Below are 57,671 nucleotides of genomic sequence, written 5' to 3' on the forward strand. Positions count from 1 at the left end.
CCTTGCTGTAGTAAAGCATGACTTCATGAAAGAAATCTGATAAAGGTGTCTCTTGAATCTGCACACTTGGAATACCCTTTATTTCATTTTCAGGAACAAGGTTCCTACCCTTTAATTGAGCGACTACAACATTTGCATCTCCTCTCGCATACTCGTGAAAAGGTGTTAATGTTTCTTCAAGTGTAGGATCAGATAATACTGTTGTTCCATCAGCATTTTTTACAGGTATAGCGGTAGCAGTTTTATCTTTTAAAACCAGCTTTCCATCTTGCTTTGTAAAAGTAAGGTCAATACGTGAGATATGTGTTCCATATTTATCTGGTTCTGTAATAATTACGCCATTTACAACTTCTTTTTTTACAAGTTTATGCATATGAGCTGCAAAAATAGCGCTAAGTTCCGGGCAAGCATTCGCAATATCTTGAACCCCAGTACCAGGGATGCCATTCTCATTTTCGAGGCCCATATGCATAACTCCTACCATTACATCTACTTTACCTTCTAATTCTTTAATTGCCTTTTTTGTCTCTTCTACTGGATTTTTCACCACTAAACCATCCAAATGATCTGTCCCTTTTTCAAAATCACTAATCATTGGTGTATTCATGCCAATAATCCCGACTTTAATTCCATCTTTTTCAACAATCGTATATGCAGGAAGAAAACGCTCTCCATTTTCCTTGTAAATATTTCCTGCTAACGTCTTTCCTTTATATTGCTCACTAACTTTTTTCAATGTATCTAATCCAAAGTTGAATTCATGATTTCCAAATGCCCAAGCATCATATCCCATTGCATTCATCGCTACCATCATTGGCGATTGTGGCTTATCATTGAATAATTCTACTGAGTTTCCTTGAATCGTGTCCCCGGCATCCACTAATATGGTATTTGGATTTTCTTGACGTACCTTCTTTATAACCGTATAAAGCTGCGTTAAACTTCCACTCATATTTGCACCATCAAGAGCATAATCCCAAGGCATAAATCTACCATGAATATCTGCAGTACCCAACAATGTAATATTAACATCAGATTCCTCAGCTTTAGAGATAGCTGGTTTGACTGTTATCGCTGTTCCAAGTAGCATAAGAATAACAAAATAACATACATAGTTCTTCCATTTCATTTTTTGCATAATAACAATATTTCTCCCCTTTTTGTACTGTCATAAAGTTGTTTGAACTTTAAAAATGTAACTTATTATTCAGAAAACTTCAACTGCAAAAGATAATTTTGGAGGTGTTTCTGTTGCAAAAATAAAATAAAAGAGAATAAAGTGCATATATCCCTAACAGAATTGTAATTTATTATCCATCTCGATAAGAAGTTACACAAGTCAATCTGAGAGTTCGTTCTTCTAGGGCAAAGCCACTACTTGTTAATTCTGTACAAAAAAATAGAGCAAGGATTTCTCCCTGCTCCTGTTAGTTCTTTATTAAAGAGATCAACCTCCAGTCTTTCCATCTGCCATAGTTTTCACTAGAGTAGTAGTTTGTTGCTTATCTACTGAAGTATGTACTCCAAGTGTTAGTGTCAAAATTGTTACAATTCCCACTAAACTAAGTATTGCTTTCTTCATTTTAAGGAGCGGTCTTATTTATCTCCGCATTAATAAAGAAGAAAAAGACAATATTCTAGATATCTTTTGTATTTAATTTAACTATCATGATTAATCTTGATAAATATTTAATTGTATTGACTTTAAAAGGAAATAAGTGTATTTTTGTGTTAGGTAAATTATTTTTACCTATGGCAACTTTAGAGTTATAAATCCCTCATAAAAGTATTTAAAAGTAATTCAAGGTTTATGTCATGGTATTCCTCTGTAGCTCCCGATACTATCTCGGGGGCTACTCCCGTTTTTCAAGTTAACATAGCGCTATTTAATAATACTACAAACAAAAAAATGAATTTTTAAATAACACAGTTTCCCTTAAGGAGATGTTTTATATGAAAAATAAAAATCTAAAACAAACAATTAACCATTTTAAAACAAATGCACGAGTTTCTGCAGAAGAATTATCAAAAATACTGGCAGATGATCACTCACTAACAACAGAAAACTTACTAATTTTAGGTGTTGATATACATGTATTATCATCGAAATGTGTATTAACTATCTACAAAATTTTTAATGAAACAAAAGGAATAAAAACTATACGTAGTTCTATTTGGGGAAAAAGAGATAATAATTGGAGGTTATTTTTTTATCAAGAAACAAAAATGTATTAAGGATAACTATTTATGATTAGAAACTATACTCATTGTTTTATTTCACTAAGCACATTATATATTTCATGCAGGTCTACCACCCATATTTCAGCGAAAATATACACAAATAAATTCCAACACTAATTTCTCACCTCTATTAAGTTTACATAACACCACATTATCAGTAGTAAAATTCAGGTCTTTTTGGTACCAAGATATACAGTTATAATGGTACCTAACCTTTAATTTGAACAAATCTAAATTTCCCTTTACATATAATTATTCAAGTAATTCAGAGCAACTCTGAATTACTTGAATAAATCAAAATCACGCTACTCATTTAAAATCGAAAATCCAATTCCCTTATGGAATTGGATTTTCGATTTTAAATAAAGTTTTTATCTCTTTTTCTTACCAAAAAATATGCAGTGATCCACGAAGTAATAGGAATAACCAAAGCTATACCGATTCCGGCACAAAATATAGTTATCATTTCGGCACTAAATAATTTTGAATTTACAACTTCCCCAATTGAATAGGATAACTCTTTAAACCACAAAAACAATGCTAGATAGCCTCCAACTAAGGCGAAAAATAATGTATTCGTATTTGTCCCTAATATATCCTTCCCAATACTTATTCCAAATGCAAATAGATCTTTCCTACTGATTAATGGATTATGAATTAATCTTTCTCTCATTGGAGATGCAATAGAAATAGCGACATCAGTAATCGCACCTATTGTACTCATAATAATTACAGCAGCTCCAATTTTAATAAAATCTACTCCAATATGAAGGGAAAATATGCTAAGCTCATCTATTTCTTCTTTACCAAATCCTTGAATCATAGTCTTTTTTGTCACTATAACAATAAAAAAGAATAAAATCGAAATAGTGATAATAGTAGAAATAAATGCCGCTATTGTTTTTAGGTTCATTTCATTAATATAAAATAGAGTAATACCACTAATTATCGTACATGCAATCATGGATATAACAATTGGGTTGACACTCGGATCTAACATAAAAAGTATAGTCAGAAAGATTACACCAAAGTTTAGAAATAAAACAATAAAAGATCGTACTCCTTTTTTTCCACCAATGAGGGTCATCAATATAAATAAAATGGCTGCCAGTAATACTAACACATTCATAATCTTGCCTTCTTTCGATTAATAAAAAAGATGGTTATATATAGACCTATCGGAATCGTTAACACAATTCCGATGCCACCTGCTAAAGCTCGAGTTAATTCCAAAGAAAGGTTCATAGAAAGTGTAAAGGGTAATGGGTACTCATTCTTCAAATACAAAATAATCATCGGAATAGAACCGCTTATGTACGCAAAAAATAAAATGTTCGTCATCGATCCCATAATATCTTTTCCAATATCCATACCCGACATTTTTAGCACCTTTATTGAGATGTTATTATCTTCTTCATATAAACCAAAGATAGAAGAAGACATTGTAATAGCTACATCCATTACAGCTCCTAAAGATCCAATTAATAGGCCTGCCATAAACACCTCTTTATAAGGCCTAGTTAAAAATTGCATTTCTTCATATCGAAGTCCTTTTTCAGCAGTTAACCATAGTGTAAGATAGGTAATTAAAAATGAAATAAAAGTTCCTAATAAAGTGGAAAAAATAGCTGCAAATGTTTTCTCATTAAAACCATTAACGAGTAATAAAGATATAAATGTAAATAAAATGACACTTACACTGCATATTAATAACAAATTGCTATTTAACGTATGCAAGTAAACATCTAATGCGTATGATAATAAAACAGCATTAATTGCCAAACTTATAATAGAAAAAAAACCTTGCCTTTTTCCAATGAAAAGTAAAACGAAGACAAAAATCCATCCAATAAGTAAAACGTATTTATCACGTTTTACATCTGTTATGTCTCCAGTTAGGTTTACGCTTTTTTCTGTGTTCTTATGAATTGAAACAAACAATTCATCTCCAACATAATATTCTTGATCATAACCTCCAGATGATGAATATTTATTAACTAAATGGATAAGTTGTCCTTTTTCTTTTCCGTTTTTCAATTGAGCCATTATACTCTGAGTGTATATCTTCTCAAGATTCTGTCCCCCATCTGAACTTTCAGATGAATATTCTAATTTAGTTTTAATAACCTTCACTATAGGACGTTCATAATATGAATAATTGTGATTAACAAAAATAATTGAAACAGAAAAGCAAAGTAGTAATATGGTATAAAGAAAAATTTGTTTCCGAGTTATTCTTTTTAATTTATTTAGTATAGTATCCAAAAAAACCTCCAATTATTTAATAGGGAAAAATACATAAAAATTTAAAATATATTGATTACAGGTGTCTTCAGAGCAAAAAAATTGTCTAAAAACATTACGAAAAGACAAGTTTAGGATAATTAATCACATTTCAAAAGATTATTTCCAAAACTCATACCATTTCTTATCTTAACTTGCAGCAATCACCTTTTTTATTTCCTATATTTCCCTTATTGTTTGCATGAGCATTTCATCACGTACTTGGTTCTTCGCCATGTCTTCGCTAGTATTCGTCGATATCAGTGTCTGGGATTCCTGTATTGTTTGTATAGTGCTCAATAACTTTGATTCTCTTTGTATAAATTGCTGATTTTATTCAATTATTCGTTTTGTTAATTCCTAAAGCAACTCATTTTGTTTTTCAATAACTTCTTTTTGATCTTGAATCATCGTTTGTAGCGTTAAAATCAGGTTCTTCATAGTGCTCAATTTCATGTTGATCCAATGGCAACACCTCAATACCTTGATGCCATGATACAATTTGCTATGTAGCATTTTCTAGTTTCATATCTGTATCGCTCTTTAAGTTTATAACCTTACGGATTACATCAATTTCTCTTTACTTCCTATGCCCACGTTCGTTTTTTATGAAAGTGTAACCTTCTTTTTCCAACACGTCTGCATACTTACGTAATGTAGATGATTGGATACCTAATTGCTCCGCCACGTCACTAGGACTATAAAGCGTCTTCATAGCGTTTCAACTCAAAAATATATTCGCTATAGCAATAATATACCCTTTTTCCTATTAATTCACGTATCAATTGTTTTCATTTTTAACTTTCATACTCTTCAAGTCGGTAATGTATTTAGTTCTTATTACAGTCCTAATCTTAGGGACACATATCGATTTTAAAATCAATTACTCATTACTTTTTGATAACAACATCAAAATCTTTTTTATTTATACAAAATTTTATGCAAAAAAATAACGAGGATTCCTAGAATCCCCGCTATATCAACCATGTATAAAATCCTGTATATTGATTTTGCATACGCGGAAACAAAAACCTAGTAAAAATAAGGATTCTATCAAAATCTTTGCTACCGATAATAGGACGTTATGTTAAACTCACATGAATATCTATTTATAACTATTTTTTATGATTTTACCTTTTGCTCTAAAGATATCGCCTTTTTTTCTCACCTACATACCAATAAACATATTTTTACTATTAGGACCCCAATTTTCTCCCATAAAACCTGACATTCCCTCTAAGTTAACGAAGCATGGGAGCACAGTATACATTACCCCCTGCATTGCATTCATTCTAAAAGTTATAGCAAATCTCATTTTTGAATTATCAACGGGTGCTATCATTCCCATATCTGGACGTATAGCATTTTCTGCTGTAAGTGCCTCTCTCATTCCTACACTAGCAATACCAACTGGACCCATATTACTTCTAATCCAATAATTCGAAACATTTGTTGCAGATGTCAAATCAGTTGGTTTATCATAAGTCATTAAAATTTGATTAGAAGAAATTTGTCTAGCCTCAAGAAGTATTGGGTGAGCAATCATTTGTCGAGGATAATAAGTTAACATGATATTCCTCCATTGTTTTTAAAAATAGGTAAATTACCTAGATGATATATGCAGAATTCTAATTTGGATCCGTAATAAAAAATTCAGTCAATACCCTCAAAATTCTTTCAATAAAGAGGTAGTACACCATACCTAGGGATAGCACGCACATTTTAACGTTTTTATACGCTAAGGTATTCTCAAAACTCAATAACATAATTTGAATTGAGATTTTGATTTAAAGACAGATTTCGAGACATTATTTAAGCTTTTTTTGGCATCTTTTATATTGAAGTTTATTTATCTCAAACACCTACGTTTTTAAGATTGGTGATGTCGCTTAGAGTAGTAAAATCAAAGTTTTTTCATGTCGAAATTTGCTTAGCCTATAGTTTCGTTAAAATGTGAGTGGGACCCAATCAAGACAAAAAACTCAATAAATACAAGGATTCTCGTAAAACCTTGCTACCGATAATAATTTAATAGTGCACAAGTATAAATCACATAAAATCCAACTACGGAAATAGGTGGTTTTTTTATACAAAAGAAAAGACACCCTCATGAGTGCCTCTTTTTCTAGTATCCGAATCCGCCACCGCCGCCCCAACAACTACATCCAATGATTATTAACAGGATGAATAGAACGATCAGTAAAGCGAATCCGCCACCAAAACCACCGCAAGAACCGCCGTAACTCATATTTTCCCCTCCTTTAATTAGGAGACAGAACAATGGGTAAGTTGCCATTTTAATGGATTCACTTTACTTTATGTTTTTATGAACAAAATGAGCAGGTCCGTTTAGAAATAAAGAAAAGATACTCCAAGGTGCCTTCCTCTGAGTTGAACCGCTTTAATTTTAATAATATGTATATGGACTCCTCCCCCCTAAGTAACAAAAAAGCTCATTTTCACCTGAAGATGTCAATTTTCTCGTTTTGGGGTATTTGCTTTTCTTAGCTTGATGGTGATGTGGGGTTATCCCTCAAACGAATAATAAAGAAGCATATATACATTTTGTAGGTGTAAATCCTAATTATCGTAAGCTTGGTTTAGCTAAAAAATGTGCTCAACTTTCTTTGAGAATGTAAAAAATTTTGGGTGCGATAAGGTTAAATGTATTACGACCCCTATTAATGAAGGTTCCATTAAATTTCATCGAGCAATGGGGGTTGATGTGAATTTAGTGGAAAATTATGCTGGTGAGAATCTTGATAGAATTGTTTTCAATAAAGAAATTTAAGGGGCAATTATATTTTACTGCCTTTCGAATTAAACAACTTTATTATTTTTCAAAGGACTTTAAAGTTACTAAACACTTAAGAAATCAACAATCATTTTCTTTTCACGCTCTGACATCATATGCATGTGTCCGCACCCTTTTAGCATATGCGCCGTGTTATTTGGTATGATTCTTTTTGCTCTTGGTAATACTTTTTTCGCTGGAAATAAACAGTCTTTTTCTCCTGCCATAATAAGTGTCGGTGCTTTACACTGTTGCATTAATTTCCCGCTCACATTGGATGGCATCCCTACTTTTGTTTTTACATGATCAAAACTATCTTTCACCATATCCAAAGTATCTTTATCAAGAATTTCTTCTTTAATATCCATAAATAAAGCTGTTTCTTTTATATATTTTTCTTTCTTTGTTAGTTTATATTTAAGTAGTGGTATCATTATTTTCACAGTACTGATTGGAAAGGCATTGTTAATACCTGATGGCACAATTAATACAGATTTTTTTACTTTTTCCGGTCCGGCACACATCAGTTTTGCCAAAACTCCCCCTCCAAACGAAACCCCAAAACAAGCTATTTTATCAAATCCAAGCCCTGTAATAACGTCACTTGCCCACTTACCATAATCATAATTGCTAGGAGAGAGATTAACTTCATCACTTTTACCAGGATGGCCAATAATATCAACCGCATAGATGTGAAAATCTTTAAGCAGGAATCTGTACATTAGTAAATTATAGGCAGTCGTACTATTCCCACCATGAAATACTAACAATGGTTCACCCGATAGATTGCCAGTTTCAATGATATGTGTTCTTCCAAAACGAGTATGAACGTAAACATCCTTACATGAATTATCCAATTTTTCCAACTGAGCATCATAAAGCTTTAGTGACATTTCTCTTCCAGATTGTGTTTTGTATATACCCATATAGTCCTCTCTTATATCTATTTTAGCATCATTTAATTAGAAAAATATTCTTCTTGCTCTAATAAATGTTCCCATTCTTCAAGCGCTAGTTTTTTTGATATGCCCTTTAACCTTTCAGGTACATCAATAAAACACATTAATTCCAAGCTGTTGCCATCAAGATCATTAAAATAAACAGAAGCAATTCCTTGATTAGGTCTAACAAATGGTTCTACTGAATCTCTTCCACCGAATGGGATTGCTTCAATATTATAATTAATATCGTATTTTAACTTTTATTGATCGTACTGAGGCTGATTTGTAACTTGCATAATCCCAATTCCGCCGTCTTGCGCTATGATTAGCTGGCCGTTTCCATCAAATTGTTTCCATCCACTATCTTGTGTAGCTACAGATTTTACAACTTCAGGAGGAATATTTGCTTTTAATGCTGTGTTCGTTAGTAAGCAATTCATGTGCTAACGAGAGGGATTTTGATTCGGATTAATTTCACCATATGGTCCACACGAAGTTGCTGCAGAAACTTCTTCATGAGACCAACAGAAAATCATGAAGCAAGCCAATGCCCCTGTTCTTAGTAAGTGTAATTTTATTCCGTCATTCTCCAATCTATTTAATTTAATAGTTACATAGCACATTTTATCATGATATATTGCCAATATTCTACAATTTAGAAATCTATCATTTTTTAGTGTTTGCTCGCAAACAAAAAAGAACGCCACACCCTAAAATGGGAAAGCATTCTTTTTGATATTTTCCTTTTCTATAATCCCGTACTATCCTTTTTAATTCTACTAGCAATTTTACTTCTTATTAAATTGCAAATCACTTTTCAGTACATCCCAAAACAAATTCCCTTGACGTATTAGCTTACCTTTTTCGGGTTCTGGTGCAAAAACTCTAAAGCTCTTGCAAGTAATCTCCTAAACTTGGGCATACTGATACTAGTACTCTAAAAAAGGTGTGTGATCGGTATGGAAAAGGAAAATTTGTTCAAATGGAAGCATTATCAGCCGGAACTAATCCTATTAACAGTAAGGTGCTACCTACGGTACAATTTGAGCTTCCGTAACCTGGTAGAAATGATGGAGGAAAGAGGATTATCCATTGTTTATACCACCATTATGCGTTGGATGCATCAATATGGACCTGAATTAGATGAAAGAGTACGACGTCATCTTAAGACAACAAATGATTCCTGGAGAGTCGATGAAACCTATATTAAAGTAAAAGGGCAATGGATGTATTTATATCGTGCCGTTGATTCAGAAGGGACTACCATTGATTTTTATCTAAGTAAATCAAGAGATAAACAAGCCGCCAAGTGCTTTTTCAAGAAAGCCCTGGCTTTTTCGTACGTTTCTAAACCTCGCGTGATAACAGTAGATAAGAACCCTGCCTATCCTGTAGCAATTCAAGTGTTGAAAGAAGAAAAACATATGCCTGAAGGCATAAAGCTAAGACAAGTTAGATATCTCAATAATATAGTGGAACAAGATCATCGTTTTATTAAGAAACGTGTGCGTCCTATGTTGGGGTTTAAATCATTTAAAACTGCAACTTCTATATTGAGTGGTGTTGAAGCCATGCATATGATTAAAAAAGAACAGATTGATTTACGGAATCAGTCTGTCCAAAATCAGAAAGAATTCATCCATCAATTGTTTGGACTAACAGCATAAAATACAATTCCGCTCAAAATATATGCGCTATATTCTCTTTTATTTTACATTTGCACCAGAACCAGATTTTTGGACAAAGTGAGAGTGTAATATAAACCGTGTAAGTAACCTACCATCCTAGGTAGTGGGTTGCTTCACGGTTTTTCTTTTTCTAAAATTATTACGAAGGAGTGGTTACACTTATGGTTAGAAAGAAAAGAGATCCAAAATCCGTGAAGTTAGCTCAATCAATTTTTGAAGCTTACCAACCGGAAACTGTTGAAGATATGCAAGAGGCTTTGAAAGAAATCTTCGGACTAATGTTTGAGGCAATGCTTCAAGGCGAAATGAATCACCATCTTGGTTACGATTCAAACTCAAAAGAACCGAAAGAACACGAAAATCGTCGTAATGGATACGGTAAAAAGAAAGTAAAGACAAGCTTCGGTGAAGTTGATGTTCACGTACCTCGCGACCGTGATGCGTCATTTGAACCTGAAATTATTCCGAAACGCAAACGTGATGTATCAGACATTGAAGACAAGGTCCTGGCTATGTACGCACGTGGAATGAGCCAACGCGATATCTCAAGCACGATTGAGGACATTTACGGTTTCAGCGTGTCACACGATATGGTTTCCGATATTACCAACCAAATCTTGCCTGAACTCGAAGACTGGCAGGCAAGACCATTAGCGAAGTGTTATGCGTTCATGTTCGTGGACTGTATGTACGTGACGTTGCGCGAAAACTATGAAGCCAAAGAATACGCGGTTTACACCATTCTGGGCTATGACTTAAAAGGGAATAAAGAAATCCTCGGCTTATGGCTCAATCAAACCGAATCGAAGAATCGCTGGATGCAGATTTTTGATGAACTCAAAACTCGCGGTGTCGAAGATGTATTCTTCATCTCTATGGACGGAGTTTCGGGTCTTGAAGATGGCGCTCAGGCTATCTTTCCGCAAGTTGTCGTACAGCGTTGTATCGTTCATTTGGTGCGTAATTCACTTCGCTACGTGCCAAGTAAAGACTACAAGGAATTCTGTAAAGATTTGAAGAAATTCTATGGTGCTTCATCACTCAAAGTGAGCCACGCGGCGTTTGACGCATTCGAGAAGCGTTGGTCGCAATATCCAGGTGCGATTGACGTGTGGAAACGCAACTTCTCGCATGTCGAACAGCTCTTTGACTACGGCTCCGACATTCGCAAAGTTATGTACACGACAAACGCTGTCGAAAGCGTCAATTCAAGTTTCCGTAAGGTAACGAAAAAAGGCGCTTTCCCGAACGAAAACGCCTTACTAAAGGTTCTGTATTTACGTGTAAAAGAACTCCAAAACAAATGGAATGGAATGGCGGTCATATCCGCAATTGGTCAATGGTGTTGAATCAACTTATGGTTAACGATAAATTTGCCAAACGTATTGAAAAATACAGTATTTACCTACCGTAATTTAAATGCTTCGTTTGTTCGATAAGATAATTTGATATATCTGTGTTGGTGCCATTCCGCAAGAGGAATTCAACTAAATCTTGCTTTTGAAGAACAGGATTAATAACGGCTCCATCTAGCTGACTTAGAATCTGAACGATGCCATGATGTGAAAAACTCTTGATTGCTTTAAAAAGTTCTGCATCACGTTTCTTTCGTTCGGCGGATTCTTCAGGATACCCAGTATTGAACGGTTCTTCAAATAGTTTCTCAAGCGTGAAGCGAAGATTTAATTCGCCCGCCCAACCGAAGTTCAATCCAAGTGGAAGTGATGCACAGTTTCCGTTATTTATCCTACCGAATAGGAACGCATCTGTTGGAGTTGGCAGATAACCGCTAATGACATTCGGAAGTGTATTACAGGCAATCGACATACCAACACCGCTACTACATCCAGTGACGACAAAATCAACTGCACCTGAATTTAGAAGTAGACCAACAGCTAAGGACACTTGGATATAGCTTAACTCGGATTCTTCAGCTGTAACACCAAAATTGAACACTTCATATCCATGCTTCGCCACAGCCCTTTTTGTCTCTTCAAAAATCAGTTCATTTTTGCTAGTTTGGGTACTTGCTTGTATCACCGCTATCTTCATTCTTCCACGACCTTTCGATTTAATTATCACACAAACCGAAAGTCAAAAGAAGATAAAAAAGGCAGAAGCGATCTTGCCTTAATATTTGCTATTCTATGTGTTCGTTTCAAAAACTTACACAGATTTCTTGACAATCCCGACAAAGTTTAATCAAAACTATGATAATATCTCAAAACTCTCTTTCCATACCTCAAAAGCTCTATTCCAATATAGGTTTTCGGTTTTCGGCTTTCTCATTACTTATCACTTCTGAAACAATAGCATTTCCTTTTTCATCTTTAATGATTTTGATGAATTCTACTTCTTGAATATCCCCTTCACTATTAGGGTTATCCAATAATATAAACCCAGATGTACCCTCTCGTATAAGGTCACCAATTGCTGCTTCCTTAGTTTCTAAATAACCTGTTGTCCATTCTATCCCTTTACCTTTGTAGTTAAAAAGGCTAGTTGTCCATTGGTATTTAACTTCTCCTCCCACCGAAATCATCCTTTCTGATTGTACTAAAACTTGGTAACTATATTTGAAACTGATGATTCTATTTTGAACTACCCCCACTTTCACTTCGTTTAGAAGAGGGGGATTCCTAAGTAAAGAGTTCTATCGAACTCTAATTTATTAGGCTATCTCCATAGTCCTTGCGGTTAGAAGCCTTATCGCTTCATTCTTTAGATTGATACTTGCGTTAATATCCCTATCATGGTGTGTAAGACAAGAAGGGCAGTCCCATTTACGGAGGTTGAGATTTTTAACGTCTTTATTTTGATATCCACAATAAGAACATAATTGACTTGAAGCAAATGTTTTCGATACGACAATGACTTGTTTGCCGTACCATTTTGCTTTATATTCCAACATGGTTCGAAACTGTGACCATGATACCTCACTAATTGCTTTTGCTAACTTATGATTCTTTAACATATTCGATACTTGCAAATCCTCTATACCGATAACATCGTGGTTTTTGATGATTTCAGTTGAGATTTTGTCCAAGTAATCTTTTCTAGCATTTGTCATGTATTCATGAATTCTAGCTACCTTTACTCGCTGTTTATTCCAGCGAGTAGATCCTTTCGTTCTTCTAGAAAGAACACGCTGTGCTTTTGCCAACTTCTCTTCTAACGATCGAAAAAACTTCGGATTTTTATAGGTTGTTCCATCTGACAAAATGGCGAAATCTTTTAGCCCTACATCCATTCCAATGTGAGATTGTGTTTTCGGAAGTTCTTGCACTTCTGTTTCAACTAACAATGACACAAAGTATCTGCCAGAAGGGTTCCGTCTAACTGTAGCATTTAAAATACGTCCCTTTACTTCACGACTTTTGGCAAATCGAACAAGACCTAGTTTTGGCAATTTCATTTTATTTCCTACAACGGAAATGTTTTCATTTGTTTGTTTTGTGGTATAAGATTGTACGTTGTTCTTCTTAGATTTGAAACGCGGGGCACTGTTTTGTTTTTTGAAAAAGCGTGTATAAGCATCCGCAAGGTTGCGAACAGACGACTGAATAGCGATACTATCCACTTCTTTTAGCCAAACAAACTCTTTCTTCATGGCAGGAAGTTTGGCAGAGCATGTACCATATGTCAAACCTTTTCCTGTTTCTTTGTATGCATTATCCCATAGAGATAGGAAATGATTGAATACAAAACGAGAACAACCAATTGTTTTATTGATTAGGGTCGCTTGTGCTTTATTTGGATAGATACGAAATTTATATGCTTTATTGATCATCATTCATTTCACCTCCATTTCGATATGTGTCTATTATACAACAAACGTACATTCGATAGGTAGTGAAGTAACACTTTATGCATGTCGTACAATTAAGATGGCTTCCTGCCATCCCTTGCCCGAAGCCAATTCATCTCCCACCTACTCACTTCGCGTTCCTTGAGGAAGGAGTCTTCTTGGCTAAAATGATAAATTTATCTGTCACTCTTTATTTTATATATACTTTTCTTTAGCTTAGGCTTCTTGTGTAACCGTACTTTAGTCCCATTAATATCTAAATCAATCTTCTCTTCCTCTAAAGCCTCCATTTTCTCTTTATGTTCTTTTTCTATTCTATCTCTTTCTTCTTTTCTCTTAGTCGCTTTGGGACCAATTACGAACAGAATTAAGAATATACTCACCATTACAACAAAAGTAGTCACTAGTACCTTTCCTCCTTTGCCAAAACTTCGTACAACAAAATTCTTTTTAATGTTTAAGATTAAATCAGAAACCTAGAGGAGAATAAGCACTAGCATAATTACACAGAAACATTATAGATACTACCTGCACTATTCCTCCTTCTCCTTATATAAACCAAGATTATAAATGACGCAGTAAGGCCGGTACTAACAAAGTCATTACAAATATAAAAATTGAACTATATCTCAAACTTGAACTCCACTTTCCATATTTGGGATGTTCAAATTTCTTATAAAGCATACCTAATGCTAGAGATATTAAAAACATTAATACAGCTGTTCCTAAAATTATAGAAGTAATTAAGCCCACCATATTACTCATAAAGGTTTGAAAATCAAAAGAACGTGTTGTCAACATTAACACTGGTAGAATCCTTATTAATAGTATGAGAATAAATGAACCTACTCCAAAATATATAGATCTTTTTTTCCACTTTATATGTTTAAACCATAAAGAAGCTCCAAAAACTAATAATGATATTAAAATTACTACAGAAAGAATAAGGAAAATACCATCAAAAAATGCAGGCACACTCGCATGAACTGCACCATCTATTTTATCTCCCCCATCTTTTATTACATCACTGCCGCCATTAAACAAAGAACCAAACCAGTCTGTAATCCAATCAGTCATCCAGGAAATATCGAATGGTAAATCTTCATTTTTTGTTTGCGCAGGAGCAGCTGAGTTAAAAACCTTCAAATTATCCTCCCCCTTAATTAAAAATTAACCCCTTTACTTTAAGTATATAAACTTTCCTAACCAAAACTAAGAAAGTATTAAATCATATTTGATTAAATAGAAGAACCACACTTATAAATAGAAATTTCATTTGTTATATCTGTACACTCGCGTTTTGATAATTATCCGTTGCATTTAGCTTTGTCCCTATTTTGGAATAAGTAAAAAAGTACCCATCCAATTGTGATACACATAATAATTGGATGGGTACTTCATTACACATTCTTTATTCTGTTCTTATTGACATAGACGAGGGTTATACATTTCGTGGTGATACATACTGTAGTACAGAATCAAATAATTTAAAAATATTACTACGTAATTCATCCGATTTAAGAAAACAAAATTTCACAAACCTTCCATGATAGCTTCTTGGTTTATCGGATAGAACATATGAAGGCTCATACCCTCTTTTTAGTGTATCCCCTTCTTCAATCCACTTTTCAAGTTGATACATACTCACATTATAATTTCGCTTTCTTAACACAAAGTGAATCCTTCCATTTCACATTCTTCTTTCAATTTTTCTATATAATTGTGAGCAGAATGAAAAATATCAAAAAAATGATATAGAAAAAGCACTGCCGAAATCTTCAGCAATGCTTTTCGATTAAACGTACTACGATAATGAACGTCTAATTTTTTCTACTCATGAGTTCTGTAGACTCATATATATTTATTTTAATTTCAAGATACGTTCTATTTCCTTCACACTTAACTTACTTGCTTTTGCAATAGTTTCAAGCGATACACCAATTTCATGCATTCCTCGGATCATTTGCATCTTACCTTGCTCAAATCCTTTTTCCATACCTTCTTGTTCTGCATGTGCTAGCTTAGCTTGTTCATCTAAAAGAAATTTCTCTCGAGTTTCATATGCTGTTCGGAAAGAAGAATCATGGCTCATATTTTCCCATTTCCTTTCGTTCCAAATAACAGTTTAAAAGCAAAATCAATGCGTAAATTTACTAAATTAGTGGACATGGATTTTCTCTCCCTGTCTGTATTATTTATTATTGTACATAAAAAAAGGTAGAACATGCAAACAGACTCTTATGCTATCTCACATAAGAATCTGTCTAAATTCATAAAAACCAATATATCTAAAACGAGAGTGGGGGATCTTATCTACCAACCGAAGGAAAATGCTTGACTACCCGAAACTTCAACTATCAGGTGCTAATGTTCAACAACGTGTATCGAAAATGATCAAACATTTTTATAGGCCAACATAACGGACAGGAAATCAGCTTTTCTCTTGTCTAAATTTACTTAGCATACAGTGGTCATATATTTTTAAGCATAACGGAAGAATATATAAAAAATGCTACCTAAATGTGAAGTTTGATCAACTTAGGGGGGACAACCTTGTTCAATCAGATGGTAAAAGCTGTACCGAATTTATTTACGATTGGAAATTTATTGTGCGGTGTTTTTTCAATTACCATGAATATGAGTGACTATTTGGGAATAGCCTCCATTTTAATTTTCTTTTCAGCTGTTTTTGATCTTCTTGATGGAAGGATTGCGAGAAAATTAAAAGTGAACAGTGAGTTTGGTGTACAATTGGATTCCTTAGCTGATATTGTTAGTTTCGGAGTTGCTCCTGCACTTTTATTTCATTCGATAGCAACACCATCTATTTTAACTTCTTTGGCATTTATCCTTTTCCCAACGATGGGTGCTTTAAGATTAGCTAAATTTAGTGTTAAACCAACCATTGGATATTTTAAGGGATTACCTATTCCAGCTGCTGGATTACCATTGGCTGGTATGTGATTATTTTTATATAGCAATGCATGGATTACATTAATCCTAGCTCTCTTAACGGTAAGTCCAATTAGGTTTTAAAAAATTTAATTTGGGTTTTGCCCATCGCCATCAAGACTTTATGGAACATCGTTTATTTGAGTAAGGCTATCGAAATATTAAAGGGTATGTTCTGTTGAAAAGTTTGAAATAAACATAAACTGGTTGGTAAATTAGGATCAAGGTTTAAGCATTAGCTAGTAATTGTTGAAGTCTATTGTACGTTGAAAAGGCGGAGTCTCTTTGAAGACTTCACCTTTGTTTATATAGGGCATGAATGGTCTCGATACCTTTTATCGTACGTGAAGCATGACGAAGATTTTGAAATCCTGCGAATTTGGCAAAACGTCTCTATACATGCCTATGATCCTGTTCAATAAGATTGTTTAAATGTTTGATTGTGCAATGGATTGTAGTTTGATAAACCGAGAGACCCTTTAGAATAGAAATCACTTTTGACACAAAACAATGATTTTATATGGTGTAGTTTGAGCTGGTATACTCATTGTTGTAAGACCATAAATAGCTATTAAATTTCGATTTACAAGATTACCTGTAAAGAATTGACCATTTGTTAATAAAATTTGAGTAGAAGGAGAAATATTTAATTTTAATTTCCCATCACTACTCTCCGACTGTTCATTAAAATAGTCTACTTTTACATTTTGATGCGGTGTATATTTTGCCATAACAATTGCTTGAAATTGTGGTGGGAAAATGAGAGGAACAGGAGCGTTAGCATCGTAAAACCCAGTTACTTTATCTCCTACTACTACCGTTGCATAGTCGATAAAATACGTATTTGGTTTCACTACAAAATTTATTAGATTCCCATAACCATTATCTACGGACATTAATTTATTACATCCTATTTCTTCGTTTGATCCTGTTACAAAATCGTTAATCATAGTTATCGTACCATCAAATGATTGAAATTTTTTCATTCAAATACCTCTTTTGTTTATATAATTAAACCACTATCGTTACTCTATAATTTTTAAAAACATGTAAATGAAATAATCCTTCTCGTATCAATTCCAAAAATAACCCAAAACCTACCGTTCCATCTAAAACCAGCAACAGACCTTGGTCCTACAAAAATTGGGAAATACCAAAACTGTTCACCATTACTAAGCCATATATAAGTATTTCGAAATAAACATAATGAAATTGCTCCTGGATCAACAGCAAATGGTGAAGCAGTTGATTGTTGAGGAATAAATGATGGGGGAGGAGATGTTGGAGCTTGTGAACTTTGCTGTCCTGGAAAACTTGGTACACCCGGAAAACCTGGTATTCCAGGTATACCTGGAATCTGAGGACCAGGGAATTGACGATCGAAGTATTGATCATAATTTATATAAGGAAAATATATTGACTCATTATACATTTAAAAACCACCTCTTTATTTTTAAAACTCTCTAAATTATTAATATGTAATGTTGTTCGTATAGGAAGCTTATTCGCTTCCTATACGAACAATATTTTAAACAAAGCAAATATCAAACAGGAAAGTATTTAATTATTCATATTCTATATATCAAGAAAAAAATTATAATGATCCTCAAAGTATGTCTGCTTTCTGGATTGTTCTTTGGATACATGAATTACACAATACAATAGCATTCTTGATAATAGAATTTGGTCAAAGGTTATAAAACGACATAATTAATACAAACTTAAAAGCACTTTTAAAACATTAAAAAGTGCTTTTTATTTATTACAAATACAAATGTAAACTTTTCAATAAGAATTTACATCCGAGAAAATTAAAAAATGTTAAAAAAACGACCTTTAATCAATCGTTTTTTTTACATTTCCTTTTTCTAAAACCACAGAAAAGATAAGTACTATAGTTAACACCATAATAAACCTTACTTCACTTCCATCGCTGACAAAAAATGAATACAAAGTATAAATTAAAATTAATATTCCATAAATAATTTTGTGCAATGAACTCCCCCCTTTTGCCGTAAATATTTTAGTATAAAAGTTTAATTCAAGTCCTATCTCAAAATGAAAAGCACCTGTGATATACACAAAGCGTTTTTCTCTTGTCAATTTATATATTTTCACTATACTTATCTATTTTCTTTTTATAGCTTAAACTTCTTCAAATCATACTTTTCTAGAGTTTGCTGCAATCCATTTTGTTCATATGGGATATGTTTATCTGTCTGTACATCTTCCACATTTGCTCCACCTGCTAATAATCTCCTATACTTAAAAGAGTGCCCTGTTAATACTGTTTTAATCATTTTGTATTGCCCTCCTTTTGTTTGATTACTTGTATCATAAAACAAGTATCTGAAGTTGATATGTAGTCTATCTAGAGTGTATGTAAATTTAAAAAATCTCTAATAAAATGTTTGTATTGTAACGTTACCACCAAAACTATTGCTCCAAACACCATGATTTGAAGAGACAGTACCCCATGTTCTAGCCTCAATTCCTCCTACAGTTCTATATTGAGTAAAACTAGTTGATCCCTATAATATAAAAAGAGCACCACTTTTTGGATGCTCTTCATTATAACTATATATTATTTAATTTCCTTCTTTTGTTGGTACCATTTTTCCTTCTTGAGAGTCTGTACCTTCTGTTCTTTCAACAGTTTTTGCATGTTCTGGTTTTTCAGGGGCTCCCATTTCAAATCCAGGTTGAGAATCTGTACCTTCTTTTGTTGGTACCATTTTTCCTTTTTGAGAACCTGTACCTTCTGTTCTTTCAACAGTTTTTGCATCTCCTTTAGGAGTTGCTGGCACTGCATCTTTAGGTGCATCAAAGTTTTGTGAGAAAGACGTTGTTCCATCTGCACTCTGTGTAATTACTTGATTTGAACTATCTTCATTTGATTTTAAATTGTCCATTTTCGCATCATCTGCACCTACTGCACCTCCCGCTACCAATCCTGTACTTAAAAGTGCTCCTGCTAATAATGTTTTAATCATTTTTCATTACCTCCTTGTTTTGTTTGAAACTACATTTAGCATAAGATAAGAATCTATAGTTGATATGGACTGTATCTGGAGATTATGTAAAGAAAAATAGATGATCAGTTGTATATCCTAATAGGTGTTTAGACAAGATTGAAACTTTATATGAGTTTGATAATTGAGTTACCCTTTGTTTTTGGCTGGGGTGAAGTAAGGAGCTAACCTTTTCTAATTTGAAAGTAAACTTTTAAATATTAGTTTACTTTCATTTTATTATGAGGAAAACAAAAGACGACTTTACATTAGTCGTCTTTTAATCTAAAAAATCTATACAAAATCAATAAAATAATTAAGCATTTATTTTATTTAAAATTGAAATCTTATTAGTAGTAAATAGTACATAATCTTGTTTTCTAGTTTTAATTAAGATACGATCAGTTGTACCATAAGGTGTCCCAATTCGAATTGCATCAGCTTTTTCAACACCAGCATAAGTATCATCTTCAGTAACTTCAATAATTTCATTTAATGGAATACTAACTTTTGCTAATTGCCATTTAATAATTAGTTCCTCAGTTGTTTTTATAACATCAATACCCAACATATTACCAAGACCTTTCCATTCTATTTTCTAAATATAATTATAAATCAAATAAATATATTTGTAATTAAATATCTTTATTGGATATTTATGTTTACTAATGATATGAATAACAAATTATTTTTATCTATTTTTGAAAGTAAACTTTTAAATAAAAGATTACTTTCATTTTTATTACAAAATAAAGATTGATTAAAAACCCATCTGCAATCCTTATATAAACAATAAAAACTTTTTATAATAAAGTCTGATCATTTCTTATTCCACAAAAGCCCCCGTTAGCGACATAAGGATACTCCCGCCTTTTTAAATTCGTTTGAGGTCTCCTTTAATGATTGCGTACATATATAAATCATCAAATTTTCCACAAGTATATTCATAATGCCTCAATAAACCTTCTCTTTTAAACCCCTGATTTTCTACTAATTTTTGTGATGATAAATTCGCAGGATCAATTAGAGCCTCAATCCGTTCCATTTCAAAGTGTTTATAGCCATATTTAATAACAGCTTCTAAAGCTTCACCAGCTATTCCTTGTCCCCAATATTCTTTATTTAATTCAAACCCTACTTCAGCTCGATAATGTTTAGGGCGCATATTAAGAAAACCACAACTACCTATAACAACACCAATGTTTTTCTGTGTAATCCCCCACCTTATACCTGTACCTTCTTCCAATATAGATTTATACCATCTTATTTCGCTCAAGACGTCATTTGGTGATTCGTATGGTTCTAGCCCCATATGTTTAACAACGTCTTTATCTGACAGGTATTTATACATATCGTTAGCATCCTCTGGTGTCACTTCTTTTAAAATTAACCTTTCTGTTTCTATGATTGGAAATTTATTCATTAGAAAGTCTCCCTCTATAAGTATTGGTTTTAGTAATCTTATAATATTTTCTATTCTAGAATATCTCACTTACATTACATAGTAATCTATTACACAGCTAGACCAAACTACGCCCTTATGCAGTTAAACTGCCGCGATAGTTAAAGAAAAAAATCCTGCAAACAAAGGATTTTAATCAAACTTTATTATAAATAATCGAACTTTGTTTTAAATGATCAAGCTTTTTTATAAAACTACAATTAGGCCTTCCTTCGCACCTTTCAGTCCTCACTCCTTTTTTATATTTTTTAACTCCCAAAAACATATGATAACTAATAATAAAGTTATTAACAGTACACTTGTAAGTACACTTATAAGTGTACTTAATTAAATCAAGCCGCATAATAAAAACACTGTAACTAGCAAAATCAAAGTTACTATTTTTGAAGTATCAATCTGAATGTAAACTTTTGAATATTTGTTTACATTCATTTTATTGATTTTATTAACTCTATTTCACTTTACCCATTTCCTTTAAAACAAACAACAAAAGTATATATTCAAAACGTGACAAATAAAGAGATTAAAGCATCCATGAACAAAAAAGAAAAAGTTAGATCCATGCTAGCTTTTTTATATAATTTTCAAAATCGGAAGTTGTTTATAGATGATCAGTTCTTATATTTTATAATAGTGCCGTTTATATCTTTAAATTCTAAAACAGTCGTAATAAGATCAAACGATTTTGGATCATCCTCTAATTTATTAGGAAGGATCACGTACCATAAACTCCATCCTTTATACTTTGTTTCGCTTGGTAAGAATTTATCTAAATTTACAATATGTCCTGGGGTGGATTCATATGATACTTTGCTAATAGATGGGTTCTTAAGATAACCAGAAATAACTTTTCCATTTGATATTCCCATAGTAGGTGATATACCAGAATCTTGTACTTCTAACTCACTTACATTTGTTCCTCCTGTCATCCCACTAATAGTCCATTTCCCATTTTTTATTTCTAAATCTGCTATTGAAATGTAATTATTAGGTGTAACAAAAAAAGCTGTTTTTCCATCTATTTTTATAATACGCTCTAAAACAGAATATTTATTTGTTTCTGCATCACTTGTTGGTTTTAATCCATGCTTTAATGCTTCTTGTGGTGTATCGTATCCTTTTGAAATCGAACAGCCACTAATGATAAGGGTTAAGGAACCTAATATAAGATATTTTCTAAGTTTTTTATGCAAAAATTATTCCTCCTATCACCTGTAAAAATATGGTTTCATTACATTCTATCATGGCAGAGTTAGAATAAGTCCTACATTTTTTAACGAATATCATATACATCTGAAGTTAACATAGCACCACTTAGCAGAAGTCAATCTATCTAGAAACATAGAAGAGTTCACATAATCACCGTTATCAGTAGTTAGTCTACCTAATTATACAGGGGAATAAGCTCCTTTATTTTCTTTAAGTAAAAGAATATGAAATATTTATAAAAAGTAGGTGAAAACATGACATTAGATTCTAATCGTATTATAGGTTTCCCTAGATTGGATATACCAGCTAGCTATAACCTTCATTGCCAATACTTTATATTCGAATGTAAATGGAAATAGATAAGATTAACCCTCGCATCAATCCGTTACGGTCATCTTACCTATTGCTATCTAGTAGGTAGGAGATGAATTTCCCTTTCTGCGCATAAATAGAAAAACGAGCACCCTATCGCTATAAATAGGAGTGCTCGTTTTTACTTTCATGGATAATTATTGAAGCAATATATTCTCTCCTAGTAATTAAAATTAAATCTATTTCTTAGAAATATAATATCTTTATTATAAAGGAATCAGTTTCTACTTATTTATTATTTATTCTTGCACTAGAATCTTTATTTTCATCTATTCTTTTTCTGGCCAAATTTTCGCGTTTGGTTCTAATAACCACTTATGGTCTTCCTCCATGATACGATCATTCCATGGGTTATTCTCGAGATGTCGAATCATCCAACAAAAATACATTGCATATCCAGGCGCCGTTGCTTGTGGGTGGTCTAGCTCACCAGGAATTGTAATAAAGCTATTATGTACAACGCGATAAGCATCCTCACCAACCATTGCACATCCAAATCCCTGTGGCTTGTTAAAGCGATAATAATATACCTCTGGCTGATCATGGTGATGCGGTGGATAACTGGACCATCGCCCTGGATAAGAAATAACTTCTCCTACTACCATATTAGAATATGCTGCATTGTTATAGTCAAAAATCGTGCGAATAACTCGCTGCGCTGTTCCCTCCCATACTCCATCTCCAGCTACAACACTTTGACACTCATTTGGAGTATACAACTTGGACGCAAATTCTTGATCATTATCTGTTTTTTGAACAAGCACTTCACTATCTGAAAGAGCAGTAATTGTAACCTTCACATTTTTAGCCACATGTAAACACCAAGGGTTTTCTTCAAACACAGACTGTCTTTGAATAACTTGTTCCATTCCATCCCACTCTAAACGTATTGCCCCTTCTAGTAAAAGTACTGCCGTTTCATTCTTATTATCAAGTAGCAACTCTTCTTTTCCATTAGACATCTTATATATGCCTATATCCATTAACATATCACTGCATTGACCGTTCATTTCTGTTAATACATTATACCCTTCATTTAATTCACCTAATTTTCCTAACATGGCTTTCTCCCCCTTTTATTTAATGACCACTCTATAATTTTCTACCTTTTTCATTTAACTAAATTCCAAGTTTCTTCTAATATTAATGAAGAAAGCTTTTCTGATTATGCTCTGTTTTCACTTCCGAATATTCGCATATGATTTTTTACGTTTTCGTATGCAACCTCAATTACATCTTGATGATACGTAAAGTAATCTGAATAAGGAGTATTCCGAGCGGCAGTGTTAATCGCAGCAATTACATTCTGAAACGTGGCTGTTGCTACATTAATTTTTCGAACACCATGTTGAATACATTGCTTGAAATCCTCTGGGCTAATTCCAGAGCCACCATGTAATACTAGTGGAATATGGACTATCTCATTAATTTCCTGTAGGCGGTCTAATCGTAAATCAGGATCTCCATTGTACATACCGTGCGCATTTCCAATCGCAACAGCTAACGCATCTACGTCTGTTTCTTCTGCAAATTGTTTTGCTTCTTTAGTACTTGTCAGCAACATCTCAATATCTTCTGATCCGTCCTCACTACCACCAACTCTGCCAATCTCAGCCTCTACTGTCGCTCCGTACTGTTTCGCAAGCTCTACAATTTCTTTTGTCTTTTGGATATTCTCTTCTAACGGATAGTGAGAGCCATCAAACATAACCGAACTAAAACCAATTTCTAACGTCTCTTTAATCTTTTCAAACGTCATACCGTGATCAAAGTGAACTGCTACTGGGACAGTCGCTTTTTTCGCCGCAGCAACCATCAAAGGACCAATCATATGAATTGGCGAATGATTCAAACGAACTTCCGCAATTTGAAGAATAAGCGGCGAACGTAACTCTTCTGCTGCTTTAATAGCCCCCATTATCATTTCCATATTAGCGACACTGAAAGCTCCGACCCCATAATTCTCTTGATTTGCTTTTATTAAAATATCTTTCATTTGAACTAATGGCATTACACATTCACCTTTTTCAATATTATTTATTAAAAGGAAAACCAAACGTCTCGTCTTTTTACTCGTTATGTAATCTCACAATAGGGAAATTAAAGACCTGCTTTCTCTTGTATAAATTTCCGGGCTTTTAATGCGTATTCAAAAGGATTTGCTAAAGCCGGGTCTTGCTCTGCTTCTACTACAAACCAACCTTTATAATCAGAGGTTGCAAGGATAGTAAACACTTCATCAAATACAATTACGCCATCTCCTGGAACTGTAAATGCACCATTCTTCACTGCCTGTAAGAAGCTTAATTCGTTATCCTTTACAGCATCTACTACTTCCTGGCGAATATCTTTTAAATGCACGTGTTTAATACGAGGTAAATATTTTTTCAAAATATAAAGCGGCTCTTCTCCTGAAAAAACAAGATGACCTGTATCAAAAAGTAAGGATACAAGCTCTGGATCCGTCATATCCATTAACTTTTCAATTTCTGCCGTTGTTTGAACACCCGTACCCATATGATGATGGTATACAATATGTAGCCCCTTTTCCTGAGCTAATTTACCGAGGTGATGTAACCCATCCACAAGCTTATCCCACTCTTCCTCTGTAAAAACAGGCTTGTTTTGAAATAGCGGTACATCCATTAAACCTTGAATACTATGCCCTTGCTCTGATACAACAATGACTTTTGCCCCCATCTCATGCAGGAAATCTCTATGCTTAATAAATGCTTGTACCGTCTCTTCAAGCGGCTTCGTTGTCAAGAACGCACTAAACCATGCGCTAGCAATCTCCAGGTTTCGTAATTCCAAAGATTTTTTCAATACAACTGTATCTCTCGGATATTTATTACCTACTTCACTTCCATTAAATCCAGCTAGTGCCATCTCACTAATGCATTGTTCAAACGTATTTTCTGCTCCTAGCTCCGGCATATCATCATTTGTCCATGCAATTGGTGCAATTCCAAGCTTAATCGTATTTTCTTTAAACATCCCCTTGTCTCTCCTCTTCGCAAAATATTATAGAATTTCGCCAACTTTTCTTATCTGTTCGTTAAAAAGAGAGCTTTCTATAAATATGCATGTAGATAAAATGCTCCCTTTGTGCCCTAATCTAATAAGATCTTGCCTTTTGTAAGTTACTTACTTTACTCTCATACGAGGCTTGTACACTTTGACTATTAGATACTTCTGCAACACCTACATGCCACCATGAATCGTATCCATTTGTCATTGTTTTTGGTAATACTTTAATATCAATCAATGTAGAAACTGTTTGTTTTTTCGCATCTTTAAGCGCTTCCTGTAATTGTTCTATCGATGTAACACGATACGTTTTCACGCCATATCCAGCCGCGCTAGCTGCAAAATCAATTTTCATAATAGCCCCGTTTAATTTACGAGTTTCCTGGTTTCGGTAGCGAAACTCTGTTCCAAAGCTCCCCATTCCGTTGCCCATTTGTAAGTTATTAATGCAGCCAAATCCGGAGTTATCAAACAATAAGACGTTAATTTTTTTGTTTTCTTGAAGACTTGTGACAAGCTCAGAATGAAGCATTTGGTAACTGCCATCCCCTACCATTGCATATACTTCCTTCGATGGTTCAGCTAGCTTTGCACCAAGTGCGCCTGCAACCTCATAGCCCATGCAAGAGTATCCATACTCCATGTGGTATGTATTTGGTTTTCTGGGTGCCCACATTCTTTGTAAATCACCCGGAAGACTTCCTGCCGCACCAACAATAATTGCATCTTCATCAAGTAATGTATTCAATTGTCCAATCACTGCAGTCTGTGTTAATTGTGTACCAAGTGCGTCTACATACTCATTTAAATTCTCATCGAAATGACCTTCAACTTCTGGCGTGAAACCTTGACCTGTAAAGCGAATATTATGTAGGCGTGCTAATTCTGTTTCCCAAGCCTCTTTTGCATCAGCGATTTCTGCTGTGTAACTAGATTGATACTCAATTGTTTGTAGTTCATCTATTAGAGCAAGAAGCGCTTCTTTTGCATCTGCTATCATCTTCAATGCATCGAGCTTGTTCGCATGAAATTCTGAAATGTTGATGTTTAAAAACTCAACCTCTTTATTCTGGAACAATTGCTTAGATGCCGTTGTAAAATCAGTAAATCTTGTCCCGATTCCAATAACAAGATCCGCTTCCTTTGCAATTGTATTGGCTGCTAAATTCCCAGTTACCCCAATACCGCCAAGATTATATGGATGGCTGCTTTCAATCGCACTTTTCCCAGCTTGTGTTTCTCCAAATGGAATGCGGAATGCTTCAGCAAACTGTTTGAGTTCCTCTGCCGCTTCTGCGTACCTTACACCACCACCGCAAATCATAATTGACTTTTTCTTTTTCTTAATCATTTCCACCGCATCCGCTAAACTGGCTTTTGTAGGTAGACGACGTTCAATACGATGAACACGCTTTTGGAAGAAGTAACTTGGAAAATCCCACGCTTCCCCTTGGACATCTTGTGGTAAACAAATTGTTACAGCTCCTGTATCTGCCGGATTCGTTAAAACACGCATGGCTTGAATCATAGCTGTCATCAATTGTTCAGGACGGTTCACCCGGTCCCAATACTTACTTACCGCACGAAAAGCATCATTCGTAGAAATAGATAAGTCATGCGTTTGTTCAATTTGTTGAAGAACAGGATCAGGTTGTCTCGTTGCAAATACATCACCTGGAAGTAGCAAAACGGGAATATTATTTGCAGAAGCTGTTGCAGCAGAGGTAATCATATTTGCTGATCCAGGACCAACAGAAGAAGTACATGCCATAATTTGTTTTCTGTGTTTTTGTTTTGCAAAAGCAACCGCAGCATTTGCCATCCCTTGTTCATTTCTCCCTTGATATACTTCTAATTCCCCTGCATCTTCTTCTAATGCTTGACCTAGGCCTACTACATTTCCATGACCAAAAATCGTAAAGATTCCCTTAATAAACCTCTGTTGCTCTCCATCAAACTCTACGTACTGCTCGTTCAAAAATTTCACCAAGGCTTGCGCCGTAGTCATTCTAACAGTTTGCATATTGTTTGCTCCTTTCTATCTCTATCAGTCATTCTGCATATGAAAAAGGAGTATCAGGAATTTGATAGACTCCTAATACTTCCTTCTTATGTTTTAATACTTTCGTTACTTTCGCTTACGAACAACTAGAGAGATTTTATTTCTCTCTTAATCATTACTTTTCCCAACGAGATGTAAGCATTTTCTTTCTTGTATAAAACTCAACGCCGTCAGTACCGTTCGCATGAAGATCTCCATAGAAAGAGTCTTTCCAGCCAGAGAACGGGAAGAATGCCATTGGCGCTGGTACCCCAACATTCACACCTAACATACCTGATTCAATTGTTTCACGGAATTGACGTACACTTGCTCCGCTATCTGTATAAATGCAAGCCCCATTTGCAAATCGAGACTCATTCGCAATTTCAATTGCTTCATCCAATGATTTCACACGAACAATTGATAGAACAGGAGCAAAAATCTCATCTTGCCAGATTTTCATTTCTTTTGTAACATGGTCAAAAATTGTTGGCCCAACGAAGTAACCGGCTCCTTTTACAGCTGCATCCTCGCGTCCATCACGAACTAACGTAGCGCCCTGTTCTATACCTGAATCGATATAACCAATTGTGCGCTCTTTATGGTTACCACGAATAACTGGTCCTAAAAATACATCTTCATCAAGACCATTGCCGATCACAATTTTGTTTGCTTCTTCTACTAGTCTTCCAACTAGTTGATCTGCAATTTCTTCTTCTACTGTTACAACAGAAGCAGCCATACATCGCTCACCAGCTGAACCGAATGCAGCACTAATAATTTGCTTTGTTGCTAGTTCAAGATTCGCATCATTTAATACAATGGAATGATTTTTCGCACCCGCTAGTGCTTGCACTCGTTTTAAGTTTTCTGTTCCTTTTTTGTATACATATTCTGCGACAGGCTGAGAACCTACAAATGAAATTGCCTTCACTAATTTATGTTCCAGAAGACCGTTTACTACATCGTGTGCGCCATTTACGATATTTAATACACCTTTTGGTAAGCCTGCTTCTTCAGCTAATTCAGCTAATTTTGCCGCTAGAAGTGGTGTACGCTCTGAAGGTTTTAGCACAAATGTATTACCACAAGCAATCGCAAGTGGAAACATCCAGCATGGAACCATCATTGGGAAGTTAAAAGGTGTAATTCCGCCTATAACCCCAATTGGATAACGATACATACCAGACTCAATGCCTGTCGCAATATCAGGTAGCTGTTTTCCCATCATTAATGTAGGAGCACCCGCTGCAAATTCCACACACTCAATACCACGAAGAACTTCACCGTAAGCTTCGTTATAGCTTTTTCCATTTTCAATCGTAATAAGTTTCGCTAACTCTTCCCAGTTCTCTACTAGTAATTGTTGATATTTAAATAGAATACGAGCACGTTTTGGCACAGCTGTTTTGGACCAAAGTTGGAACGCTTGATTTGCTGCTAGTACAGCTTGTTCAACATCTTCTTTTGTTGAAAGTGGTACCTGAGCGATTACTTCTCCTGTTGCAGGATTATATACAGCCTCCATCTTAGTTGAAGAGGATTCTACCCATTCGCCGCCAATGTAGTTTTTTACAATTTGTGCTGTTTGTACTGTCATATTATTTCTCTCCCTTTTATTTAATGTAGAAGCGTTCATAGGATACGCCCTTACTTGATTATTGGTTTATGAAGTTTCTATACAATTTCCTCACCCGTTTCCATGAATGCAGAAATCTCTACACTTGTTGGCATTGCATCCGAACAGCTATGTTTGGAAATAACAATGGAAGCAGAAGCGCCTCCTAATCGCATCGCTTGAGGAATCTCAAGCCCTTGCATTAAGCCGTAAATAAACGCAGAAGCATACGAGTCGCCAGCGCCGAACGTCTTTAATACCTTTGTTTTAAAGATACCGCCGCGGTGAGATTGACCGTCTCTTGTATAAGCGATTGAACCATCCCCGCCATGCTTAATTACGACGATTTTCGCATGATGAGAAAACCATCTTTCAGCCGTAACTTGATCATTAGATTGTTCGTAGTTTAATAGTTTTTCCATCATATCGAATTCTTCACGCGTTCCAATAATGACATCAGACTTTTCAGCCGCTAGATTGTAATACACAGCCGTTTCAGCTTCTGACTGCCATGTATAAGGGCGGTAATCAACATCAAAAAATACGACTACATCATGCTTACGCGCATATTCTAGCGCTAAAAATACCGCCTCGCGAGAAGGGCTTTTCGCTAAAGCTGTTCCTGAAATTAAGAGTGCTTTTGATTGTTTAATATAGTCCTCAGATACTTCTGTTGGATCAAGATTTAAATCTGCGACATTGTCACGATACATTAAAATACTGCAATCTTCAGGGCTTTTAATTTCTGTAAAAGCTAGACCTGTCATTGCACCTGTACGATCAATACATATCTGATCTGTATTAATATTGTTGTCCTTTAGGTACCCTGTAATAAAGCGGCCCATTTGATCATCGGACACTTTACCGATAAATCCTGTTTGTAAGCCAAGACGTGCCGCACCAATCGCAATATTGGCAGGAGATCCCCCCACATACTTAGTAAACGTTCTTGTTTCTTCCATAGGGCGTTGTGTTTCATTGGCATTTAAATCAACGCATAAACGTCCAACTGCAATTAGGTCTAATGGACGATCTTCTTTAAAAATAAGTGGATTCATTGTTACTACCTCCCGTGCGTTATGTAAAGGTAAATGATATGGTTAAGAAATTTTTTGACCATACTATTCACCACTCTTTAACTATCTAGAAGTAAGCGCTCTCTTTATTGATTTAATGCAGGCTGTTTATGTTCAATTTGAACAGGTTTTCCTGTTAGTAAAGATTCCTTCGCAGCTTTCGCAATTCGCTCCGCTTGTAACCCATCATTACCACTGCAAATAACAGCTTGTCCTTCTATAATTGACTTTGTAAATTGTGTTACTTCTTCAATGTAAGCCTGCGTATAGCGCTCTAAGAAGAAATAAAGCGGCTTATCTTTTACAACACCTTCTGTTTTTGACACTTGTACAGTTGTCGGACAGCAATTATCGGCAGCGACCGACCCTTTTTCACCAAACACTTCAAGACGCTGGTCATATCCATAAACAGCTTGGCGGCTATTATCAATTACTCCTAAAGCTCCATTAGCAAATTTTAATGTAACAATTGCCGTATCAACATCGTTTACTTCTTGAATGGACGGATCAATTAATGTTGTTCCATATGCAAATACTTCAACAACTTCACTATTCATCACATACCTAGCCATATCAAAATCATGAATCATCATATCCATAAACAATCCACCTGAAGAACGAACATATTCTATACTTGGCGGTTGTGGATCTCTAGACGTAATTTTTAAAATATGTGGGTGTCCCACTTCTCCTTGTTGAATAAGATCATAGACTTTTCTGAAGTTAGGATCGAAACGGCGATTAAAACCTACTTGAAGAGATACTCCTTGTTCTTTTACTACTTCTAATGCATCTAATGTTTCCTCTACTGAGAAACTAACAGGCTTTTCACAGAAAATATGTTTTTTCGCAAGAGCCGCTTCTTTAATAATTTGCGCATGTGTATTTGTTGGTGAACAAATGAATACAGCATCAATTTCTGGATCTGCTAATAAATCCCGATAGTTTGTAGTCAGAGTGGAAATCCCTTTATCCTCAGCCCACTTTTCTAGATGACTAATCACTACATCTGAAACCGCTTTAATTTTCACTTGTGGCATCAGCTGCAAATTATCAACATGCAGTTTCCCTATTCGTCCAGCACCAATAATCCCAATCGTTAAAACGTTCATATGATTTCTCCCTCTTTATTTAAATTTAAGAAACAAAATGGAAGTCTATAAGGTTTAGCACATCAAATTCAGTTAAGCGCTTTCCCTATTTTTCTTCATTATACACACTTGATTCTAAATTGAAAACATTTTTATTTTTTTGAATACTTTTCTTTTCATCCGAATTTCAAATTTCGTAAGTAAACGTAATCCATGCATCTACAAAGTAATAATAAGAAACAAATAATCTAAACAGCTACAAAAATACTCTTTTAAAATACTGATATAACAAGGAAAGCTAAGCCTTTTAAATAGTAAACCCCATCTATAAGTTATTTCTTTCTTTTCATACTCACAATTATTTTATTGTCCGATAAGTAAATAGAATGCCCCTATAAAAGAAAGTTGTAAATTGTCAAAAAATTTCATTGACGACCCTATTATGTAAGCGTATACTTTTTTTATCAAAAAGAATTAAGCGCTTAACCAAAAAAATAACTTATCGGTGGTGGGAGAATGAACGCAATGAGTTCAAACAAAACATTTATGGACAAGATTGGTATCCCTTCTAATTTAACTTGGGGATACATAGGGATTATTGTTTTTATGATTGGGGATGGTTTAGAACAAGGATGGTTATCCCCTTATCTCGTTGAGAATGGCTTAACGCTAGAACACACTGCTTTTCTGTTTACTATTTACGGAATTACTGTATCTGCTTCTTCCTGGTTTTCGGGGGTATTTGTACAAATGTGGGGACCAAGAAAAGTAATGACATTTGGTTTAGTATCATTCATTTTAGGCTCCATTGGGTTCATCGGTATAGGAATTCAACATATGAATTATCCCGTTATATTACTTTGCTACGCTCTACGAGGATTTGGTTATCCCTTATTTGCTTATTCTTTCTTAGTTTGGGTATCTTACAGTACTCCTCAACAAATGCTTTCAAGAGCAGTTGGCTGGTTCTGGTTCGTATTCCAGCTTGGGCTTAGTGTTATAGGGGCTTTCTATTCTAGCTATATGGTTCCTAAAATCGGAGAAATAGCTACTTTATGGAGTGCTTTAATTTTTGTTGTCGTCGGGGGATTATTCTCAATTGTTGTAAATAAAGACAAATTTAAAACACAACCCGTAAGCGCTAACAAATCAAGTGAATTACTAAAAGGCATTACCATCGCATTTGAAAATCCTAAAGTTGGTATAGGTGGTATTGTTAAAATTATAAACTCGGCCGCTCAGTTTGGATTTGTTATTTTCCTGCCTACTTATATGATGAAATATAATTTTACGATGACTGAATGGCTACAAATTTGGGGTACTCTATTCTTTGTAAATATGGTGTTTAATATTATTTTTGGTATTGTTGGAGACAAGTTTGGTTGGGTAAATACGATTAAATGGTTCGGAGGAGTCGGTTGCGGAATTGTAACTCTTGCACTCTATTATGTACCACAAATGGTAGGACATAATTATTGGGCAATATTATTTGTTGCATGTTGCTATGGAGCAACACTTGCCGGTTATGTACCTCTTACAGCTTTAGTCCCATCTTTATCTCCTGAAAATAAAGGAGCTGCAATGTCTGTCTTAAATTTAGGTTCAGGATTATCAGCATTTGTTGGGCCATTAGTAGTAACTGCTTTCATCGGTCCATTAGGTGTTGGCGGCGTGATGTGGATCTTTGCTGGTTTGTACTTCTTTGGTGCATTTTTAACTCATTTCCTTACTATTCCAAAGGAGAATGAGATTAAGCAGGATTTAAATACGAAAAGCGGCGAGCAATTCTCAGTATAAATTTTTAATAAAAACGAAGGGCGTCATAACTGTACATAGTTACGATGCCCTTCGTTTTGTTACATATAAGTGAGCTATTAAAAATAGCTATCATGTAATATCCTTTACTGAGGATCGTTCTACTAATTGAGGAATAATAGTAATTTTTTGCTTAGCATGCTCCTTCATTTCCATCGTTTTTAAGAGTTGTTCAAACGTACAGGCTGCCATTTGTTTAATTGGCTGTTCAATCGTCGTTAACCCTGGATCTGCAATCTCAGCATAGATTGTATTATCAAATCCGATAATTGATAAATCTTCTGGAATCGAAAGTCCTTGTTTTCTTGCTTCATTCATAAGGCATATAGCAATTAAATCTGTACAAGCAAAAACCGCTGTAGGTCTGTTAGGCAAATTAAGTAATTCTTTACTTACACGTTTGCCATCTTCCACTGTCGAATAGCAGCTAATTATAGCATCATCATCTAACCAAATCCCTGAATCTGTAAGAGCTTGTTTGAAACCATTCAGTCTCCCTAAGCTACTTTTTCTATCCTTCTCCATCATAATTGTTAATGATGTATGGCCTTTCTGCGTTAGATAATTCCCTGCTAGATAGCCTCCCCTCATATCATCAGTTGTCACAACATGAGTCGTGATGGAAGGATGATCTACAGTGAATAAAACAAGGGGTAAATCTCGATTCACGATTTTTTTTACAAGCTTATAATCATTTAGCTCCGTTGCAATAATAATGCCATCTACTTGCTTTTTAAATAATAAATCAATGTATTCGTGCTCACGTTTTGTTTGATGGTCTGTACTACATAATATGAGTGTATATCCTGATTCTCGTGCACTATTTTCAAAAGCTCTTGCTACTTCTGCAAAAAAGGAGTTTGAGATATCCGGAACAAGTACACCAATCGTATATGTTTTTTTACCTGTTAACGCTGCTGCTACACTACTTGGTTGGTAATCTAATTCATCCATTACCTTATTCACTTTGTTTATTGTTTTTTCACTAATACGCCCTGTTTGATTAATTACCTTAGATACAGTCGCTATTGATACACCTGCTTTTTCCGCAACATCATAAATTGTTGGTTTCACTTTAATTGTCCCTTCTTAATCATCTTTTTCTATATTTTATCATAAATATATTTTGCTACTTGGTACACAAAAGGAATTCTTTTAAAATTTGTAAGTACTTGTATACTCAGGCGTAGTTCTTCTCATTTACATAACAACCTGTTCCAAATGAATAGTTCAACTGATAAACATGCCCATGTATGAAAAACTTTTTCGAGCAGCATGCCTTGATAAAACAGAAAAAAGGACCGTATTCCATTCACTTTTCTATTTATATATTATCAATTTAAAATCTTTTAGCTTATTCTTTCTTGCTTTAGGCTGAAGCTATCTTGTTAGTTTATTAGGCATGGAGCCTTTTTCTCTTATCCTATATTTCTTATCTCTGAATCTGTCCATTTCTACGAATCACATATGCTGGATACATTTATGAATTGTCTTTACAAATAAAAAAGAATAAGAAGATCCATGCGAGTAAACGCTTTAGAATCTTCTTATTCTTCAATGCACACTCATGACTATAATTGGTTTATTACTTTTTATTAGATTATCCCCTTTTTCATTAAACTTACATAGCTGTTATCTCCAATGATGACATGATCTAGAAGAGGAATACCGATAATAATTCCACATTCTTTTAACCTCTTAGTAACTTCAATATCTTCATTAGATTCCACACTATGGCCTGAAGGGTGATTATGAAAACATATAATTGAAGATGCATTGTTTAATATTGCCGTACGGAAGGTTTCGCGCGGGTGGACGAGCGATGAATCAACAGTTCCTTCGAACACAATGCTACATCCAATAATTTCATTCTTTGTATTTAAGTTAAATACACCAAAAATTTCATTTGGTCTTGATTCTATATCAAATATAATCTGTGCAAAACGTACAGCATCCGCTGGACAAGTAATTTTCTTTTTCTCAATATCATAAATACGATTACTGTCCTTTACCAATTTTACAGATTGAACCATAATTTTCTTACCCATGTCCTTCTCCTTTCGAAATAAAAAAGACGAGACTACTCCTCTCATCTTTTTTCAACTTCTTTTGTATTTTGAAATTCAAAATTCTTACTTCCTTACTACATTTCTTAAAAAGTTAAGACTTCCCATCACATCCTTGTTAGTTCAATACTTGTCCTATTCCTACAACACAAAAAAACCTTCCAGGAATACATTCGTATTACAAATTAGCGTATATGTTTTATACACTTACTTGTAATGAATCGTAAACCCGAAAGGTTTGTGGTTATTTAGGAATGATTAAAAAAGGAAAAATTTTCTTGAACTTATTATAGAATACATTGAACATTCTTTCAATGTTTACTTTCATAAAAATTCACTTGATGAATTCATCTTCCATATTAAAATAATATCTTAAATATTACCCCACTTCTTTTCGGCACTTGGTGTGAGGTGATACAGTAAAACTGGTACACAGTATAGAGATAAATTATTCTATTTTAGAAGTATTTCAGATGAAGAAACAGTATGATGAAATAAAAAACAATGTGTTAAATTGATGGCTAAAAAAGGGCGTACAACTTCCAGTATTCAAAGAGAATTTAACTTGGGGAACAGAACCCTAAATACATAGAGAAAAAATCATTTCTCTTCCTCAAATCAATTAATTAGTGGTCGAATATATTTATATGTCCTATCATTTCTTTCATTCGTCCTCACTCATTATTAAACGGGAATGACAGCAATTCCCCAATTTCCGTTCCGAAAGCCCAGTAGACATGTAAAAACTCATAAGTAATAAAATATATACTGGGACGATTGTGATAATCTGCATTTTAGCACTTCCATAATATTTAATATAACTATTTATTTACGAAATAAGAATTCATTTTATTATTACCATTTGTCTTTTGGATTATTCGACTCCTAAAGCTTTAAATACCGCATCTTCCGCACTTTGATAAAAACCTATTTGAAACTTGGCAAACAATTCAGGTGGTACAGTTGGTATATCCACAGCCGATGTCATAGGTAAAAGTATTTTTTTTGCTCCTGAATCAAAACAAACTTGTAATACATTGGCTAATTCTTCTACTTTATTAATCGTTCCACTTATACTAATAGATCCTAATACAACCATTTGACTTTGTACTGGTTTATTTAATGCACCTGAACATAATGCGCTAAATGCTGCAAGCGATAACTCCCCAGTTAATCCAACTCCGTGAATATCTTGAATATGCATTAAGTAATCTTTTGTTGTTGTACTAATAGTTCCACTTATATTTTTATTATTTGCTTTAAAGAATCTAAAGGCGGTATCTATACTTTCTTTAGCATCTCGATCTGAATTTAATCCTGTTTTTTCAAACTTACCATTACCACTCACAACTTCTGTTTCTAATTTATAAGTACCAATCATTCCACTCTTTCCACGAGCAACAGTATAAATATGCCCAGGTTTGTTCATCCCCTCTGGAATTAAAGTTCCGCCACTTTGTTCTGGAACCGATACAAACTCTTCATTCATTGACTCACTTTCAATATAAGAGAAATTGACGTCATAAAACTCCATACCGCCAATTTTCTTTAATTGTTCCTTCACACGTCTACGGCCTATTAGAGCGTAACGTAATACTTCTTCCACATCTTCTTTTACGTATTCACCGTTTGGATATAACAACTTAATCAAACCCGAAACAGTTTTCCGTACTGCGATTACATCACGTTGATTTAAATTATTTCCTAGCCTAAAATATTTATCAATCGCATCTGAGAAAGAACGTTTTCTCATTTCTCGTAAAAACTCTGCCAAATAATCTGTTATGAAACCATATTCATTTGTGAAGAATTCAGGCCTCATTTTAGGAATTTCCCATCCTGGTAAATAGTAATGCATTCGATCGAAGAATGCAGAATCATATGCCATTGCTTCTGGGAACGGATCAAACAAGTGTGAGGTTTTCAATAATACATCTATACTTTGATTAATATTTCCTACAAAAACCATAGAAGCGCTAGCATTTTTTTCTTCACGGCCTCGGGCAAAGGAACCTGAAGCCATATAATCTTTCATAATTTGGATGCCATCTTTATCTTTAAACGTAATACCAGCAACTTCATCAAATGCAACTGTATCCCACATACCAACGAGTCCGATTTTTCTTGTAGACATATTGTAAAACAAATTAGCTACCGTCGTTTGTCCACCAGATACTAGGATGGAATTCGGAGAAATCTCTTTATAAATATGAGATTTCCCTGTTCCTCTTGGTCCAAGTTCACACAAGTTATAATTATTCTCTACAAGTGGTACCATCCGCTCTAATAAATGCCATTTTACTGTGTCCTCTAGCTGCGTTGGCTCCATACCTGTAGAACGAATGAGCACATCAATCCATTCTTCTTTAGAAAAATGTTTTCGTTGTTCGAACATCTCTTCTAAATCCATATTTGGCATTTGAATAGGTGTTACACTTTCGATGCTAAATGGGCTTGTACCTTTTGATTCTTCGTCAAAGTAGTATTCCATTTTCACAATACACCAAATACCACCTGCGAGAAGCTTATCAAACTCTTTTACATAATGTGACGAAATCGAAACACCATTTAATCCAAGATTAGAAAACTCCGCTTCATATATATCTTTCTTATCATTCAGTTTCACACCAATTTTATCAATGACAGTATACTTTCCGAGCTCTTTAACCTTGGATTTTACTTTCTCTGCTTCATCTGGACGTACGAAATTGTCAGCTAAAATCTTTTTGACCATCTCGACACCATCATTCATACTCTTTTCATCATCTGTCGCACAATACATGCCAAGTAAGTACTCTAGTACATAAACAGGTACATTCGCACCTTCTTTGATTTTCTTTGTTAAATCTTTCCGTACTACTTTTCCTGCAAAATGTGCGTTTAACTTTTTATTTAAATCTTCCATCTCCACTCAACCCCACATTTCTCCTAAAAACCAAAATCATTCGTAATCGCGATATCAATCGTAAATGCCATTTTCTCATAAATATTTTCTACTGTTTCCTCTTCATCTTCTAACACTAAATAATATTTCTTCGCCTTATCATAGGCCATGCTTTTTAGGACAAACTTCTCTTTAAACGTACGGTCTTCCGGTTTCGAAGATGGACTATCTGCGATGATAATATTTTCGTTAGAAATGCGATTGCCTTCTTCATCTGTGAAATACACTTTCAAGCGCAGCGGTGTCTTCTTATCTTCCATTTTTTCTGTTTGGAAGAACTCTAAATATGTAATACTATTCGTTATTTTCCTCGTTAAGCTTGTTAGCTTCACTGCTACTTTTTTCACATCATTTTTGCTCGACTTACTACGATCATTTTTGAACGTAATAACAGGTACGACAACCTCTTGCAGCATCGCACCGCCATGTACATAATTTGCACCGGCACCTTGCACAGCAAAACGGTTCGCTCCTCTTGGCACTGTCACATATGTATTACAGCCTTCTCCTAACACATAATCCATCGAGAAACTCATTGTACCTTCTATACGCTCCGCTGCCTTTGAAACGATACATCTACGTTTTTCAACCTGTGCATCTATCGCTACTTTCTTTATTTTGTCACTTGCTTGCAACGTATCTCTATTGTAAATAAAGCCATGATCCGTTGTAATAATAATATTAGACGCACTAACAGTATTAATTAATTGATTCACTAATGAACGAATATCCTTTAGCGCCTGTTCTACCGCTTGGAATACTTCATGCTCTGTTGCACTATGATCGCCTCTTGCATCAATTACATTATGATAAATATAACTGACTTTCTTTCCAGAGAAAGCTTGACGAAATTGTTGACGATTCATTGCTGCGACATCTTTATATTGAACAGCTACTGAATCTTTATAATGATTTTCAAGTACTGTACTTCGGTTATCCGTACTAGACGCCTTATAACCGTTCACGTACACTTCACCATTTTCGTTAAACATCAGTGATTTATGTGGTAGTAAAGCGGCCATACATACATCTGTATACGAAGGCAATACACCTTGCATCGCGGCAATATCCGTCGATGCTTTTCGTTCTACATTTAACACCTCACATAATTCTTTCGCTACTTCATAACGAAGTGCGTCGGACACAATGACAAACACTCGCTCTTCCTTATTCACAAAAGGTTGTACAAAAGAACGATAAAACTTATTTTGCGGTTCTATCCCTGCAATCGGCCAATACTCCTTTTGATCATTTTCAAGTGCATCGGACCATTTAATCGCTAATTCATCGATATACGTATTACTATATGTATGTTCTACTTTATCACGAAGCTCCATAAACAACTCTTTCTGTTCCAATTCATCAAAAGCAACATAAAACTTTCGGTACGCTGTATCTATACGGTAATACTTATTTTTATAGGCCTCAAATAAATCAAGTGCCCCAGTTTCCAAAATAGCAGTAAGATTTTTAAATACTTGCATTGCTTGCTGTAAAAGGTCATATTCATGCTTATATACACTGAGCCAATGTGACGTTCTTCTAGCTGCAATAAGCTCTCCGTACGATGCATAATCATGAACATCACCAAGTAATTGCTCCGTAATATAAGAAATAACTTTTTCGTCAAAATAACGGAACGTATCTGACGTTATATATTCTTTCATTTCTTTCTCTTCCATATATTCACGAACTTTCACTCGCTGTTCTACATGATCCGCCAGTGTGTTATACAGTAATCCATCTGTACTATGATTCATAAATTGATTCATAAATACGATGCAATTCGTTGGCATACTCGAAATATACGGCTTCCAAGTTTGCGGGATTTCTCCGCCAAGCGTTTCACTCACGTTTGTTAGCATAAAGAACATAAGGAGCGAATCAATCGACTTATCTTTTAAGCAATAACCATATACCTTTTCGACAAGACTCCAAAATGTCTCTTCGTCTCCAAACTTTTGAATATTATCCCAATACTTATTCGTTTCTTGCAGTTGTCCTTTAAATAATGCCTTTACTACTTCATCTACACTTACAATGCTACATTTACATAAAGTCGCTAATACAGTAAGGTCGATGCTCTCTTCTGTATACTCCTGTACATTATATGCTTGAAAAGCAGCGTAACGCTCTTTATTATTAAAGAACTTTGCATATTTCTTAAACACATCACGTAACGAAGCATCATTTGTCACACCTAAATCACGCATCATAACCGTAATTTTATCCGTCGCAAATTCTTGGCTATAGGAATAAACATCTAATAACCAATCTTCTCTTGCTGGTGGTTTCGCCATATTTGCATAAATTAAAAAGTTCGAAGTTATATCTACCTTCTCTAACTCATACTTTGTTGCAAATAAATTATGAGTTGTTAACTTCCAAATACGGACATTTTCTAACCCTAACTGATTAATCTCTTCAATAAATTCACCAGCTTCATCATACCAAAATACAACATGACGCTCTTTTCCATCTATTAACTCTTTCGCAAATGATTCTTGTAACACACGTTTTATTTCTTTCGTATTCATACTTCATCAACTCTCAATCGTAAGGAAATAGATTCAGCAATATTGCTGAATCTATTATCATTTTTTATTCATTGTAATACGTTAAATCTTAGCTAATAAATTCGCCTTGAGCGGTTTCTTTCCTTCACCTTGCGGAAGTTCTACTTCTTGGAACTTCGCATAGTTTGCTTTCACACCGTCATCTAAATCAATCGTAATTTTTTGGTTTGCGACGTGAGCAATCACTTGATCATATTGCTTACACTCAAGCAATTGCTTTTGAAGTTTTTCTTTCTCTTTCTTCGCACGTGTCTTCTCTTGCACTGCAACATCAGACTCTAACAACACATCAAGACGATTCATCTCAGCTTCATACTTACGCTGCAACGTATGAAGATAATCAGTACGAACCTTCGCCGCTGTACCCGCATCATAACGATGCATATAAATTAACGCCTTAAAACCATCTTGTTTCCCGCTATCAAATAACCAATAAATTGGACGTTTCTGATACGTTTTCACATGATCTTTATAGAAATCTTTTAAGAAATAACGACGAATACATTGACGAGACGTCTCATTCGCCTTCTTCTTTAATGCCTCCGCAATAAAATCAAGATTCTCTTCCAACGTCTCTTCACTAAACGTCACACGAACAAACTCAATAAAACGACTGACAATATCATCCTCGAAATACTCGTCATCCGTAATTGGAATGACGTTATCAACATCTACCTTAAACGTTTGATATTTTCTTTCATCAAACTCTCCGCCAGCAAATACTAGGCCTTCTTGATCTAAGGAATAACGGCCGAGCATACAACCTACTACGTAGGAGATAAAGGATTTGATGTCTCGTTCTTTGTCGGCTTTACGGATTGTGATATCTTTCTCGTCTACTTCTGGTGTTAGTTCGTCTTGTAAGCCATAGATATCGATGAAGATGCGGTTTAGTTCTTCTTCGTTTTCTTTTAGTTTGTTGAATTGTTGAGTAGTAAATGACTCCCAAAAATCAAAGGATTGTTTCACTTTCACTGAATTGTTTTTGCAAGATATTAATGGATTTTTTTTATAATCCCATGATGTTTCAAATGAATCCCAATCAGATTTTGATAATGATATATTTTGAATAGTAAGTTCTTCGATTCGATTGTTATTTAGGAAATCTTTTATTATAGGTATACGTTTAATATCTCCAGTTTGAAAACCTAATGTTGGGTTAAGGATATTTAATATACCTTGAACTATTTTGCTATTTAACACCCCAAGAATTTTCATATTTTTATCCCCAGCAAACATACTCGATCCTCTTCCATCAAAAACAAATCCATTAGGCGTATAACGTACCCCAAAATTCTTAGTACTCACATCCGACCATGTAATTCCTTCCATGAAGAAGAAACTGCTGTTACTTTCTCTATAACCATTCAAATTTTTCATAAATTTAAGGGATTCATCATCATAAGCTATCAAATATTCCGCGTTACCAAACCATTTTCTGAAAGAACCTCCTTTATTGTAAGGAGCCCATTTTAAACCTTTTCTGCTAAAATCTCCATTTGTGAAAGCGTTTAAATTGATCTTACTATAAGAGACCTCAAACCATAGTTTTAAACAAATATCATTATTTCCAGTGGTCATTCCATGTTTAGGTTCAGCTACATCTTTTAACTGAGGATTTTGATCAAATATATCTCTTACACTATCAGACGCCCAATATGCAATTGGCGAACCTGGAATTAATTTGAAATTTTTCTGTTGAATATAATAGTAGTTATCTTTGTTGAAAAAGCCATTTTCTTTTTGGAAAGGATTATTATAATCAACTAATCTAATGTATCTTCCGATATGATTATTAAAATTAAAATTCCTTAAAATAACCCCCGTACTTTGTACAACTTCCCCTCCAATTTCTTCAAAAGCCCTTGCCCCTAGATGAACCATTGAATTCACAGTTAGATTATCTAGAATTTTACATCTTAATTTTTCAAAACTACTTAAAAACATCCACGAATGTTGATTAATTGCGGCATGAAGGCCCTTCGTCTTTGTAAAAGTACAGCATCTCTCCATAAATACTGCAAATAGATCCGACTTTGAATCCGCATAGTTTTTCTTTATGTAGAGAGATAACTTGGAGTTAAGCCCTTTTGCTCCCATATAAGGTGGATTTGTCACAACTACATTATATTTCCGACTCATAATTCCCACTTGTTTTATTAAATTTGGGATTCTTTCAATCAAGCCCTCTCTATATTGATGATAAAACAAATCCCCTATATCTTCATTCTGCTCAATCTCTTCCATTCTAAGTTCTAACGCCTCAAAATCAATGGCCTTCACATCCAGAATAGACCCATACTCCTTCGCATCCCTAAACACATCAACCAAATATTGCACTTCATCCCTATCAAGCTTATCTCCCACAAAATAATCAATCGCTTCTTGCGGAATCCCATTACTTTCTTGAATCGAACAAACATTCAATTCAATCGCCTTGCGGAAAATACGTCTGTTATAACTACGTGCTTTCATCATCAACGCAAAGTAAGTAAGCTGTGCTGCACGATTATCAATATCTAGTCCGTATAAGTTCTTTTCTAAAATAAGCTGCGGAATTTCTCGTTCTGCATAACCTGCATGTTGGTAAATGTTATATAGTACGTCAAACGCATAGACAAGAATATGACCCGATCCCATACATGGATCTAATACGGTAATATCCTCTGGGCTTAGTTCTTTGTTTTTTAGTTTTTCTAGTTGTTCCTGTACGTCTGGTTCTTGCTCTGCTTCTTCTAAATAATACTTCCACTGCTCTTGTAGTTCTTCATTTGGATTTGATTCTAACCATAGTCGTCCTAATGAATTTTCGACCATGTATTTTACAATCCATTTTGGCGTAAAGAGCTGTGTTGCGGCCGGGATGTTTTCTTTTGTGATTTTTTTATTTTTCTTTAAATCAGCAAATACCTCATCTTTTTTCTCAGAGATATAATATTGATACAACCACCCAATAATCTCCACTTGCTCTTTCCAATCGTCTTCATCGATGGAGACTACTAAATCACGTACTACTGATCCTTCTCCAAGTATGTTATCAGGCAGTAATAACTCTGTATAATCTTGAATTTTCTCGAACATCATCGGCATGATTTCGCCTAGTTTGTTACATTGTTTTACTAATATATATTTAAATAAATCGTCTGTCTTGTTTTCATCTTGTAAACGGTAGATGATATCTACGTTTAACTCTAAATCATCCGCAATGTTTGTTACTTCCCCAATAACATCCGGTTCGCTTTTTCCTGCTTCAGTAGAGGAAAGGACACGGACACCTGTTGGTAAGTATTCGTTTACTTCCATAAAGCGAATGGCGATAAAGCGGTTAAACCATGTGTAGGCAACTTCTTCGATGATTTGTTCGAAACCTTTTTCATGTATTTTTTGAACAAGTTTGTTACGTTGCTCTAACTCGTACCCTTTAAAGAATTGATTATGAATACGAAATCCATCTTCATGTGTTTCTGGTTCTTTTATTTCGTTTTTTGTAATACCAAGCTCATACGCTTTTTGCGCAACAGCGTCCATTAATTTCTTGCGAGCTGATACTGCAAACTTCTTAATTGCAGTTTTATCCATTATGACTTCCTCCAGTTTGCTTATATGTAAAATTCACTTTGATTGTTTGTTAGCTAATTTACTACTATGCAGACACAAAAAGTAGCGAACTCGATTCCTCCCTGTGTTTACACATGGCATGTGGCGGAAAAAGGCCCTGACCGGCAGGACGCTCTCAACCACCTAAAAAGAAAGATTTTATATCGTTTATATTATAGAGAGGGAGAATATCTCCTCCCTCCTCATTTCTTTACACTAACTTAATAACTGCGCCATCTTCTAATTCATGCTGTAAATGTTTTCGAATTTCGTCCAAGAATGCTTCGATATCTTCTTTATTTTCAATCGTTTTCGTACCACGAATAAGAGTATTTTTGCTAAGTGTTTTCTTTTTCGGTACGTATACTACCTCTGGTTCAACAGCTTTTGTACCACCGCCAGTTTCACTATCATGTTTCACTACAGGCGGGATAACTTTCGGTTTACGTCTTTCAATTTCATTTGCAATATCGTCAATACAGCGTACTTTCAAACGATCACTTTCTGTTTGCATCGCTATTGCTTCATAGAAATTATTTACATGAGCTAGTCTTTCTTTTAGTCCATCAAAGCTATTTTTATATTTACTAAAGAAGAAATCTTTCAATTCTTCATGTTTATTTAGCTCGTCTACAACAGTTTGATAATCTGCTTCTATTATCACTTTAATTGGCTCACATTCTTTTTCTAACAGTACAACAAATAAATCATCAAACTCTTTTATGAATTTTGGTAGTTGTTTAATGTTGTTATACGGCTCTTTATGATTAACAATTTTCGCGATGTTATCAATGATTGCTGTTACGTTTTGATCTGTTACATATGTTTCATTTTGCTTGAATATGCTTAATCGTTTCATCGCATCATCATAAATATCACGCTGCGTTTCAAAGAAAGCCTTCACAAGTTCAACATCTTCGGCGTAATCGAAGCAATCATCTTGCAGCTGTTTCGCTTTGTTAAAGAAACTTGCTGTGTCTGAAATGTTTAACATTTGCTCAATTATTTCTTTTCCATCCTTTAAGACATCTTGCCCTGGATAAAAAACATGACGATAGTTTGCTAATAGTACTTCTATTTTGTTTTGCTCTGATGTTAATAACTTTTTAAAACCATTCATTAAACCATCTTCATCAGTTGGCAATGCTGTCGTTTCAAACATTTCCTTGCTTAAATCTTTGACAATTTTCATTAACTGTGGCGAAATACGCTCACGTTTTTTCACGATAACACGCTCTACGTAATCACGCTTTGTTAAGTAATTTACTAGATCACGTTCCGTTGTTGTTAAGTTCGTGCTGTTTAGTTGCAATTTGACTTCTTGCCCTTTAAATAGCTTAATGATGAACGCAGCGATATCAAGGTCTTTCCAGCCATATGGTTGTTTCATAAAGTGAGTCGTGATGCTTTTCACCGTCATTTGCTGGTTACGTGTTGTTAAACGAGCAATATAATCATTGATTTCTTTTATCGCATGTTTATTCTCATCTTCATCCTCGCCGGATAATGTAAGTTGTGCTGTATTTTCAGCTAACAATTCATTCAGTTGCTTCGGTGCATCTATAAATTCTTTCACATAATCTAGTTTGTTATATAACGTACCAACTAACACTTTAAACGCTTCGTTAATACGATCAACGGGATTTTTCTCTTTCACATCTAACTGCTGCGAGCTTACGAAGATTTCTGCATGTTTTAACGCTTCTGTTACATACGTGCGAATGCGTTCTTTTCGGTCCGAAACTTCTCTTGATTTACGAACTTTAATATCTTCAATTGCTTGTGAAACAGCCGTACCACTTTTAATTTTTAAATATGCTTGTATTTTTAAGGTTTCCGTCATCTCATCTAAGTAAGATGTATCATGTCGTAATTTTAAAATAACATTATTCTCACGCACCGACATCATCTTTAATTCCGCTTCATTTAAGTCTGCTGTTGCATCAAAGTACGGTGTAATGATTTTCAATCCAATATCATGTGTTTGGATCCCGATCGGACGATCATCAATAATTGAATTAAAACTAAAGTGGTATTTTGATGAGTAACGATATTTCTTATCTTGATAAATACCATTAAAGATTTCATCACCAATCTTTTGAATCACTTCCGCAGAATCAACGTGCATATTTTTAATTTCACGATTCACATCTTGCTCATCATTTGTTAAGAAAATATATTCTTGTCCATTTTTTTGAATTAATGTTTCTTTGCTTAATCGGGTTAAAGAACTTTCAATTTTCTTTTTCAGTTCGATTTTGTCGTCACCAATATTTTCAATCATTAATGTTGCTAAGTTTTCTAAGTTAGTAGGTAATTCTTTTACATATTTAATTAAGAATAACAGTTTCAATACTCTTACATCATAATCTGTTAAACGGGAGTTATTTTGCGCATGAATAACAACCGTGCGAATGCTTGAATCTAAAAATGCCTCAATTGTTTCATAAAATGCTGAAAACGGAATAAGCGCTCCTGTTTCATTTTCAGCATATTTCATTGCTGATTCTTGGAATGCACTTAATAAAGAGCGCTCCCCTTCTGCTAAATGTTTCCCTGACGCACCGTGAATACGAATTCCTGTAAATACTTTCTGTAATAAATTGAATTGATACGGAATGAATGGATATACATCTACGAAAACTTCTTCATTGTTAAACGTCTTCATTTCCGCCGTATCACCAGAAAATGTAATCAAATTCTTTAAAATCGAACTATTATCATGATAAAGAAGTTTTAACGTCTGTTTTCCTGCTTCATTTTTTGATAAAATACGCTTTTTAATGACTTCATCTACGTGTGCACTAGAAAGACTTAAACGCGTATCAAAACGACCTTGAATTTTCGAGAAGTCATTTCCATTTACATTCACGACCGAGTCGATATCTTGCTGACTTGTTACAAGCACCCATACTTTACCGCCACACTGCGTTCCGATATCTTCAACGACCGTCTGCAAGTTCAGCATTAATTGTGAATCGTTACCGATATATTGTCCTAATTCATCGATTAAAAAGACAACGTGATGGTTATTCCCTTTTGACTCCACATACTCACGTACACGTTTTGCAAAACGGTCAATACTGATGAAATAATCCGCCTCCGCGCGTTCATACCATTTACGAGCTGCCTCATCACTCATTTTTGTTGTTTTTGAAAGCGCTTCTATAATCGAATCTTCTTCATAATAAAAATCTTCACGTGCTTCTTCCCATGTGTTTCCAGATAGTTCTTCAAACTCAGCTTTAAATGTCTCGTAACACCCGTCTTTTACCATCTGACGTTCTAAATCCGCTACCCACGGAATTGAACCACAAAAACCTTGCATTTCATTAAATACTTTGTTGAACACTTTCACAATTGCATTTTTATCAGCTTTCGAATCCGATTCACTTTTCGAATCAATATTAAACAGAACTACATCCGTCGTTGTATTTCCTGCTAGTTTCATATCTGCTAAAACCATCGGATCTAATACTTTATTTTCAAAGAAAGCAACCGCTTCATGATCTTCAACACGTTTATTTTCTAATAAATAAGAAAGGATTTTTAAAAAGTGTGATTTACCTGATCCGAAGAAACCAGAAATCCAAACACCCATTTTATCTGTATTTCCCGTAATCCCTTTTTTATATGATTTAAAGAACTCCCCCATATGATGTAGTAACTCATTCGTCACCACATACTCGTCTAACTCCTGATAAACGTTACGATCATCGTCTTGTCCAACCTTAATAACACCTTTAATATCACGTTTAATTTCTTTTTCGAACATCTTTTGAATTTGCATCTTTTTCTCCCCCAACCCTTACCTTTTATTTATCGATGAGCTGAAACGCTCTGTAATAATTGTCATCTTTTATTTCTCCAAACAACCGAAGTTCTAACCCGTCATATGTACCTGGGAAAAACATAACTAATGGTATTTTATCAATCGCTTTATGTAAGTTATTTAATATTGTATGCGAACGAATAATTGGGAAAACTTTCCCGATACCTGTTAAAAATACGATATCATTTGGCTCTACTCGTTCTGTAATATACTGTACGACGAAATCATTATTAGAAGTGAGTCGCAATGCTTTCCTTGTAGCATTTAAAATAAACTCACTTCCTTTTTTTTGTTCCATCTCAATATTTTTTTGAAGATAGCCCTTATTCCCGAGTAGCTCTAACATTATCTCATACAAATCAAATTCACGAATATGTAGCGAATCTTTGTTGTTTATCTTATCCTTCATATTCGATACATGCTCTCTGACAAGCATTTCATGTTTTGGATCATAATCAAAAATATAAAAACCTATTTCATTTCCCAATCCTTTATTCTCACGAAATGATGTATCTGTAATCTTCGGGAGGATTTCATCCAGCCTGTCGTTAATTGCCCTCATATTATTCACCTACTAAAATATCCATATATATGTGATCTCCACGTTCTCTTATATACTCCATAACTTCTGCATCAAGAAGTGGGCGTTGTACTTCTCTGTCTCCTTTTTGGTTCTTAAGAAAACCAGCTTCAAACAATATTCGGATATATACTTGCTTTAATTTATAAAACGTATACTCATTCCATGAAGATACCTTTTCACTTTGTTGCTGCTTATATTCAAAGAAAATGTTAAAATCAGCATCTGTCATGCTCGTTTCTTTAAAAAGAAACTTTTCCCGAAACACTTCATTCATAAATTCAAAAAACAAACGATCCGTCTTCATAATCGCATACATAACAATGACTTTACTTGATTCTACATCCCCATTTGCAATCTTTTCGACTAAATATTCATCTAACACCTTAAGCCGAGTCAAAACAATTGATGCAATTTCCTTTTTTCGGTTTTCTGTATTAACTTGAAAGATATTTTCTACAATTGCTTTTTCTTTCACTTCAAATTCTTTCAAACCTTGATATAATAAGGCTGAAACCTTCTTTGTCTCTAAAAAAAGGAGTGGACGGGACTTAATAGTTGACTTATACCCTTGCTCTTTTACCATTTTTTCACATTCCTTCGGGCCACTTTTTTAATATTTATATTGTACCCTTTTAGGTACATGAATAAAAGAAATTTCTTTATAAAAATAAAAACCAGCAATATTTTGAAAATATCGTTGGTTAAACATGAAACATAATTCATATTTTACACAACTCGCATACACCTTGCGCACGCCTTTTAGCTAGCTCAACTATATACTCATTACGTTGATATGTTGTAGTTCTTGTAAAGCGTTTAATTTTTACCATGAGATACTACCTTTGTAGATCGATCCTTTAATTTTTTATAACTTATTACTCTTTTCAATTTTTAACCACTTGATCCTGAAATACACACTCTCTATGCCATTCCATGTACTGACGCTGCATTTCATTCATTTGGATCTGTAACTTATCATGTATATTCAAAAAGATTTTTAAAGTTTCGTCTAAACTGGTCGAAATTAAAATTCTCCCGTCATCTCCAAAACTAATAAAACCTTTATCAAATAAAGCATCATGGTTAGGACAAAGTAGTAGTCCATTGTTTATATCTAACCTTTCTCTGGGATTAGACTGACTCCAAGGCTTAATATGACTTGCTATTAGAAAACGTTTATCAGAGACTCCACATAATTTACATTTCTCTTCGTTCTTCAACAAATTCTTTTTAAAAATAGATTGTCCAATTCTAGATTTTATAACTTGTTCTTTTTCAGTTTGATCTAATCCATACTGCAAATCCTTCTCTACTTCTTCTAGAATAGTTTCTTCATCACTACTCCCTATGTTTAATAGTTCGTTTCTAATATCCCCATTTTTCTCTTTAACTATTGTTAATAAATAATTCGCAAGTTCTAGAGTTACTCTAAACAGGTAACCTGTATTACCACGCCCAATCTTATTAAATGGAGCGTATTTATCACCTTGTAGCTTTAATATGTTTTCCATGAAATCTTTATATATAATAGGGATCTCCAAATCATGGTATTCCACATTTACAATCCATCCTTCTTTTTCCCAGAGCTCGGTGTGTTCTAGTCCAATTGGCTTATCATGAACCTTATAATCTTCTTTTGCAACCAAAATTGAAACTAGCCTTCCTTTGAAACTATTAAAAATGATGTCACCTTTTCTTATCATTTTCATATCTATCCAATGATGAAATGTTTGTCCCTTGTTATTTTTTTGTGGCGCCCAGAGAAATCCTCCATTCCTCTCTTCCTTATAACTTTTGTTTTGAAATACAAGAAAATAATTCATTTTTCTACCCTCCCTATATTAAACTGGGAATTTATCTTTTCAATATTTAAATAAAATATCATCAAATCTAGTAATCTTTTTCACATGAAACATTCCCAAAATAAAGAAAACCTTATAACTAAATATACTGTTTATAGTGATATAATTTCAATTATAAGGGGGAGCACATATTGGATGATATTAAAATATTCCGTTTGAATAAAAATAATGTAGAAGAATTAGTTAGGCCAAAAAATCATTACAAACTATAATAGAACGACACCTAGATACATTTTAGGGATACGTTTTTGATCCTCTGAATATAGCACTGAAAAAAAACATGCAGGCAGAATAGATACGTTAGGCATAGATGAAAATAATTCACTTGTTATCATTGAGTAGAAACGTTCCGTGAACAAGAATGTTATAAACCAAGCATTATTCTATTTAGATTGGCTACTAGACCATAAAGCAGAATTTGAATTGATGGTGATGCGTAAATTCGGCGAAGAGGTCTCTAATGCTATTGACTGGAGTAGTCCACGTTTATTGTGTATCGCAGGTGGTTTTACTAAGTACGATGAACACGCAGTAGAACAAATTAACAGGAATATCGAACTATACGTTTATAAGCACTATGAGGACGGGTTACTATTACTCGACTTGGTTAATGCTACAACTGCTCAAACTGTACATACTAATGATGATACAACTGCTCTGACTACTAACAGAAATACAAAAGTTAAAACCGTCTCAAATTACCTCGAGCAATCAAATAAACAATTAATTGATAGATTTGAAGCACTAAAATTGTACATGTTGGCATTAGGTGACGACGTGCAAGTAAAAATATTAAAGCATTATATAGCTTTTAAGAGGATTAAAAACTTTGCATGCTTAGAAGTACACCCCCAAAGCGATAAGATCTTGCTGTATTTAAAGGTGGATCCGAAACATGTAGAGCTACAAAGTGGTTTTACTCGCGATGTTAGTAATATAGGACATTATGGTACGGGAGATTTAGAAATTATTATTACAAGTGACGAAGATATTGAAAAGGCTAAACACTTTATTAATATGAGTTATGATGTAAGTTAGTTAATAAAACCTTTGACTAACTGGGAGGATTTAATTGTTAAGAAAGTAAACAATACGCAGGAGATTTTAACCTTGTAACTCAATATAAAATGCGCCACCTTGACAGGGTAAAGATCATGAGCCCGAGCCACCGGAGTCATACAACTACTTTTAAAACAGTTTATAACTATAAAAATCTGTCTCATTATTTCTTATTTCAGACCTTAATTTTCAAACTTTAAACATAAAACTCCTACGGTTGGAAGATCCGCTGGGGCCCACTTTAACTCCAATAAATTATTAACATGAACCCATATCAACTCGGCATGCTCAAGCGCTTTAGGTATACCGGATTCTATGTATGCTTTATAAGTAGCAAGATGAACTATAATATTCTCATACTCATGATCCACTTCTTCTATTTTTTCACCAACAGTAATTAAACATCCTAGTTCTTCTTTGATCTCACGTATCAACGCATCTTGCGGCATTTCCCCTTCATTAATTTTTCCACCTGGAAATTCCCAATAGTTCGGTAATGACATTGCAGGAGAACGTAATGCACATAGTATTTCATTCTTCTCATTAAAAATGACCGCTCCAACAACCGATACTTTTTTCTTCATGAATCGTCACTTCTTTCACATCTTATTTAGTACATATACTCTCTATATCTCGTCTTTTTGCTTATATCGCGCCAGCTTTTTCTCTAATTTTGCAACATCTTCATGTAGATTTAAAACATGCAGCTTCCGATGACAATTCGCACATACTCCAACAGTATTATAAATCGTATCTTCTCCATCCTCTGATAGCCATTTCACATGATGTGCTTCTAAGTATGGATTCCCTTTTTTATCTTGGAAAGGAGCATGCTGTTCACACAACTCGCATATACCTTGTGCACGCCTTTTAGCTAGCTCAGCTACATACTCATTTCGTTGATATGTTGTAGTTTTTGTAAAACGTTTATTATTACCATAAGATACTACCTTGGTAGCTCGATCCTTTAATTTGTTATAACTTAACTCTCTTGCTTTTTTCTTTTCTTTCTCTTGACGATTTTGAATAACACTCTCAGAAAGAACTACATGCCTATTTAATAAACGGATTGGAAAAATCCATACATTTCTATCTATTCCTTGTGTATCCTCTTGGATCTCTTGAAAAGGCTGCTTTACAAGCTCTACTCTCCCCATAAAGATGTGCTTTCCTGTTTCAAATGCTTCAAATAAGTAAACATCTACTCCATTTTCTGTAGATTCATATAGAGTCTTATTTTGATTCCCTTCTAAGACTTGGTCTCCTTCTTGGCCCATCCCTGTGTAATATAATATATCCTCATCCCAGCGATCATCGTAAATACCTTTTGTATGATCAGAGAATAAAACTAAAGTGTTTGTTTTCTTCGATCGTCTCATCCCTCCCATATTCCCACATTTAAATATTCTAGAGATTTCTTTATTATCATATTCTTTATCAATGACCAGTGAATGAATTTCTTCTCTCATTCTTTGATACCATTCTTTTACTTGCTCTATATCATACTCTTTTTCACGATTTCCAATTCTCTTAAATGGAAGCCCCTCTTTTTCCATAGCAAGTAATGAATCTTTTGCTATATTAAAGTAGTCCATTAACTCTCTTTGGTTTACTATTTTTTTCTGTTCCAATTACTCTCAACCTACTTTACCAATTTTTTCATCTATTAATAAATAACCTATCTTAACTATAAACCGTTTTCAAGTAATTCCTATTATAAAGAATGTAAAAAGGAGTGGAAAATCCACTCCTTTTATCACGAGAACATATTTTTTCTTTTAAATAAAATCTAATCAAATTAATACGAATAACCTTGATAAATATAATGCTTCTTCATCACTATTTGTAATTAAGTTCATTAATTTAGTTTTAATTGAATGCTCTTTATCTAATGATAATTTGATTAGTAAATATCTTAACTCCATATCTATAACTGCTAAACTTTCCAAACTAGCAAAATTCAATTTTCGGTATTTCTTTTCATCATCTTTTTCAAAATTTTTTCTATACGCTGTAAGCTTGTAGTAATACGAGTTTGTGGCTAAATAATTTTTAGCAGTACAAAAAAAGAACGTATGTTGATAACCTTTCTTTTAAACTCTATGTTAAGTCAATTTTCCCTAATTACTTTTATGATTTTAATGGTTATGTTTACAAAAGTTCAAGTAGATCGTATAGATGCATGTCTTGCTGGACCACGTTTATCCTTTCTTACAAACTGATGCGGTTATCTAATTTTATAACGGTGTAGTTTTAGTGTTAAGTTATCAGAAAATACACTAAATAAGCACTCTACAAATAATAGTAAATTAAATCTCGTTAAAACAAAAAGGGATGTCCTAGTACCATGCCTAGGACATCCCTTTTACTTTACTTATCTTCATTTCTAAATTCTATACAGCACTATCAATTAAACAATTATTAGATATATCTTCTACCTAAAACATAGTATTATCATTAGCTGCCTCATTTGGAATCTCTTGAATTACATCCCAATGTTCGACAATTTTACCATCATTTATACGAAATATATCCACTATAGCAACTCCCTTATCTTGAGAATTAGTACGGGAATGTACATGAAGAGCAACTGTATCTCCTTCAGCTACTACATGTTTTATCTCTGCAGAGGAATTAGGATTTTTAACAAAGTCCTCCTTAAAGAAATCCATGAAGGCTTTTCGTCCATCACCAACGAAAGGATTATGTTGCTTATAATCTTCGCTTACATATTTAGGGATAATATCGATATTATGTTTGTTAAAAACTTCATTATAGAAATCAACTACCATCTTTTTATTCTCTTCTTTTTCTGTCGCTTCTTTTGATACTGAGGCAACATTCTCACTCTTTATTGAGTTACCTTTGTTATTACCGGTGGAAGCTTGAAATATCAAAGTCGACACAACTCCTAAAATAAATACAGAAATAATAATTATTATTAAATTTTTCTCTAATTTCATATATACCTACCTCTTCTAATTATAAAATTCACCTTCGATAACACGCTTGAAAAAGGAACAACCTTCCCCAAGGTGTGATGCAAGGGGAAGGTAAAGAAAATTCGCCTATCCTAACACTACTCCTTATATAGGATATGTTAGAAACTATTAACTCTAACTTAATACCTCATTAACAGTTGCACTGTCCACAATTTGAATAAACTTCTTAACCTTATCGTTCTCATCAAACTCATAAAGATGACAAAAATCTGCTATAAACGATTTCCCTGTTGCTTTATATGTTCCGCTATATTTTCCATAAACGATAACAGTATTATTATTAAATGCGTAAACTTCATCCTTTGCACTATAGTTATCCCATTCCGTGCCAAGGCGTTCATGTACATTTTTCACCACTTCATCTGGACCTATATAAGTCCCCGCATATGGAAATCCAGCAGCTTCTGTCCAAGATACATTTTCACTTAAATACGTTTTGAAAGCATCTAATTTTCCTTCGCCAGTTAACACATACGTTTCATGTAATAGTTTTTGATATTTATTCATAGCATTAACCCCAAGGCATTTCTTTTGTTACAACTTTTGCACTTAATTCTAATACACCTTTATTTGCATATCCTGGATATGCTGCTTCAAGTTTCGCTACAAAATCTTTTGAAGTTTTACTTTCCTCAGAAGCTTGAACCGCAGTTCTTAGATAATCCATTGTCGCAGTAAGTGCTTGATTATTTAAGGATTTTTCGATTGATCCATGGCTAGGTACAATTATGTCAGCATTTAATGCCTGTAATACTTTCAAGTTTTCAATCCATGCCTCCATGGCTGCTTTTGAGCTAGTATCCGCTAAGAATACATGTATTTCGTTAAATACATCAATACCACCAATTAATAATTTTAGCTCTTTATTAAATAAGCTAGTTCTGTAATGATCTAAGCCTACTAGTTCAAATGTTAACCCCTGAAAATCAATAGATTTTTCTTTAAACACTTGAGATAATACCACGTTGCTTGGTGCATTTTCTCCAAGTACGTCTTTCCAAACTTTTAATTTCCCTAAGACAGAATGAACAATGTGTTCAACAGTAGACTCTGTAGCATATGCTATGGCTTCTGGGTAAGCAGCTTTTATACTTTCCAATCCAAAGTAGTAATCCGGATCCCCATGAATAATAAAGATTTTATCTAAAGATAAGTCGTTATTTTTCAGATACTCAACAATTTCCTTCGAATCAGATTGAGCAAATTTTGAATTTATTAAAAAAGCATGTCCTGCTTTCTCAACTAAGGTTGCAGTGACCATAAAACTTTTTTCGTCTGAACTAAACACCGTCAATTTTACATCTTTTTGATTTGTATCGATTGTTTTAAACATAGAATGTTATTCTCCTTTTGTTAAAGTTATTAACTATTTAACATATTTTTATCTTGTTCCGACACAAGCTCCCTCTTTAAAAACAAATTGAAACTATAACTGTTATAAGAAAGATTTAATTCCATCCACTTCTAGCCTTCTTTAAACATTAAATGTTATATACCTTAACCTAAAATTCCTTAATATAAATTTTTAAAACGTGCTTCAATTTTATCTGGCGTCATTACTCCACCACCAATAGGGATAATTTGATTATCCTTTTGTAAAAGCAAAGAAGGATAACTATTAACACCAAGCTGTCGAACCTTATTGAAATCATTTTGGACATCTACAATTGTTTCTTGAGCGTTTAAACGTTCAAGTACTTGTTCAGGGTTCAAACCGTGCTCAATTGCAATCTTACGATATGTTTCAGGGTCACTCAGACTTTGTCCCTCATAATAAAACGCTTTTTGCATAGCCGAAGTGAATTCTAACAAACGGTTTGGCGCTAATGAGCGTAAAGCTGAAAAGCCAATTGCAGCATCTTTCGAATTCATTTTAAAAGTCCCTTCTTCCACCAATTTTTGATATGAAGGACCAAATTCTGCACCTGTAAGTTGATTAATTCTTTTATTTCCCTCTTCTATATATGAGAAATTTTTCATTGGTAAATTATCTAAAAATAACCCTCCACATAAAACCGTTAACGGCACTTCAGTTTGTTTTTGGTAAAATCCTTTAATACTTTCTGAAAAGCCATAGCACCATCCACAATATGCGTCCCATACGTATATAAGGTTATCTTGTTTTGTCTCCATTTAAATCTCCTACCTTTATTTTTATTAGCCAGTCCAGCTATCACTTAAAATTCTTAGCTAACTTTTTGGTTTGTAAAAGTACATCTTTTTTTATATCTTGTTCTTTTTTGAGGTACCTTACTACTTTTTTCACAAACTAATCCTTCCAAAGAAAGGTTAACTAAGCTTTTTAACAAAAGATATCGCTGCACATTATTGCCCCAAAGCAGAAAATACTACAGTTCAAAATATGCATTGCTTTTAATACCTTAGTAACTTTTCTACACCGGGCGGCAGCGTGTGGACCACCATCCTTAATTAAATATATAAATCATATTTTTATTTTAAGCAGATACCGGCTGTAACTAACTTAATTACAACTCTATGTAATCATTCTAGTTACAACGATAATGGAAGTCAATTCTTTTTTACCAAAAACATTAATTTTCTACCTTTATGCTTTTAGAATTCTAGTATTAAAAACTTTCTTCTTGTTCTTAAATTTGTCCTCCCCATCTTTCTAAGAATACTTCAAAGCTTGAATAGAATACCTTATGTATGCAGAATTACATATCAACCTCCATTGAAAACTATTATCAATGTAAC

Annotated in this window: 49 protein-coding genes and 7 pseudogenes (1 of these 56 only partly in view); 7 read left to right on the forward strand and 49 right to left on the reverse strand. The window is 34.2% G+C overall.

Going from position 1 to position 57,671, the window contains the following annotated elements; all coding sequences use genetic code 11:
- On the reverse strand, positions 1-1,138 hold the 5' portion of the coding sequence (locus FT637_RS20900) for a bifunctional metallophosphatase/5'-nucleotidase (protein ID WP_193647922.1). The gene continues 815 nt to the left of window position 1, outside the view; 1,138 of the gene's 1,953 nt are visible here — the first part of the coding sequence; it begins with the start codon at positions 1,136-1,138; the stop codon falls past the left edge of the window.
- Between the two features lie 309 nt (positions 1,139-1,447).
- Entirely contained in the window at positions 1,448-1,582 is a 135-nt protein-coding gene (locus FT637_RS30340) for a hypothetical protein (protein ID WP_264675741.1), read from the reverse strand.
- 371 nt (positions 1,583-1,953) lie between these two features.
- Here FT637_RS30340 and FT637_RS20905 point away from each other — a divergent pair, with 371 nt between their 5' ends.
- On the forward strand, positions 1,954-2,235 hold the full coding sequence (locus FT637_RS20905) for a DUF4440 domain-containing protein (RefSeq protein ID WP_193647923.1): 282 nt from the start codon (positions 1,954-1,956) through the stop codon (positions 2,233-2,235).
- Between the two features lie 364 nt (positions 2,236-2,599).
- Here FT637_RS20905 and FT637_RS20910 read toward each other — a convergent pair whose 3' ends face one another.
- The 5 genes and pseudogenes from FT637_RS20910 to FT637_RS20930 all read right to left on the reverse strand — a co-directional run bounded on the left by FT637_RS20910 (position 2,600) and on the right by FT637_RS20930 (position 6,772).
- The gene (locus tag FT637_RS20910; protein WP_193647924.1) at positions 2,600-3,370 is read right to left on the reverse strand and encodes a YibE/F family protein; all 771 of its coding nucleotides are present in this window, start codon (positions 3,368-3,370) and stop codon (positions 2,600-2,602) included.
- Entirely contained in the window at positions 3,367-4,506 is a 1,140-nt protein-coding gene (locus FT637_RS20915) for a YibE/F family protein (RefSeq protein ID WP_193647925.1), read from the reverse strand. Before FT637_RS20915 ends, FT637_RS20910 begins: the two co-directional genes overlap by 4 nt.
- Positions 4,507-4,704: 198 nt before the next feature.
- A pseudogene (locus tag FT637_RS20920) lies at positions 4,705-5,239 on the reverse strand (DNA-binding protein).
- Positions 5,240-5,692: 453 nt separating this feature from the next.
- Positions 5,693-6,094 carry a hypothetical protein gene (locus tag FT637_RS20925; protein ID WP_193647926.1) on the reverse strand — a complete coding sequence of 134 codons (402 nt, stop codon included), beginning with the start codon at positions 6,092-6,094 and terminating at the stop codon, positions 5,693-5,695.
- A gap of 555 nt (positions 6,095-6,649) precedes the next feature.
- Entirely contained in the window at positions 6,650-6,772 is a 123-nt protein-coding gene (locus FT637_RS20930) for a YjcZ family sporulation protein (protein ID WP_098387487.1), read from the reverse strand.
- A gap of 280 nt (positions 6,773-7,052) precedes the next feature.
- On the opposite strand from FT637_RS20930, the gene FT637_RS30665 reads away from it, so the two are divergent.
- Positions 7,053-7,163: a GNAT family N-acetyltransferase gene (locus tag FT637_RS30665; RefSeq protein WP_193647980.1), complete on the forward strand. Its 111-nt coding sequence runs from the start codon at positions 7,053-7,055 to the stop codon at positions 7,161-7,163.
- A 220-nt stretch (positions 7,164-7,383) separates the two neighbouring features.
- On the opposite strand, the gene FT637_RS20940 is transcribed toward FT637_RS30665, so the two are convergent.
- From FT637_RS20940 to FT637_RS30010, 3 genes are all read right to left on the reverse strand, one after another.
- Positions 7,384-8,244, reverse strand: coding sequence for an alpha/beta fold hydrolase (locus tag FT637_RS20940; protein WP_193647927.1), 861 nt, complete (start codon positions 8,242-8,244; stop codon positions 7,384-7,386).
- 275 nt (positions 8,245-8,519) lie between these two features.
- Entirely contained in the window at positions 8,520-8,699 is a 180-nt protein-coding gene (locus tag FT637_RS30005; protein ID WP_227493893.1) for a hypothetical protein, read from the reverse strand.
- Positions 8,700-8,702: 3 nt separating this feature from the next.
- Entirely contained in the window at positions 8,703-8,882 is a 180-nt protein-coding gene (locus FT637_RS30010; RefSeq protein ID WP_227493894.1) for a hypothetical protein, read from the reverse strand.
- Between the two features lie 336 nt (positions 8,883-9,218).
- Here FT637_RS30010 and FT637_RS20950 point away from each other — a divergent pair, with 336 nt between their 5' ends.
- Entirely contained in the window at positions 9,219-9,926 is a 708-nt protein-coding gene (locus FT637_RS20950) for an IS6 family transposase (protein WP_193647928.1), read from the forward strand.
- Positions 9,927-10,108: 182 nt separating this feature from the next.
- Positions 10,109-11,361 (forward strand): annotated as a pseudogene (locus FT637_RS20955) (IS256 family transposase).
- On the opposite strand, the gene FT637_RS20960 reads toward FT637_RS20955, so the two are convergent.
- The 7 genes and pseudogenes from FT637_RS20960 to FT637_RS20990 all read right to left on the reverse strand — a co-directional run.
- A complete protein-coding gene (locus tag FT637_RS20960; protein WP_113770906.1) occupies positions 11,349-11,999 on the reverse strand; it encodes an RpiB/LacA/LacB family sugar-phosphate isomerase in 651 nt (216 codons plus the stop codon). The pseudogene FT637_RS20955 and the gene FT637_RS20960 overlap by 13 nt on opposite strands.
- A gap of 199 nt (positions 12,000-12,198) precedes the next feature.
- Positions 12,199-12,480 (reverse strand): hypothetical protein, encoded by a 282-nt coding sequence (locus tag FT637_RS20965; RefSeq protein ID WP_227493895.1) that lies wholly within the window; start codon positions 12,478-12,480, stop codon positions 12,199-12,201.
- 138 nt (positions 12,481-12,618) lie between these two features.
- On the reverse strand, positions 12,619-13,740 hold the full coding sequence (gene tnpB / locus FT637_RS20970) for an IS200/IS605 family element RNA-guided endonuclease TnpB (RefSeq protein ID WP_193647930.1): 1,122 nt from the start codon (positions 13,738-13,740) through the stop codon (positions 12,619-12,621).
- 191 nt (positions 13,741-13,931) lie between these two features.
- Positions 13,932-14,159, reverse strand: coding sequence for a hypothetical protein (locus FT637_RS20975; protein WP_193647931.1), 228 nt, complete (start codon positions 14,157-14,159; stop codon positions 13,932-13,934).
- Between the two features lie 160 nt (positions 14,160-14,319).
- Complete coding sequence (locus tag FT637_RS20980) at positions 14,320-14,919, reverse strand: hypothetical protein (protein WP_193647981.1); 600 nt, start codon at positions 14,917-14,919, stop codon at positions 14,320-14,322.
- A gap of 280 nt (positions 14,920-15,199) precedes the next feature.
- Positions 15,200-15,471: pseudogene (locus tag FT637_RS20985) on the reverse strand (hypothetical protein); the annotation flags it as partial.
- A gap of 145 nt (positions 15,472-15,616) precedes the next feature.
- Positions 15,617-15,859, reverse strand: a pseudogene (locus FT637_RS20990) (Rpn family recombination-promoting nuclease/putative transposase); the annotation flags it as partial.
- Positions 15,860-16,308: 449 nt separating this feature from the next.
- On the opposite strand from FT637_RS20990, the pseudogene pssA reads away from it, so the two are divergent.
- Positions 16,309-16,791: pseudogene (pssA, locus tag FT637_RS20995) on the forward strand (CDP-diacylglycerol--serine O-phosphatidyltransferase).
- A 144-nt stretch (positions 16,792-16,935) separates the two neighbouring features.
- On the opposite strand, the pseudogene FT637_RS21000 reads toward pssA, so the two are convergent.
- From FT637_RS21000 to iolG, 16 genes and pseudogenes are all read right to left on the reverse strand, one after another.
- A pseudogene (locus tag FT637_RS21000) lies at positions 16,936-17,190 on the reverse strand (DDE-type integrase/transposase/recombinase); the annotation flags it as partial.
- A gap of 8 nt (positions 17,191-17,198) precedes the next feature.
- Positions 17,199-17,693, reverse strand: a complete 495-nt coding sequence (locus tag FT637_RS21005) for a hypothetical protein (protein WP_193647934.1) — start codon at positions 17,691-17,693, stop codon at positions 17,199-17,201.
- 53 nt (positions 17,694-17,746) lie between these two features.
- Complete coding sequence (locus FT637_RS21010) at positions 17,747-18,139, reverse strand: collagen-like protein (protein WP_193647935.1); 393 nt, start codon at positions 18,137-18,139, stop codon at positions 17,747-17,749.
- A 404-nt stretch (positions 18,140-18,543) separates the two neighbouring features.
- On the reverse strand, positions 18,544-18,825 hold the full coding sequence (locus tag FT637_RS21015; protein ID WP_193647986.1) for a hypothetical protein: 282 nt from the start codon (positions 18,823-18,825) through the stop codon (positions 18,544-18,546).
- 20 nt (positions 18,826-18,845) lie between these two features.
- Positions 18,846-19,007 (reverse strand): hypothetical protein, encoded by a 162-nt coding sequence (locus FT637_RS21020; RefSeq protein ID WP_193647936.1) that lies wholly within the window; start codon positions 19,005-19,007, stop codon positions 18,846-18,848.
- Between the two features lie 288 nt (positions 19,008-19,295).
- Positions 19,296-19,700, reverse strand: a complete 405-nt coding sequence (locus FT637_RS21025; protein ID WP_193647937.1) for an alpha-ketoglutarate permease — start codon at positions 19,698-19,700, stop codon at positions 19,296-19,298.
- Between the two features lie 334 nt (positions 19,701-20,034).
- Complete coding sequence (locus tag FT637_RS21030; RefSeq protein ID WP_193647938.1) at positions 20,035-20,289, reverse strand: hypothetical protein; 255 nt, start codon at positions 20,287-20,289, stop codon at positions 20,035-20,037.
- Positions 20,290-20,592: 303 nt separating this feature from the next.
- On the reverse strand, positions 20,593-21,141 hold the full coding sequence (locus FT637_RS21035; RefSeq protein WP_113771034.1) for a GNAT family N-acetyltransferase: 549 nt from the start codon (positions 21,139-21,141) through the stop codon (positions 20,593-20,595).
- Between the two features lie 650 nt (positions 21,142-21,791).
- Entirely contained in the window at positions 21,792-22,373 is a 582-nt protein-coding gene (locus FT637_RS21040) for a hypothetical protein (protein ID WP_193647939.1), read from the reverse strand.
- A gap of 657 nt (positions 22,374-23,030) precedes the next feature.
- The gene (locus tag FT637_RS21045) at positions 23,031-23,822 is read right to left on the reverse strand and encodes a 5-deoxy-glucuronate isomerase (protein WP_193647940.1); all 792 of its coding nucleotides are present in this window, start codon (positions 23,820-23,822) and stop codon (positions 23,031-23,033) included.
- A gap of 104 nt (positions 23,823-23,926) precedes the next feature.
- On the reverse strand, positions 23,927-24,772 hold the full coding sequence (locus tag FT637_RS21050; protein WP_193647941.1) for a class II fructose-bisphosphate aldolase: 846 nt from the start codon (positions 24,770-24,772) through the stop codon (positions 23,927-23,929).
- 89 nt (positions 24,773-24,861) lie between these two features.
- The gene (iolE, locus tag FT637_RS21055; RefSeq protein WP_193647942.1) at positions 24,862-25,758 is read right to left on the reverse strand and encodes a myo-inosose-2 dehydratase; all 897 of its coding nucleotides are present in this window, start codon (positions 25,756-25,758) and stop codon (positions 24,862-24,864) included.
- A 121-nt stretch (positions 25,759-25,879) separates the two neighbouring features.
- A complete protein-coding gene (iolD, locus tag FT637_RS21060; RefSeq protein WP_193647943.1) occupies positions 25,880-27,814 on the reverse strand; it encodes a 3D-(3,5/4)-trihydroxycyclohexane-1,2-dione acylhydrolase (decyclizing) in 1,935 nt (644 codons plus the stop codon).
- Between the two features lie 154 nt (positions 27,815-27,968).
- On the reverse strand, positions 27,969-29,432 hold the full coding sequence (locus FT637_RS21065; protein ID WP_193647944.1) for a CoA-acylating methylmalonate-semialdehyde dehydrogenase: 1,464 nt from the start codon (positions 29,430-29,432) through the stop codon (positions 27,969-27,971).
- Between the two features lie 77 nt (positions 29,433-29,509).
- A complete protein-coding gene (gene iolC, locus FT637_RS21070) occupies positions 29,510-30,508 on the reverse strand; it encodes a 5-dehydro-2-deoxygluconokinase (RefSeq protein ID WP_193647945.1) in 999 nt (332 codons plus the stop codon).
- A 104-nt stretch (positions 30,509-30,612) separates the two neighbouring features.
- Complete coding sequence (gene iolG / locus FT637_RS21075) at positions 30,613-31,638, reverse strand: inositol 2-dehydrogenase (protein ID WP_193647946.1); 1,026 nt, start codon at positions 31,636-31,638, stop codon at positions 30,613-30,615.
- A gap of 495 nt (positions 31,639-32,133) precedes the next feature.
- On the opposite strand from iolG, the gene FT637_RS21080 reads away from it, so the two are divergent.
- Entirely contained in the window at positions 32,134-33,414 is a 1,281-nt protein-coding gene (locus tag FT637_RS21080) for an MFS transporter (protein WP_193647947.1), read from the forward strand.
- 90 nt (positions 33,415-33,504) lie between these two features.
- Here the strand turns inward: FT637_RS21080 and FT637_RS21085 are convergent, their stop codons facing one another.
- The 9 genes from FT637_RS21085 to FT637_RS21125 form a co-directional block, all read right to left on the reverse strand.
- Positions 33,505-34,506, reverse strand: coding sequence for a LacI family DNA-binding transcriptional regulator (locus FT637_RS21085; RefSeq protein WP_193647948.1), 1,002 nt, complete (start codon positions 34,504-34,506; stop codon positions 33,505-33,507).
- A 521-nt stretch (positions 34,507-35,027) separates the two neighbouring features.
- Positions 35,028-35,480: a JAB domain-containing protein gene (locus tag FT637_RS21090; RefSeq protein ID WP_193647949.1), complete on the reverse strand. Its 453-nt coding sequence runs from the start codon at positions 35,478-35,480 to the stop codon at positions 35,028-35,030.
- Positions 35,481-36,372: 892 nt separating this feature from the next.
- On the reverse strand, positions 36,373-38,403 hold the full coding sequence (gene brxL, locus FT637_RS21095) for a protease Lon-related BREX system protein BrxL (RefSeq protein ID WP_193647950.1): 2,031 nt from the start codon (positions 38,401-38,403) through the stop codon (positions 36,373-36,375).
- Positions 38,404-38,426: 23 nt separating this feature from the next.
- A complete protein-coding gene (pglZ, locus tag FT637_RS21100; protein WP_193647951.1) occupies positions 38,427-40,979 on the reverse strand; it encodes a BREX-1 system phosphatase PglZ type A in 2,553 nt (850 codons plus the stop codon).
- An 81-nt stretch (positions 40,980-41,060) separates the two neighbouring features.
- Complete coding sequence (gene pglX / locus FT637_RS21105; RefSeq protein ID WP_193647952.1) at positions 41,061-44,597, reverse strand: BREX-1 system adenine-specific DNA-methyltransferase PglX; 3,537 nt, start codon at positions 44,595-44,597, stop codon at positions 41,061-41,063.
- Between the two features lie 229 nt (positions 44,598-44,826).
- Positions 44,827-48,405 (reverse strand): BREX system P-loop protein BrxC, encoded by a 3,579-nt coding sequence (gene brxC / locus FT637_RS21110; protein ID WP_193647953.1) that lies wholly within the window; start codon positions 48,403-48,405, stop codon positions 44,827-44,829.
- A 25-nt stretch (positions 48,406-48,430) separates the two neighbouring features.
- Entirely contained in the window at positions 48,431-49,009 is a 579-nt protein-coding gene (locus FT637_RS21115) for a DUF1788 domain-containing protein (RefSeq protein ID WP_193647954.1), read from the reverse strand.
- Position 49,010: 1 nt separating this feature from the next.
- The gene (locus FT637_RS21120) at positions 49,011-49,613 is read right to left on the reverse strand and encodes a DUF1819 family protein (protein WP_193647955.1); all 603 of its coding nucleotides are present in this window, start codon (positions 49,611-49,613) and stop codon (positions 49,011-49,013) included.
- A gap of 301 nt (positions 49,614-49,914) precedes the next feature.
- A complete protein-coding gene (locus FT637_RS21125) occupies positions 49,915-50,853 on the reverse strand; it encodes an HNH endonuclease (RefSeq protein ID WP_227493897.1) in 939 nt (312 codons plus the stop codon).
- A gap of 390 nt (positions 50,854-51,243) precedes the next feature.
- On the opposite strand from FT637_RS21125, the gene FT637_RS21130 reads away from it, so the two are divergent.
- The gene (locus FT637_RS21130) at positions 51,244-51,930 is read left to right on the forward strand and encodes a DUF5655 domain-containing protein (RefSeq protein ID WP_319805959.1); all 687 of its coding nucleotides are present in this window, start codon (positions 51,244-51,246) and stop codon (positions 51,928-51,930) included.
- 203 nt (positions 51,931-52,133) lie between these two features.
- On the opposite strand, the gene FT637_RS21135 is transcribed toward FT637_RS21130, so the two are convergent.
- The 7 genes and pseudogenes from FT637_RS21135 to FT637_RS21165 all read right to left on the reverse strand — a co-directional run bounded on the left by FT637_RS21135 (position 52,134) and on the right by FT637_RS21165 (position 57,086).
- Entirely contained in the window at positions 52,134-52,535 is a 402-nt protein-coding gene (locus tag FT637_RS21135) for a (deoxy)nucleoside triphosphate pyrophosphohydrolase (protein WP_193647956.1), read from the reverse strand.
- A gap of 42 nt (positions 52,536-52,577) precedes the next feature.
- Positions 52,578-53,582 (reverse strand): HNH endonuclease, encoded by a 1,005-nt coding sequence (locus tag FT637_RS21140; protein ID WP_227493898.1) that lies wholly within the window; start codon positions 53,580-53,582, stop codon positions 52,578-52,580.
- Between the two features lie 162 nt (positions 53,583-53,744).
- Positions 53,745-53,975: pseudogene (locus FT637_RS21145) on the reverse strand (Abi family protein); the annotation flags it as partial.
- A 414-nt stretch (positions 53,976-54,389) separates the two neighbouring features.
- The gene (locus FT637_RS21150) at positions 54,390-54,914 is read right to left on the reverse strand and encodes an ester cyclase (protein WP_193647957.1); all 525 of its coding nucleotides are present in this window, start codon (positions 54,912-54,914) and stop codon (positions 54,390-54,392) included.
- A 153-nt stretch (positions 54,915-55,067) separates the two neighbouring features.
- Positions 55,068-55,460, reverse strand: a complete 393-nt coding sequence (locus FT637_RS21155) for a nuclear transport factor 2 family protein (protein WP_098425970.1) — start codon at positions 55,458-55,460, stop codon at positions 55,068-55,070.
- Positions 55,461-55,464: 4 nt separating this feature from the next.
- Positions 55,465-56,286: a cytoplasmic protein gene (locus FT637_RS21160; RefSeq protein ID WP_193647958.1), complete on the reverse strand. Its 822-nt coding sequence runs from the start codon at positions 56,284-56,286 to the stop codon at positions 55,465-55,467.
- A 179-nt stretch (positions 56,287-56,465) separates the two neighbouring features.
- Entirely contained in the window at positions 56,466-57,086 is a 621-nt protein-coding gene (locus FT637_RS21165) for a DsbA family protein (protein ID WP_193647959.1), read from the reverse strand.
- Positions 57,087-57,671 lie beyond the last annotated feature (585 nt).

Origin of the sequence: Bacillus cereus (genome assembly GCF_015071065.1) — a bacterium.
Lineage (GTDB): Bacteria > Bacillota > Bacilli > Bacillales > Bacillaceae_G > Bacillus_A > Bacillus_A cereus_BA.

Excerpts from the sequence above, each read along its gene's own strand:
- FT637_RS30340 (WP_264675741.1), bottom strand. The coding sequence starts at position 1,582 with ATGAAGAAAGCAATACTTAGTTTAGTGGGAATTGTAACAATTTTGACA.
- FT637_RS20905 (WP_193647923.1), top strand. The coding sequence starts at position 1,954 with ATGAAAAATAAAAATCTAAAACAAACAATTAACCATTTTAAAACAAAT.
- FT637_RS20910 (WP_193647924.1), bottom strand. The coding sequence starts at position 3,370 with ATGAATGTGTTAGTATTACTGGCAGCCATTTTATTTATATTGATGACC.
- FT637_RS20925 (WP_193647926.1), bottom strand. The coding sequence starts at position 6,094 with ATGTTAACTTATTATCCTCGACAAATGATTGCTCACCCAATACTTCTT.
- FT637_RS20930 (WP_098387487.1), bottom strand. The coding sequence starts at position 6,772 with ATGAGTTACGGCGGTTCTTGCGGTGGTTTTGGTGGCGGATTCGCTTTA.
- FT637_RS20940 (WP_193647927.1), bottom strand. The coding sequence starts at position 8,244 with ATGGGTATATACAAAACACAATCTGGAAGAGAAATGTCACTAAAGCTT.
- FT637_RS30005 (WP_227493893.1), bottom strand. The coding sequence starts at position 8,699 with ATGAATTGCTTACTAACGAACACAGCATTAAAAGCAAATATTCCTCCT.
- FT637_RS30010 (WP_227493894.1), bottom strand. The coding sequence starts at position 8,882 with ATGTGCTATGTAACTATTAAATTAAATAGATTGGAGAATGACGGAATA.
- FT637_RS20950 (WP_193647928.1), top strand. The coding sequence starts at position 9,219 with ATGGAAAAGGAAAATTTGTTCAAATGGAAGCATTATCAGCCGGAACTA.
- FT637_RS20960 (WP_113770906.1), bottom strand. The coding sequence starts at position 11,999 with ATGAAGATAGCGGTGATACAAGCAAGTACCCAAACTAGCAAAAATGAA.
- tnpB (WP_193647930.1), bottom strand. The coding sequence starts at position 13,740 with ATGATGATCAATAAAGCATATAAATTTCGTATCTATCCAAATAAAGCA.
- FT637_RS21005 (WP_193647934.1), bottom strand. The coding sequence starts at position 17,693 with ATGAAAAAATTTCAATCATTTGATGGTACGATAACTATGATTAACGAT.
- FT637_RS21010 (WP_193647935.1), bottom strand. The coding sequence starts at position 18,139 with ATGTATAATGAGTCAATATATTTTCCTTATATAAATTATGATCAATAC.
- FT637_RS21020 (WP_193647936.1), bottom strand. The coding sequence starts at position 19,007 with ATGATTAAAACAGTATTAACAGGGCACTCTTTTAAGTATAGGAGATTA.
- FT637_RS21025 (WP_193647937.1), bottom strand. The coding sequence starts at position 19,700 with ATGATTAAAACATTATTAGCAGGAGCACTTTTAAGTACAGGATTGGTA.
- FT637_RS21030 (WP_193647938.1), bottom strand. The coding sequence starts at position 20,289 with ATGTTGGGTATTGATGTTATAAAAACAACTGAGGAACTAATTATTAAA.
- FT637_RS21035 (WP_113771034.1), bottom strand. The coding sequence starts at position 21,141 with ATGAATAAATTTCCAATCATAGAAACAGAAAGGTTAATTTTAAAAGAA.
- FT637_RS21045 (WP_193647940.1), bottom strand. The coding sequence starts at position 23,822 with ATGTTAGGAAAATTAGGTGAATTAAATGAAGGGTATAATGTATTAACA.
- FT637_RS21050 (WP_193647941.1), bottom strand. The coding sequence starts at position 24,772 with ATGCCATTAGTTCAAATGAAAGATATTTTAATAAAAGCAAATCAAGAG.
- iolE (WP_193647942.1), bottom strand. The coding sequence starts at position 25,758 with ATGTTTAAAGAAAATACGATTAAGCTTGGAATTGCACCAATTGCATGG.
- iolD (WP_193647943.1), bottom strand. The coding sequence starts at position 27,814 with ATGCAAACTGTTAGAATGACTACGGCGCAAGCCTTGGTGAAATTTTTG.
- FT637_RS21065 (WP_193647944.1), bottom strand. The coding sequence starts at position 29,432 with ATGACAGTACAAACAGCACAAATTGTAAAAAACTACATTGGCGGCGAA.
- iolC (WP_193647945.1), bottom strand. The coding sequence starts at position 30,508 with ATGAATCCACTTATTTTTAAAGAAGATCGTCCATTAGACCTAATTGCA.
- iolG (WP_193647946.1), bottom strand. The coding sequence starts at position 31,638 with ATGAACGTTTTAACGATTGGGATTATTGGTGCTGGACGAATAGGGAAA.
- FT637_RS21080 (WP_193647947.1), top strand. The coding sequence starts at position 32,134 with ATGAACGCAATGAGTTCAAACAAAACATTTATGGACAAGATTGGTATC.
- FT637_RS21090 (WP_193647949.1), bottom strand. The coding sequence starts at position 35,480 with ATGGGTAAGAAAATTATGGTTCAATCTGTAAAATTGGTAAAGGACAGT.
- brxL (WP_193647950.1), bottom strand. The coding sequence starts at position 38,403 with ATGGAAGATTTAAATAAAAAGTTAAACGCACATTTTGCAGGAAAAGTA.
- pglZ (WP_193647951.1), bottom strand. The coding sequence starts at position 40,979 with ATGAATACGAAAGAAATAAAACGTGTGTTACAAGAATCATTTGCGAAA.
- pglX (WP_193647952.1), bottom strand. The coding sequence starts at position 44,597 with ATGGATAAAACTGCAATTAAGAAGTTTGCAGTATCAGCTCGCAAGAAA.
- brxC (WP_193647953.1), bottom strand. The coding sequence starts at position 48,405 with ATGCAAATTCAAAAGATGTTCGAAAAAGAAATTAAACGTGATATTAAA.
- FT637_RS21115 (WP_193647954.1), bottom strand. The coding sequence starts at position 49,009 with ATGAGGGCAATTAACGACAGGCTGGATGAAATCCTCCCGAAGATTACA.
- FT637_RS21120 (WP_193647955.1), bottom strand. The coding sequence starts at position 49,613 with ATGGTAAAAGAGCAAGGGTATAAGTCAACTATTAAGTCCCGTCCACTC.
- FT637_RS21125 (WP_227493897.1), bottom strand. The coding sequence starts at position 50,853 with ATGAATTATTTTCTTGTATTTCAAAACAAAAGTTATAAGGAAGAGAGG.
- FT637_RS21135 (WP_193647956.1), bottom strand. The coding sequence starts at position 52,535 with ATGAAGAAAAAAGTATCGGTTGTTGGAGCGGTCATTTTTAATGAGAAG.
- FT637_RS21150 (WP_193647957.1), bottom strand. The coding sequence starts at position 54,914 with ATGAAATTAGAGAAAAATTTAATAATAATTATTATTTCTGTATTTATT.
- FT637_RS21155 (WP_098425970.1), bottom strand. The coding sequence starts at position 55,460 with ATGAATAAATATCAAAAACTATTACATGAAACGTATGTGTTAACTGGC.
- FT637_RS21160 (WP_193647958.1), bottom strand. The coding sequence starts at position 56,286 with ATGTTTAAAACAATCGATACAAATCAAAAAGATGTAAAATTGACGGTG.
- FT637_RS21165 (WP_193647959.1), bottom strand. The coding sequence starts at position 57,086 with ATGGAGACAAAACAAGATAACCTTATATACGTATGGGACGCATATTGT.